Genomic DNA, 55,061 nt, shown 5'->3' with positions numbered 1-55,061 from the left:
ACTAGGCGCGGGAGGGAAAGAGCATGTCACGTATCGGTAAGAAAGCCGTCGCAATCCCCTCGGGCGTGCAAGTCACGCTCGAAGGCCAGACGGTCACGATCAAGGGCCCCAAGGGTCAGCTGTCGTGGACGATCGCCGACGAAGTCGAAGTCAAGCAAGAGGGCGCTGAGCTCCTTCTGACTCCGCGCGTCGACACCAAGCGCGCCCGGGGCATGTGGGGTCTGTCCCGCACGCTGGTCGCCAACATGGTGCACGGTGTCACCGCCGGGTTCGAGGAAAGCCTCGAACTGGTCGGCGTGGGTTATCGCGCGGCCTTGAAGGGCACCGCCCTGAGCCTCCAGCTCGGCTTCAGCCACGATGTGGACGTTGCGGCTCCGGCCGGCATCACGTTCGCTGTGCCGAAGCAGACCGAAATCAAGATCGCCGGCATCGACAAGCAGGCGGTCGGCGAGATTGCCGCGAAGATCCGTCGCATTCGTCCGCCTGAACCCTACAAGGGCAAGGGCGTGCGCTATGCTGGCGAGAAGGTTCGCCGCAAGGAAGGCAAGAAGAAGTAAGCCATGGCCCTTTCTCCTCGTGAATCGGCGGCCAAGCGTGCGCAACGCACTCGCACCCGCCTCAAGAGCCTGGCCAATGGGCGTCCGCGCCTGTCGGTCTTCCGCTCGTCCAAGAACATCTACGCCCAGATCATCGATGATGAACGCGGCGTGACCCTGGCGTCGGCTTCCACCCTGGAAGCCGAAGGCAAGAAGGGTGCGGACAAGGATGCCGCTGCTGCCGTTGGCAAGCTCGTCGCCGAGCGCGCCATCGAAAAGGGCGTCAAGGACGTCGTGTTCGATCGCGGTGGCTACATCTTCCACGGCCGGGTCAAGGCCCTGGCTGACGCCGCGCGCGAAGCCGGCCTGAACTTCTAAGGGAACGAAAATGGCTCGTGGTGAACAACAGCGCGGTGAAGGCGGTCAACGCCGTGACCGTCGCGACCGCAACGCCCCCGAAGAGCGGGTCGACAGCGACATCGTCGAAAAGCTCGTCCACATCAACCGCGTCGCCGCCACCGTGAAAGGTGGCCGTCGCTTCAGCTTCGCAGCTCTGATGGTCGTTGGTGACCAAAAGGGTCGCGTCGGCTTCGGTCATGGCAAGGCGCGTGAAGTGCCGGAAGCCATCCGCAAGGCGACCGAAGAAGCCAAGAAGACGATGATCCGCGTCCCGCTGCGTGAATCCCGCACCCTGCACCACGACGGCGCTGGCCGTTGGGGCGCTGGCAAGGTGATGATGCGCGCGGCGCCTCCCGGCACCGGCGTCATCGCCGGCGGTCCGATGCGTGCGGTTCTCGAAACCCTGGGCGTCCAGGACGTCGTGGCCAAGTCGACGGGTTCCTCGAACCCGTACAACATGGTTCGCGCCACGTTCGAGGCCCTGAAGGTTCAATCGTCGCCCCGCCAGATCGCCGCCAAGCGCGGCAAGAAGGTTGGCGACATCCTCGGCCGTCGCGCCGACGGCGCTTCGTCGCCGGAAGCCATCGAGGGCTAAGTCATGGCTGAAGCTAAGCAAGTCACGGTGCGCCAAACCGGCAGCCCGATCCGTCGCGAAAAGGACCAGCGCGCCACGCTCGCCGGTCTGGGTCTCAACAAGCTGGGCCGCGTGTCCACGCTGGAAGACACCCCGTCGGTCCGCGGCATGATCCGCAAGGTCGCGCACCTGCTGGAAATCGTCGAGTAGTTCGCTACACGACGACGGAATACGCCACCCCGGAGCAATCCGGGGTGGTTTTCGTTTGAAGCGCCTGCAGCGCCTCCAGATTCTCATTGAGTTTCGGGGCGTTTTAGGGTTTTAAGCGCGCTCTGATTTTCTCAAGCCGAGTCCGGCCGCTGGCCGGGCGCAGATCTCCAAGGAGAGGCACATATGACCAAGCTGAACGAACTGGCCCCGCAGGAAGGCTCGACCAAGAACCGCATGCGCGTTGGCCGCGGTCCGGGTTCGGGCAAGGGCAAGACCGCCGGTCGCGGTGTGAAGGGCCAGAAGGCGCGCTCGGGCGTCGCCATCAACGGCTTCGAAGGCGGTCAAATGCCGCTGCACATGCGTATGCCGAAGCGCGGCTTCAACAACCCCTTCCGCCTGGACTTCGCCGAAGTGAACCTGTGGCGCTTGGAACAAGCCGTCGCCGCTGGCAAGCTGAAGGCCGGCGCTGAAGTCTCGGTCGCCGACCTGGTCGCCGCCGGCGTCATCCGTCGCGAACTGGACGGCGTGAAGCTGCTGGGCAAGGGCGAAATCAAGTCGGCCCTGAAGCTGACCGTCTACTCGGCCACGGAAGCCGCCATCAGGGCCGTCGAGGCCGCTGGTGGTTCGGTCACCGTGACCAAGAAGGCCAAGGCGCAAGCCGAAGCCTAAGACCATATGTCATCCCGGGTGAGCGCCGAGCGCTCTTCGGGACCTCGTTTTCGACCGGGATGACAGAAATAGGGGGCTCGCCGTGACAACACGGCGGGCCTCACCTATTTGTGGCGCTCTCCTCGGATCAGCCTGGTCCGAGAAACCAAATTTCAGAGCGCGACCGTCGCCGAAGCGGTATTGGCTTCCGGCAATCGCGCTCCTGAGTCGTGGGGATCTGTATGGCCTCGGCCGCCGAACAACTCGCAGCCAATATGAATTTCGCGTCGTTCCAAAAGGCGACCGAACTTCACAAGCGTATCTGGTTCACCCTGATCGCGCTCGTCGTCTATCGCCTCGGCACCTATGTTCCGATCCCCGGCGTCGATCCGGCCGCGTTCTCGCGCCTGTTCAGCGGCAATGCCGAGGGTATCCTCGGCATGTTCAACACGTTCTCCGGCGGCGCCGTGGAGCGTATGGCGATCTTCTCGCTGAACGTGATGCCCTACATCAGCGCCTCGATCATCGTGCAGCTGATGGGCACGGTGTATCCGCCGTGGGAGAAGCTGAAGAAGGAAGGCGGGGAGGCGGGGCGCAAGACCCTCAACCAGTACACCCGCTACCTGGCCGTGGTTCTGGCCGTCGTCCAGTCGTTCTCGATCGCCGTGGGCCTGTCGGCCCAGCCCGGCGTGGTCGCCAGCGGCGTGGGTCCGACGTTCTTCATCGTCTCGACTGTCGTGGCCCTGACCGGCGGCACCCTGTTCCTGATGTGGCTGGGTGAGCAGATCACCAGCCGCGGCGTCGGCAACGGCGTCTCGCTGATCATCTTTGCCGGCATCGTGGCACACCTGCCCATGAGCATCGGCCAGCTGCTGGTTCAGTCGCAGACCTCGGGCAACTACACCCCGATGTTCCTGATCGTCATCGGCGCCGTGGCCGCTATCCTGGCCATCGTCTTCATCGAGCGCTCCCAGCGCCGCCTGCTGGTCCACTATCCCAAGCGCCAGCAGGGCAATCGCATGATCGGCGGCGAAAGCTCGTTCATGCCGCTGAAGATCAACACCGCCGGCGTCATCCCCCCGATCTTCGCCTCGAGCCTGCTGCTACTGCCGACCACGGCCATGCAGTTCATCTCGTCGACGAACCTGCCGAACTCGCTGTCGTGGCTGCCGGGCGTCGTGGGCGCGCTGCAGCATGGCCAGCCGGCCTTCATGATCTTCTACGCGCTGCTGATCATCTTCTTCTCGTTCTTCTACACCTCGGTCGTGTTCAACCCCGAGGAGACGGCGGAGAACCTGCGCAAGTACGGCGGCTTCCTGCCGGGCATCCGTCCGGGCAAGCGCACCGCTGAGTACCTGGACTACGTGCTGACCCGCCTGACGGTGATCGGCGCGGCCTACATCACCGCCGTCTGCGTGGCGCCGGAACTAATGATGGCCGCGATGAAGTCGAACCAGTTCGCCATGGGCGGCACGTCGATCCTGATCGTCGTGACGGTGACCATGGACACGGTCGCTCAGATTCAGTCGCACCTGCTGGCTCACCAGTACGAAGGCCTGATCAAGAAGTCGAAGCTGCGCGGCGGTCGTAACAACCGCTGATCCCAGCTGCATTTTAATTGGAAGCGTCGGAAGCCGGATTGTCACAAATCCGGCTTCCGTTTTCCCTCGGCGCGATCTAGGTCTGCGGAGGGAGAAGCGGGCTGAAGACCCGTTAGCGCGCGAAGGGGCTTACATGAATCTGATCCTGTTCGGACCGCCGGCGGCGGGGAAGGGGACCCAGGCCAAGCGCCTGGTCGAAGAGCGTGGCATGGTTCAGCTCTCGACCGGCGACATGCTGCGCGCGGCGATCGCCTCGGGCTCGGAGCTTGGCCAACGCGTCAAGGGCGTGCTGGATCGCGGCGAGCTGGTGACGGATGAGATCGTCATCGCCTTGATCGAGGACCGTCTGCCCGAGGCCGAAGCGGCTGGCGGCGCGATCTTCGACGGTTTCCCGCGGACGGTCGCCCAGGCGGAAGCTCTGGACAAGATGTTGTCCGCCCGCGGACAGAAGATCGACTCCGTTCTCCGACTCAAGGTAGACGAACCGGCCCTGATCGAGCGGATCAAGAAGCGGTTCGAAGACCAGGGACGGCCTGACGACAATCCGGAAGTCTTCGTGACTCGCCTGGCCCAGTACAATGCCCAGACCGCGCCTTTGCTGCCCTACTACAAGGCGCAGGAAAAGCTTGTGGAGCTGGACGGCATGGGGACCGTGGAAACGGTCGCTACGTCGATCGACGAGGCGCTGAGCGTCGTCGCTTAAGAAAGCCCGAATTCATTGGAACCCCGGTGGATTCAGTTGTTGACGGAAGCGAAACGATCCCTATAACGGGGCGCTTCCGCGAAAGGGCGCGATCCGTGCGCGCCGGTTTGGATCCCTGATCCGGCCGGGCGCGCCGTTCGCGTCTTTAGTGCGTGACTAGGAGAACATTAGACGTGGCCCGTATCGCAGGCGTCAACATCCCGACGAACAAGCGCGTTTTGATCGCGCTTCAGTACATTCACGGCATCGGCCAAAAGTCGGCTCGTGAAATCATCACGAAGGTGGGCATCGAGGATGCGCGTCGCGTCAATCAACTGACCGACGCCGAAGTCCTGCAGATCCGCGAAACGATCGACCGCGACTACACCGTCGAGGGCGACCTGCGCCGCGAGAACTCGATGAACATCAAGCGTCTGATGGACCTGGCCTGCTACCGCGGCCTGCGTCACCGTAAGGGCCTGCCGGTCCGCGGTCAGCGCACCCACACGAACGCTCGTACCCGCAAGGGTCCGGCCAAGCCGATCGCCGGCAAGAAGAAATAAGGTAGCCTGACCGATGGCCAAGGAACCGGGTCGCGTTAAAAAGCGCGAACGCAAGAACATCACCTCGGGCGTGGCGCACGTGAACGCCTCGTTCAACAACACGATGATCACCATCACCGACGCTCAGGGGAACACCATCTCCTGGTCGAGCGCTGGCATGATGGGCTTCAAGGGCTCGCGCAAGTCGACCCCGTACGCCGCTCAGATGGCCGCCGAAGACGCGGGCAAGAAGGCTGCGGAACACGGTGTGAAGACCCTGGAAGTCAACGTCTCGGGTCCGGGTTCGGGCCGTGAGTCGGCTCTGCGCGCCCTTCAGGCCGCGGGTATGACCATCACGACCATCCGCGACGTCACGCCGATCCCGCACAACGGCTGCCGTCCGCCCAAGCGTCGTCGCGTCTAGTACTTTTAGACCACAATTCTCCTTCGCCGGCTGCGCAAAACGCGGCCGGCGAGCCGCGTTCTCAAGGGACCCGACCACGTGATCGAAAGAAACTGGAACGAGTTGATCCGTCCTGAGAAGCCGCAGATCGAAACCGGCGCTGACGCGACCCGCAAGGCTCGCATCGTCGCTGAACCGCTCGAGCGCGGTTTCGGTGTTACGCTCGGCAACGCCCTGCGTCGCGTTCTCCTCTCGTCGCTGCAAGGCGCCGCCGTCACCGCCATCCAAATCGATGGCGTGGTGCACGAATTCTCTTCGCTCGAAGGCGTCCGCGAAGACGTCGTCGACATCGTTCTGAACATCAAGCAACTGGCCGTTCGGATGCACGCCGAAGGCCCGAAGCGCATGACCCTGCGCGCCACGGGCCCCGGCCCGGTGACCGCTGGTCAGATCGAAACCCCGGCCGACATCGAAATCCTGAATCCCGACCACGTGCTCTGCACGCTGGACGACGGTGCTTCGGTGCGCATGGAGTTCACGGTCAACACCGGCAAGGGCTACGTCCCGGCTGACCGTAACCGTCCGGAAGACGCGCCGATCGGCCTGATCGCCGTCGACGCCCTGTACTCGCCGGTCAAGCGCGTCGCCTATCGCGTCGAGCCGACCCGTCAAGGCCAGTCGCTGGACTACGACAAGCTGATCCTGGAAGTCGAAACCAACGGCGCCGTCACTCCGGTGGACGCTGTGGCCTACGCCGCCCGGATCCTGCAGGACCAACTGCAGATCTTCATCACCTTCGAGGAACCGAAGGCCAAGTCGGCCGACGAGTCCAAGCCGGAACTGCCGTTCAACCCGGCCCTGCTGAAGAAGGTGGACGAGCTGGAATTGTCGGTCCGTTCGGCCAACTGCCTGAAGAACGACAACATCGTCTACATCGGCGACCTGATCCAGAAGACCGAAGCCGAGATGCTCCGCACCCCGAACTTCGGTCGCAAGTCGCTGAACGAGATCAAGGAAGTTCTCGCCGGCATGGGTCTGCACCTCGGCATGGACGTGCCGAACTGGCCGCCGGAAAACATCGAAGATCTGGCCAAGAAGTTCGAAGACCAAATCTAAGAACCTCGAAGCTATCGCGCTAAATCCGGGCCGCCTTTCCTTCTCCGGAAGGGGAGGCGGCCTGGGCCTTTTGAAGCCGCACCCGCGGTGGAGGGCCCCGGCGCTTCGCTCTGACCCGGTCGGGACGGACCAGGATTGGTGACAATCAGGCGCTCACACGTTTTGCGCCGCTCGGGCTTGATGCCCAGGAGATAGAAAATGCGTCACGGTAACGCTCACCGTAAACTCGGCCGCACCACGGCTCACCGCATCGCCATGTTCGCCAACATGTCGGCCTCGCTGATCAAGCACGAGCAAATCGTCACCACCCTGCCGAAGGCCAAGGAACTGCGTCCGATCGTCGAAAAGCTGGTCACCCTGGCCAAGCGCGGCGACCTGCACGCTCGTCGTCAGGCCATCAGCTCGGTTCGCGACGTCGAACAAGTCGGCAAGCTGTTCGCGGTCCTGGGCCCGCGCTACAAGGACCGTCAGGGCGGCTACATCCGCATTCTGAAGGCCGGCTTCCGCTACGGCGACAACGCCCCGCTGGCCGTCATCGAGTTCGTCGACCGCGACGTCTCGGAAAAGGGCAAGGACTCGGGTCCGGTCTACACGAACGAAGCCGAAGACTAAGATTTTCAGCGCAAGCTGAGCGAAGGGCCCCGGAGAAATCCGGGGCCTTTTTCGTTGGGCGGCTCACTAGGAGGCTAGGCCAGCGCCGCCGCATCACGTCGACAGGGGCATGCTCTCCGCCGATGCGTGGGCCGGTTTTCGCAACACCCGATCGCGCAAGTGCAGGAAGGGATGCTCGACCAGCAGCCATAGAATGGTTGCGGCCACGAGATCGCCGATGAGATAGACGCCTACGCCGGTCCAGCCGTGCAGCACGCCGTCGCCCAAGGCGTCACGCAGCATGTGCTGCACGGGCTTGTGGACGAGGTAGAGGCTGTAGGCGAGGGTGGCGACGGCTGTGAAGGGTTGCAGTGGCAGCCGTTGCAGCGCCGGCTCCAGGTCGAGCAGAGCGCACAGCAACAGGGTGCTGGCCAGGCAGGCCAGGGGATAGAGAACCACCGCGCCGGCCAGGTCCAGAGCCACGCCGTCGGCATGTTCCAGGCAGAGCATGACGGTCCCGGCGGCGGCCAGCAGGCCTAGCGGACCGGTCAGCCAAGGCGGGGCCAGTCGGGCGACCTGGGCCGGGAAGACGGTGCGGGCGGCGGCGAGCAGGACACCCATGGCCAGGCCATCAAGGCGGGTCCAGGTCGGGTAGTAGATCAGCCGCAGAAAGTCGGCCGGACGCGTGGACGGATCGGCGGCCGGGCCATGCCAGATGCCCCAACGCAGGGCCATCCCGCCGAGAATCACGGTCGCGCCGACGGCAACCGCGGGTCCCCAGCCCTTGAAGCGGCTCAGGGCGAGCACCAACGGCGGCAGGATCCAGTAGAAGTGCTCCTCGACGCATAGCGACCAGGCTGAGGTGAAGGCTCCGGTGACACGGTAGTCCAATTCGAAGTTCATCGTGAAGGTCAGGAACCGCCACAAGGGCTGTATGGTCTTACCATCCGAGAAGCCCGGCAGTAGGAAGTAGAGTGACAGCACGACCAAGTAGGCGGGCAGGATGCGAAAGGCGCGGTTGGTCCAGAAGCGCTTGAAATCAACGCCGCTCCCAGCCGCGACGCGCTTAAAGAGCTGGGCGCCGATCAGATAGCCGCTGAGCACGAAGAATACGTCGACCCCCAGCCAACCGAACGGCTGCACGCTCAGCAGGGGCTCGGGGCGGGCAGGCTTGGGCATATGCCAGGCCATGACCAGAAGGATGGCGGCGGCGCGCAACAGGTCGGGTCCGTAAGCGCGGCGATGGGCGTCGCGTGGCGGGGCGCGGAGGGCGGCGAAGGCCCTGGAGACGGCGATCATGAGCGTCCAGAAAGCGCGCCAGGATGCGATAGCCGGCGGCTAGCGACGAAGATGCCTGATCAACCCTGAGTCGCCATCAGGTCTTGAACAAATTTCTCCGGAACATATGCGTAGCGACACCGCTCGGATGGGTCCGTCTTGAGCCGCCAAAGGCCGATCTGAAGGGGGCCAAGCCTCGCCATTCGGCCCACCTGTTCCAACAGCAGCACAAAGCCGCCCTTAAGTTTTATGCAAGTCAATCGCAATCGCATTGCGCTTGCGAACCATTGGCGATGATCCTAGAAGCGCCCGCGCAACCAAGGATATGCCATGCGTCCGTTTCTCGCTGTCTCGACCGCCGCCGTCGCCCTGATCGCCGCCAACGCCGCCCTGGCCCAGGCGAGCGCGCCGGACGCGGTGGACGCCCTGATCGTCACCAGCGAGCGCGCCACGACGGCGACCAAGACCGACACGCCGCTGATCCGCACGCCCCAGGCCGTCAGCGTGGTCGAAGGCCAACTGATCGCCGACCGCGGCGCGCTGAACCTGCAGGAAACCCTGCGCTACTCGGCTGGCGCGGGCGCCGAGACCTACGGCATGGACACCCGCGGCGATGGCCCGTCGCTGCGCGGCTTCAGCTCGGCGCAGTATCTGGACGGCCTGAACAAGGTGATCGGCTTCAACCTGGTGCCGCGCACCGAGGTCTACACCCTGGAGCGCGTCGAGATCCTGCGCGGCCCGTCGTCGATGCTGTACGGCCAGGGCTCGACCGGCGGCGTGATCAACTCGATCAGCAAGCGCCCGACCTTCGAGAAGGGCGGCGAGATCGTCGGCCAGGTGGGCTCGTTCGACCGCTTCCAGGGCATGGTGGACTACCAGACGCCGGTCAGCGATGATCTGGCCGTACGCCTGGTGGCCATGGCCCGCGACGCCGGCATGCAGACCGACCACGTCGACGACAACCGCGTGGTGATCTCGCCCTCGATCAGCTGGAAGCCGACCGACGACACCACCATCACCCTGATCGGCCTCTATCAGGACGACCACACCGCCTCGAGCCAGCAGTTCCTGCCTGTGGTCTCGACCCTGCTGGACCGGTTCCCGCGTCTGCCGGTCGACCGCTTCCTGGGCGAGCCGGACTATGACCGCCTGGACGCCCAGCAGACGGCTGTGACCCTGCTGGCCAGCCACCGCTTCAACGACACCTTCCAGGCCAACGCCAACTTGCGCTTCGTCGACGCCAAGACCGAGTTCCGCGAGATCTACGCCTACGCCTACGGCAATCCGGACAACCCGTTCACCGACGCGGCCAACCAGATCATCCCGCGCTCGGCCTACGCCATCGACACCGACACCAAGATCGTCACCGCCGACTTCAACGGCACGGCGCGCTTCGCCACCGGGGCGATCGATCACGTGCTGCTGGGCGGCCTGGATATCCTGGACGTCAGCAGCAAGAGCGCCAGCGGCTTTGGCATGGTCACCTCGATCAACGCCTACAATCCGGTCTACGGCCAGCCCTTCGATGCGCCGGTCCTGGCGACCATGCCCAAGCTGGACCAGAGCCAGGTCGGCTTCTACCTGCAGGATCAGCTGCGCTGGGGCGACCTGACCATGGTCGCCGGCTTCCGCCGCGACCGCGCCGAGCAGCAGAACGCCGGCTCGGCCAAGCAGGTCGACAAGGCCACCACCTACCGCGTCGGCGCCATCTACGACCTGGGCCATGGCGTGTCGCCGTACATCAGCTATTCGGAATCCTTCCAGCCGGTGATCGGTCAGAACGTCCGCGGCGAGACCTTCAAGCCGCAGAAGGGCGAACAGGTCGAGGTTGGCGTGAAGTGGCGGCCGCTGGCCGGCGTCCTGGTGACCCTGGCGGGTTACGACCTGACCGAGACCAACCGCCTGGTCAACGACCCGGACAACGTGGTCAACACCATCCAGACCGGCGAGATCAGCGGCAAGGGCATCGAGTTCGAAGCCAGCTGGATCCGTCCGCGCGACCTGACCGTCACCGTCGCCATGAGCCACGCCAAGACCGAGGTCCAGGAGTCGTCGGCCGATTATGAGGAAGGCCGCCAGGCCTCGGACACGCCGCGCAACTTCGCCTCGGCCTGGGTGGTCAAGACCCTGCCGCTGGACAACGACGTCGACCTGCGGATCGGCGGCGGCGTGCGCTACATGGGCTCGACCACCTCGATCGGCGCGACCAACACGCTGAAGACGCCGTCCAACACCCTGGTCGACGCGCTGCTGGCCGTGGACTTCAAGCGCTGGAGCCTGTCGCTGAACGCGACCAACCTGCTGGACAAGCAGTACTATGTGTCGTGCCGCGTGTTCGGCGACTGCTTCACGGGCCTAGGCCGCAACGTGATCGCCAGCGTCGGCTACAAGTTCTAGGCCTTCGGGACCACGACCCGCGCCGGGTTGCCCACCACGGTGGCGCCTGGCGCGACGTCGCGGGTGACGACCGATCCGGCTCCGACCACGGCGTCGTCGCCGATGGTGACGCCCGGCAGGATGATCGCCCCGCCGCCGATCCAGACATTGGAGCCGATGTGGATGGGGCGGCCTGACTCCAGGCCCGTGCGGCGTTCGACCGGATCGCGCGGATGGTCGGCGGTCAGGATCTGCACGCCGGGGCCGATGGCGGTGGCCGCGCCGATGGTGACCTCGACCACATCGAGGATCACGCAGCCGAAGTTCATGAACACCCCGTCGCCGAGGCTGATGTTGTAGCCGTAGTCGCAGTGGAACGGCGCGCGGATGTTCACGTGCTGGCCGACCGCCTTGAAGTGCTGGGCCAACAGGGCAGGGCGGTCCTCGACGCCGGGCGCGTTGAACCGCTCCATCCAGGCCAGGTTCTTGCGGTAATCGGCTTGCAACTCGGGATCGGTGGCCATGTACAGCTCACCGGCCAGCATCTTTTCTTTCTCGGTACGCAACGTCGCTATTCCTTGGTCAGGTCCTGGCGGCGGAACAGGAAGACCGCGCCGGCGGTGAGAAGGGCGATCCAGGCCGCGAGGATGGCCAGCGCCGGACCGGCGTTGGCGGCGGGCGCGCCCAGCTGCGAGGCGTCCAGCAAGGTCGCGCGCAGCAGGTCGGCATCATAGACGGGGATGGCCATCAGCTTCCAGCTAGGCTGGCCTTGCTCGAGCAGACGCAGCGAGCTGGCCATGACGGTCTGCACGAACCGCACGCCCAGACAGACGATGACCACGCCCATGGTCGAGCGGGTCAGGACGCCGACGCCGGCGGCGAGGGCGGCCAGGGTCATGGCCTCCAGCCAGGTCACGGCCAGTACGCCGACCGCGTCGAACAGATTGCGGTCGAAGGCCGAGAAGGTGAGGGTGCGCTGGCTGATCACTGAACCCAGAACGGCCGCTACAGCAGCCAGCAGGGCGCTCAGCACCAGGTTCCAGAAGATCGCCTCGCCGACCACGATCAGCTTGGCCAGCAGCAGGTTCTGGCGGGTGTTGCGCGGGGTCAGCAGGCGCCAGGTCTCCCAGCGATAGTCGCCGGCCAGCACCGTGGCCGCCCCGATCATCAGGAACAGCACGCTGAAGGTCGAGGCCCCGTCGGCCAGCACCTTGATGACCTGATCGACCAGGCCGACCGTGACGCCCGGCATGGGCTTGCGCACGACCGCCCGCAGGAAGAGGTCGCCGCCCACGCTGACCATGAAGCCGATCAACGGCGCGAAGCAGAAACCCCAGAACAGGGCCGAATGGTCGCGCAGCAGGCGGAAGCGTTCGGCGGCGATGGCGTCGGCGAGCATCAGGCGGCTCCTTCCGAGAGCGGTTGGGCCGCTTCGAGGGTCTTGAGATAGACGCCTTCCAGGTCGGCCTCGCGCCAGCGGGCCTCGGTGATCTCGACCCCGGCCGCGACCAGGGCGCGGATCAGTTCGGGGGCCTCGTCTCGGCGAATGTCGGCCAGCACCGCGTCGGCGCCGTCGGCCACGCCGCGCGCGCCCAGCACGGTCAGCGCCGCGGCGATGGGGGAGGCGGCGGTGATGCGCAGGCGGGCCTCGCCGGCGGTCAGTTCGGCCACCGCGCCCTCGGCCACCACCTTGCCCTTCGACAGGATGGCGACGCGGTCGCAGACCCGGCGGACCTCGTCCAGCTGGTGGCTGGCCAGGATCACCGTGACGCCCTCGCGCTGGGCCAGGTCGACGATCAGGGCGCGGATCTCCTGGATGCCGGCCGGGTCCATGCCGCTGGTCGGTTCGTCCAGGATCACCAGTTCGGGCCTGGTGAAGAACGCCGCGGCCAGGCCCAGGCGCTGCTTCATGCCGACCGAATAGCCGCTGGTCGAACGGTCGGCGGCGTGGGCGATGCCGACCCGCTCCAGCCAGCCGTCGATGTCGGCGGTCTTCGCCCCGCTCTCGAGGGCCAGCATCTTCAGGACGTCGCGGGCGGTCAGGGACGGTGGATAGCGCGGCGTCTCGATCATCGCCCCGACCTTGCGCAGGGCGGCGATGTCGCCGGCCCGGGCGCCGAACAGTCGGGCCGAACCGTCGGTGGGCCGCACTAGGCCCAGCGCGATGCGGAACAGGGTGCTCTTGCCCGCGCCATTGGGGCCCAGAACGCCAAATACGCCGCCGGCGGGTATGCTCAGCGAGAAGTCGTCGAGGGCGCGCACTGCCCCGTAGGTCTTGGTGAGGCGGTCGGCCTCGAGCGCGATCGACATGCTCTAGGATCCCGGCGCCGAGCGAGTCGGCAGGTCGGCCCGACTATGGCCACCCGCCGCCGCTGCGCCAAGTTAAGAGCCCGTCACGCGTGGCGCTGTCACAAGCCCGCAATCTTCATCCGCGATGAGGGCCGCCAAAATCCGTAGAGAGTTCCCGATGGTTCGCTTGCTTTCGCTGGTCCTGGCTCTGGGCCTTGTCCTCGCCAACGGCGCCCAGGCGCGGGAGAAGGCGCCGCATCTGACCATTCTGATCTCGATCGATGGCTTCCGGGCCGACTATCTGGATCGTGGCGACACCCCGGTGATGAAGGCTCTGGCGCAGGACGGCGCCCGCGCGGCGATGCGGCCCTCGTTCCCGTCTGTGACCTTTCCCAACCACTACACCCTGGTCACCGGCAAGCGTCCGGACCGCCATGGCGTCGTCGGCAACAGCATGGTCGATGCGCACATGCCGGGCGAGACCTTCACCATGCGTAGCCTGGACCCCAAGTGGTGGAGCCAGGCCAAGCCGTTCTGGGTTTCGGTCGAGCAGCAGGGCCAGCGCGCTGCGGCGATGTTCTGGCCGGGCTCGGAGGTCGAGATCGATGGCGTGCGGCCCTCGCGCTGGGTGACGTTCGACCAGAACATGCCGGGCGAGGCCCGCGTCGACCAGATCCTGACGTGGCTGGACACCGCCGATGGTCCGCCGATCGCGTTCACGACCCTCTATTTCAACGTCGTCGACAACCAAGGTCACAACTACGGGCCCGACTCCGCCCAGGTCCGGGCCGCCGCCGCCTCGGTCGACGCCGCCGTCGGCCGCCTGGTTGAAGGGCTGAAGGCGCGCGGCCGGTTCGAGCGCACCGACATCGTCATCGTCGCCGACCACGGCATGGCCCCGCTGCCGGCCGCCAACCGCATCGTGCTGGACCAGCTGGTCGACGTCGCCAAGATCGATCTGGTCACCACCGGCGCGGTCACCTCGATCGCCCCCAAGCCCGGCCAGAAGCGGGCGGTGGAAAAGTCGCTGCTGAACCGCGCGCTGCCGCACATGACCTGCTGGAAGAAGAACCGCATCCCGGCCCGCTACCACTATGGCCGCAACCCGCGCGTTCCGCCGATCGTCTGCCTGTCGGAAACCGGCTGGTACACCACGACCATCGCCGCCCAGACCAAGCCTGGCCGCAAGCCGGACACCGACGGCGGCGCCCACGGCTTCGATCCCTACGACCCGACCATGCAGGCATTGTTCATCGCTCATGGCCCGTCGATCAAGCAAGGCGTCACGCTGCCGTCGTTCGACAATGTCGACGTCTATCCGCTGCTGGCCAAGCTGACCGGCGTGAAGTCCGAAAAGGTCGACGGCTCGCTGAAGGTGGTCGGCCAGGCGCTGCGCTGAAATTTCCGTAGCGCCCCCTGTCGGATCGATGGAGGGTGACGCGTCCTTGATCGGATAACGCCGATACGGAGACGCGTCATGAGCCAAGAACCGCGCTACCGCTGGATGATCGTCGCCGCCGGAGGGCTGCTGGGCTGCGTGGCGATGGGCGCCATGTTCTGCCTGCCGGTTTTCCTGCGTCCGATCGCCCAGGACACCGGCTGGTCGACGACCGGGATCTCGGGCGCGATGACCATCGCCTTCCTGGCCATGGCCGTGGCCAGCCTGTTGTGGGGCGGGCTGTCGGACCGCATCGGGCCACGCGCCGTGGTGCTGACCGGGGCGGTGATCCTGGCGGCCAGCCTGGCCCTAGCCAGTCGGGCGACGACCCTGCTGCAGTTCCAGCTGATCTTCGGCCTGGCCGTGGGCGGGGCGACGGCGGCGGTGTTTGCGCCGATGATGGCCGCCGTGACCGGCTGGTTCGAGACCCAGCGCAGCCTGGCTGTCTCGCTGGTATCGGCCGGCATGGGCATGGCCCCGATGACCATGGCGCCCCTGGCCGCCTGGCTGATCTCCCACCAGTCTTGGCGGACCTCGCTGCTGGTCCTGGCCGGGGTGGTGGCGGTGCTGATGATCCCGGCGGCGTTCCTGGTGCGCCGACCGCCGATGTTGGCCGACCCGCAGCCGGCGCCGGACGGGGAGGCGGCCGGCCCGACCCTGACCCTGGGCCAGGCCCTGCGCTCGCGGCCGTTCATCGTGCTGGTGGCGGCCAATTTCTTCTGCTGCGCCACCCATTCGGGACCGATCTTCCACACCGTCAGCTATGCGGTGACCTGCGGCATCCCGCTGATGGCGGCGGTGTCGATTTACAGCCTGGAGGGCTTGGCCGGCATGGGCGGGCGTCTCGCGTTCGGCGTGGCGGGCGACAAGCTGGGGGCCAAGCGGGTGCTGGTCGCCGGCCTGCTGTTCCAGGCCGTGGCGGCGCTGGGCTATCTGCAGGCCCGGTCGCTGAGCGAGTTCTACGCCGTCGCGGCGCTGTTCGGCTTCATCTATGCCGGGGTCATGCCGCTGTACGCCGTGCTGGCGCGCGAGGCCTTCCCGCTGTCGATGATGGGGACCGTGATCGGCGGCACGGCCATGGCCGGCGGGCTGGGCATGTCCACCGGCCCCCTGACCGGCGGCCTGATCTACGACCGCTTCGGCAGCTATGCGGGCCTGTTTATCGGTTCGTGTGTGCTGGGCCTGGTGGCTGTGGCCATCGCCCTGACGTTCCGCGCCCGGAGCGAGCCCAAGCCCATTCCCGCCGCCGCGTAACGGGGATCGCGGAGTAAAGCCGGCCTCACTATCCCGTGAGGCGGGGGACCATCGCCGTCCCAGCCTGCTAAGCTGGACTCGTGTTCGGGCGATTTGATGTCCGATCGGGCCTATCGCCCAGTCGCATTCTGCGACGCGGTTCGCCGTCCCTTTCGACGGCCGATCCAACATTCCGGAGACTTTCCGCGCCGCGCACGGCGCCGATCTTTTCAGCAAGGGGCTGTTCCATGCGATCACCGATCCGTTCCGGCGAGCTTCGCCGTCCTCGCGCCCGCCGCGCCATATCCGGCCGCCGCGATTCCCAACCCCCGCAGCTCTAGCGATCTCTTCCCACGCACCGCCGCGACGGCTTGTCCGTCGCCCCACGCCGCCGATCCCGCGAGATCGGCGTTGCGACCTGACGCGCCTGGTCTCCCGGGCGCCGGCCATGGAGTGACCATGTCAGCCGAGATCATCACCTTTCCCGATTCCGCCCCGCCGCCGCCGATCGATCCGGCCGGCCTGGCGCTGTTCCTCGACCTCGACGGCGTCCTGGCGCCGATCGTCGACCGCCCCGACGGCGTGAAGCCCGATCCCCGCCGCACCTTCATGCTGCGCCGCCTGGCCGAGCGCCTGGACCGCCGCCTGGCCATCGTCAGCGGCCGCACCGTCGAGGAGGTCTCGGCCATCACCGAGGACGCCGTGGCGGCCGTCGCCGGCGTTCACGGCCTGCAGCGCCGCAACGTGCTGGGCGACACCGTCCTAGCCTTGCCCGATCCGGCCCTGGACGAGGCGCTGGAGGTCTTCCGCGCCCTGGCCAATGCCCAGCCGGCGCTGCTGGTCGAGGACAAGGGCCTGAGCGTGGCGCTGCACTATCGCGGCGCGCCGGCCGCCTGCGAGGCGGTGCGCGAAGCCGCTCGCCGGCTGGAGGCCTCTACCGATCTGGTCCTGCAGGAGGGCGACATGGTCGCCGAGCTGCGCACGCGCGGCGCCGACAAGGGCGAGGCGGTGAAGGCCTTCATGGCCGAGGCGCCGTTCAAGGGCGCGACCCCGATCTTCGTGGGCGACGACCTGACCGACGAGGATGGCTTTGTGGCCGCCACCGCCCTTGGCGGCTATGGCGTGCTGGTCGGCCCGGCCCGGCGGCGCACGGTCGCGCGCTACCGGCTGTCCGGCGTGGACGCCGTCTTCGACTGGCTGGAAGCCGCCATCGTCGAGCGTGCCTCGTGAGCCGCCTGATCGTCGTTTCCAATCGGGTCAATCCGCCTGCCGACGCCGGGGTCGGCACGGCCGGCGGCCTGGCCATGGCCCTGGCCGCGGCCCTGCGAGAGTATTCCGGTGTCTGGTTCGGGTGGAGCGGGGAGACCGTCGAGGCCTTCTCGGGCCAGATCTCCATGCAGAAGGTCGGCGGCGTCACCGTCGCCTTGGTCGATCTGGAGGAGCAGGACCGTGAGGAATATTACGACGGCTACGCCAACAAGACCCTGTGGCCGCTGTTCCATTCACGCACCGACCTGGCGCTGTTCGAGCGCTCGTTCGGCGAGGGCTATGAGCGGGTCAATCGCCGCTTCGCCCAGACCCTGGCCCCGCTGATCGGGCCCAATGATCTCGTCTGGATCCACGACTACCACCTGATCCCGCTGGCGGCCGAGCTGCGGCGGCTGGGCGTGAAGAACCGGATCGGCTTCTTCCTGCACATCCCCTGGCCGGGGCGCCACCAGACGACGACCCTGCCGCAGCATCGCGAGCTGGTGGAGTCGATGCTGGCCTACGACCTGATCGGCTTCCAGACCCACGACGCGCTCGAAGCCTTCAGCGACTACATCGAGCGCGAGCTGGAGCTGGCCATCGACGAGGGGGGGATCACCTCGCCCGGTCGCAAGACCCGCATCGGCGCCTTCCCGATCGGCATTGAGGCGGAGGACTTCGCGGATCTGGCGACGCAAGAGGTGGCGCAGCAGGCGTTCGAGCGGGTGCGCTACAGCCAGGCAGGCCGCAAGATGATCCTGGGCGTGGACCGCCTGGACTATTCGAAGGGGCTGGAGGAGCGCTTCCTGGCCTATGAGCAGCTGCTGGTCGACCATCCAGACTGGGCCGAGCACGTCTTCCTGCTGCAGATCGCCACCCCCAGCCGCGACGCGGTCCAGGCCTATCAGGAGATCCGCGCCCGGCTCGATGGCGTGTCGGGGCGGATCAACGGCGCCTATGCCACGGTCGACTGGGTGCCGATCCGCTACGTCAATCGCGGCCACCGTCGGGACGAACTGGCGGGCATTTATCGCGCCGCCCAGGTCGGGCTGGTGACGCCGCTGCGCGATGGCATGAACCTGGTGGCCAAGGAGTATGTCGCCGCCCAGGACCCGGAAGATCCCGGCGTCTTGGTGCTGTCGAAGTACGCCGGTGCGGCCGAGCAGATGCAGGACGCCTTGATCATCAACCCGTTCAGCCGCGAGGAGACGTCCGAGGCGCTCGGGCGGGCCCTGGCGATGCCGCTGAAGGAGCGGATCGCCCGCTGGCGGCGGCTCATGGACGGGGTGCTGACCGACGACGTCTCGGCCTGGCGCGACCGCTTCGTCGCGGCGCTGAAGAGCGATCCTCGCCATGCGCCGGTCCTGCTGCCGCCGCCGCCCGAAAGGATGGCCAACGACGGGTAGGGACGTCCGCCTTTCGTTGCGCTTGCGTAACGGCGTTCTGACAAAGTCTGGCGACAGGAACCTGTCGCCGGACCGAGCCTTTCCCCACGAAAGCCCAGAAACGTGGAGGACCGCCATGAGCAAGACGATCACCCGCCTGTTCGACAGCCACACCCAGGCGCTGGACGCTGTCGCCGATCTCGAGGCCGCCGCGATCCATCCGGATCAGATCAGCCTGGTCTCGAACAACACCGACAACTGGCACAACGGTCACCAGCATCCCAGCCATGGGCCGGGCGATGTGCTGGGCGATCGCAACGGCGACGGCGACAACGAGGTTGCTGATGGCGCGGGCAAGGGTGCGGTGGCCGGCGGTGTCGCCGGGGCCGGCGCGGGCCTGCTGACGGGGCTGGGCGTGCTGGCGATCCCGGGCCTGGGTCCGGTGGTGGCCGCCGGCTGGCTGGTCGCGACCGGCGTGGGCGCGGTCGTCGGGGCGGCGGCGGGCGGCGCGGCCGGCGGTTTGCTGGGCGTGCTGAAGGAAGCCGGCCACAGCGACGACGACGCTCAGGTCTATGCCGAGGGCGTGCGTCGCGGCGGCACGCTGATCAGCGTCAAGGCGCAGGACGACGAGATCGCCAAGGTGGAGGCCGCTCTGGACGGCCGTCGCGGCGTGGCGGCGGCGTCGCGCGGCGCGGTCTATCGTCAGGCCGGCTGGCTGGGCTTCGACCCGGCGGCCACGCCCTATGACAGCGAAGAGATCCAGCGCGAACGGCGCGCCTTTTCGCAGGAAGACGACGTCGCGATCGCCGAGGAGGACAAGCGCCGGGAAAGCGCCGAAATCCCGCCCTCGCTGATCCGGCCCTACTAGGCCGAGACGGCTCGGGTGCGCTCCATCCGGGCAAGCATCCGCTCCCACGTGTTGAGCTTGATCGGCTCACCGCGGCGCAGCTTGGTCCAGGTGGTCTCGCTGATGCCGTACAGGCTGAACAGGTGCTCGCGGGTCACGGCCGGCAGGGCGCCTCTCAGGCTCTCGAAGCGCTCGCGGCTGATGGTGACGGTCTGGACCACGCGGACCTCCGTGTGAAAGCAGAAAGAATGCGGCCGGCGCCAAAGGGGGAGACGGCGCCGGCCGCTGGGAGCTTCAACCGCCGTCCCGGCGATCGAGGCTCTGTACGATTACTCGCGACCCGCGGAAGCGGGCTTACGGTAGTCCAGGGCCGGGGCGCGGTCGCCCAGCATGGCCTTGTACTCGAAGTTCGGACCCCGACGCTGGTCGAGCTCGGCCTTGGCTTTCTTGATCGCGTCCGGGTTCGAGAACAGGTCCGCGCCGGTCAGGGCCAGGGTCTTGGCGGCGTTGACGGCGCCCTTAACGCCGATCGACGAGCCGGCGGCCGAGACGTTCTGCCAGCTGTGGCCGGCCGAACCGGGGACGAAGGTCGCCGTGCCCAGGCCGACGGTCGGGGTCACCCAGCTGATGTCCGACACGTCGGTCGAACCGCCGCCGCCTTCCAGCTCGACCTTGTAGGGCTCGATGGTCTTGACCGTGTCGATCGACGGCGGATTGACGAACGAGGTCTGCATCTTCTTGGCGTAGGCGATTTCCTCAGGCGTCCAGGTGATGCCGCCGACCTTGCGCAGGTTGGCGTCCATCACGCGGCCAAGGGTGTCGTTGGGCAGCAGGGCGTAGACGCCGCCGGTGATTTCCTTTTCGACGGTGGTGCCGGTGGCGATGGCGGCGCCTTCAGCGGCCTTCTCGACGCGGGCCCAAACGTCCTTGACCACCTGCGGATCGGGGTGGCGGACGTAGTAATAGACCTCGGCGAAGTTGGGCACGACGTTGGGGGCGGTGCCGCCGGCGGTGATCACGTAGTGGATGCGGGTCTTGTCCGGGGTGTGCTCACGCAGGAAGTTGGTGGCCACGTCCATGACTTCGACGCCGTCCAGGGCTGAGCGGCCCTTTTCAGGGGCGCCGGCGGCGTGGGCCGAGACGCCGTGGAAGCGGAACTTGCCGCTGATATTGGCCATCGACACGCCCTGGACGGCCGAGTTCGAGTTGGCCGGGTGCCAGTGCAGGGTGGCGTCCACGTCCTTGAAGTAGCCGTCGCGGACCAGATAGACCTTGCCAGAACCGCCTTCTTCGGCGGGCGTGCCATAGACGCGCAGCTCGCCCTTGATGTTGTTCTTGGTCATCCACTCCTTGATGGAGATGGCGGCGCCGACCGAGGCTGCGCCGAACAGGTTGTGGCCGCAGCCGTGGCCGGCGATCTGGCCGGGGATGCCGGTCTTTACCGGATCATTGGTCTGGGCCAGGCCCGGCAGGGCGTCATATTCGGCCAGGATGGCGATGACCGGGCCAGCGCCGTTCTTGAAGCTGGCGACGAAGGCGGTCGGCTCACCGGCGATGCCGGGCTTCACGTCGAAGCCGGCGGCCTTCAGCTGGCCCTGCAGCAGCTCGGAGCTCTTGGTCTCCTGATAGCCCACCTCGGCGAAGCCCCAGATCTTCAGGGCGGCGTCCTGGATCTGCGGCGCACCGGCGTCGACGGACTTCAGGATCTGCGTGCGGCCGGCGTCGGTGAGCGGCGCGGCGTGGGCCTGGCTGGCGAGAACGGCCACGCTGGCGGACAGGAGCGCGAGCTTCAGGAGCTTCATGGAACGGTTTCCCCGGGTAGCGATAAGGACAGCGCCCGAACGGCGTCTAACCTATAGACGTAGGGCGACGCGCGAACCTCAACGCGTCCTGTGCAGATTTTCGGATTTATTCGCAGTCTCGCCCCGGGGAGGGGCGGGCGGTCAGGCGCGGGGGCGCACCAGCTGGACCTGCTGGGCGTCGCTGCGGCCAACATCGGCCAGGCCATAGGTCTTCAGCGCGGCGACGAAGGCGTCGATCTGGCCGGTGCGGAAGACGCCGCTGACCGGGGTGGCGCCCAGGGCCGGATCGGCCAGGGCCAGCTTGCGCTCCGAGAAGCGGTTCATCTCGGCGACCACGGCCGACAGCGGTTCGCCGTCGAAGACCAAGCGGCCCTGAAGCCAGGCCGACTCTTTGGCGGTGTCGACGGTCGAGATCGCCCAGTCGGTGGCGCTGGCGGCCACGAAGCGCGAGCCGGCGTCCATCTCGACCCGGCGCTCGCCTTTAGGCGTGGCGCCGGCGATGCGGACGCGGCCTTCGACCAGGGTCACCGACAGCTTGCCCGGTTCCATGCGCACGTCGAAGCTGGTGCCCAGGGCGGTGACCGACTTGTCGCCGGCCGTGACCACGAACGGCCGCGAGGCGTCCTTGGCGACCTGGAAGAAGGCCTGGCCGCGCAGCAGGGTCAGCCGGCGCTTGTCGCCCCACTGGTTCACCCGCACGGCCGAGTCGGTGCTGAGCGTCACCACCGAGCTGTCGGCCAGGCGGAAGGTCGAGCGTTCGCCGACCGCGGTGCTGAACACCGGCTCGTCGGCGGCGGCGGGGGGGGCGGGCTTCTTGACGTCCGAGCCGCCCAGCCAGCGTTGGGTGGCGAACAGGCCGCCGGCGCTGACCAGCAGGCTGGCGGCCGCCAGGCCCCACGTGCGGCGGTCGAAGCTGCGGGCGCGGTCTCGGCCAGCGCCCGTCTGACCGGCGTTGAGGGCGTCGGCGCGCAGGGCGGCGAAGGCGGGATCGTCCTCGATCGAGGCCATGTCGTTCCAGGCGCCAGACACGCTGCTCCAGGCGGCCGCGTTGCGGGCGTCCGTGTTCAGCCAGCGCTGGAAGTCGCGGCGATCCTGCGGCGAGACGTCGTCGCCCTGCAGGCGCGCGAACCAGGTCGCGGCTTGGCTATCCGGGGCGCCGTGAATCTCGATGTCCGACGTGGTCGACGTCATCCTGGTCCCGTAGACGCTCGTGCAGGTGCTTGAGCGCCTTCATCACATGTTTCTCGACAGCGCTGACGGAGACCCCCAGGCGCTGGGCGACGAGCTTGTAGCTCATCTCCTCGAAGCGCACGAGGATGAAAACCCGTCGGGTGCGTTCCGGCAGCTCGTTCAGAGCCGCCATGGCGCGCGCCATTCGTTCTCGTCCCTGTAAGACGCGTTCGGGAGACATATCATCAACGGGATGATGAATTTCTTGCAGTTCGCAGTGATCGGACCGCCGGCGGGTCTTATCGCGGCGCCCGCGATCGATCAGGACATTGGCGGCGACCTCGAAGAGATAGCCCTCGACATTGCTGACCACCGCGCCGGGCTGGCGCTTCTGGATGCGCAGCAGGACTTCCTGGACCAGATCCTCGACGTCGGCGGCGTGCGCGCGCCGCGAGAAGAAGGCGCGCAGCGCCGGCGTGAACCTCGCCCCGCTATCCGCCAGGGCCTGGTCCTCGACCGGCGCCCTGGACGATCGACCGCCCCAGATCATGTCATCCGCCCCCTCAACATGACAGTCAGGTGAAATCGCTCTCTCACCCGTGTCAAGCGAGCCCGTCCCGACGGAGGGGACCGCACGCAACCGGTAGACTGTTGCCTAACACATAGGCGCCAAGCGATCTTAGGGGCACGGATCACCGGACAAGGCGTCATTGGCCGGTGAAATAAGGCATGGTCCGCGCCCTCGACGGCGTGAGGTCAAGGCCGCCGAGGGAGGTTGAGAGTCGTTGTCCAGGTCCAGCGGGATGGGAGCGTCGTTTAGGCGCGAAGCCGTCCTGGCCTTGTTTTGCGCCACGGTGGTCGGCGCGTCGGCGCCGGGAATCGGCCGGGCCGCGCCACGACGGCCGGATGCCGCCCTGCGCTTCGACCTGCCCGCCCAGCCGCTGGGCCAGGCGCTGAATCAGCTGGCCCTGCGCAGCGACCGCGAGATTCTTTTTTCACCCAGCCTGACCAAGGGCCGCCGCAGTGCGGCGCTGAGCGGCATGTTCACGGCCGAAGAGGCGTTGGCGCGTCTGCTGACCGGTTCGGGCCTGGATGTCCGGCTGGAGGGGCGCAGCTTCCTGATCGTGGCCGAACCGCCGGTCACCGCGCCGGTCGCCGACGCCGAGATCGCGCCGGCCAAGCCGGTCTCGCTGGACAGCGTCGTCGTCACCGCGCTGAAACGCGCCAGCCTGGTGCAGCAGACGCCGATCAGCATGAGCGTGGTGTCGGGCGAGCAGCTGTCACGCCTGGGCATGGTCGACCTGGAAAAGGCCGCGCCGCTGCTGCCGGGCCTTAAGCTGGCCTCCACCGCTTTCGGCCGCCGGCTGGTGCTGCGCGGGGTGTACGGGGCGGGGGAGGCGACAGCGGGCCTCTATTACGACGAGACGCCGATGACAGGGCCTGTAGGCACCACCGCCGATCCGGGGGTGATGACGCCGGAACTGGCCCTGGTCGATGTCGAGCGGATCGAGCTGCTGCGCGGGCCGCAGGGCACGCTGTACGGCTCCGGCGCGATGGGTGGGGCGCTGCGGGTGCTGTTCAAGCGGCCGGACCTGGACGAGAGCTCGGGCTGGATCCGCGCGGGCGTCACCGACGTCGCCCATGGCGGTCGCGACGGCAATGTCGCCGGCGCGCTGAACGCGGTGATCGTTCCCGACGCGTTGGCCGTGCGGCTGATCGCCTATGACCAGCGCCAGCCTGGCGCGATCGACAATGTCCGCCTGGGCCTCAAGGACGTCGACGCCTCCCGCGTGGCCGGCGCGCGCCTGGCGGTGTTGTGGGAGGCTGACGACCGGGTCTCGGCCATGGTCTCGGCGACGCACCAGACCTCGCGGCGCGACGACATCCCGGCCTGGAGCGAGGCGGCCGGGCCCTGGCGGACCATCCACCCCGCCCGCGCGCCGTTCGACGGCGAAATCGACCTGGCGGCCGCCACTGTGCGCTTTCGCGGCGACGGCGTGGAGGTGACCGCGGCCTCGTCCTGGTATCGCTGGCGGCTGACCCGGCGCTCGGACTACAGCGGCGTGCTGGCGAGTGAGCGGAGCAATGCTGCAGCCTGCGTGCGCTACTTCGCCCTGACGGGCGCCTGCGACGCCGGCCAGATGCAGCGCTACGGCGCCTATGTCGACAGCGTGTCGCCGGCGATCCTGAACCAGCCGGCCGACCTGACCGCGGAGATCCATGAGGTCCGCGCCTCGTCGGTGGGCGAGGGGCCGCTGAGCTGGACGCTGGGCCTGTACCACGAGGCGCGCCGCGACCACATCGACAGCCAGGTGCGCCATGTCGATCCCGTGAGCGGCGCCCTGACCGATCCGCCGGTGTTCATCGGCCGCCGCGACATCGGCAATCGGCTGCGCCAGAGCGCCGTGTTCGGCGAGATCTCGTACCTGGCGACGCCGCGCACCCAGCTGACCTTCGGTGCGCGCCGCTTCGACTACGTCAAGCGCGACCGGGGGCGGGTGCAGATCGCCAATGCCGTGTCAGGGACCTGGGACGGCTATTCGATCGATGCGCTCAGCAAGGAGGGCGGCTGGAGCCTGAAGGCACTGGCCAGCCATCAGTTCGGCCCCGGCCTATTCGGCTACGCCCAGGCCTCTCAGGGCTTCCGGCCCGGTGGCGTCAATGTGGTGCCGGGACTGCCCGACGGCCTGGCGGTCTATCGCTCTGACCGGCTGAACAACTACGAGCTGGGGCTGAAGGGACAGTCGGCTGATCACCGTCTGACCGCCAACCTGGCCGTCTACCAGATCGACTGGCGCGACATGCAGTACGCCGCCCAGACGACCAACCAGGCCTTCTCGTTCCTGGCCAATATCGGGGCCAGCCGCATCCGCGGGCTGGAGGCCGAGGTCACGGCGCGGCGGCTGGCCGGCTGGGACCTGACCGCCAACCTGACCCTGACCGACGCCCGGCTGACCGCCGACCAGGTCACCAACACCGCCATCGGCCTGGGCCGCGAGGGCGATCGCGTGCCAGTCGTGCCGCGCCTGGCCTCCGGCGCTTCGCTGGAGCGTCGCTGGCGGGCCAGCCCGGATGTGCAGGCCAGCCTGCGCCTGGACGCGGCCTATTCCGGAGGGGCGCGTTCGGCCTTCAACACCAGCGCCGCCGACAACCTGAAGATGGGCGCCTATGCCGTCTTTGGCGTCACCCTGGGCCTGGAGGGCGGTGCGTGGTCGGCGGATCTGACGGTCGACAACATCCTGGACCGCGCCGGCCGGGCCATGGCCACGCGCACCAGCGCCGGACCTGTCGGCTATTTCGGCGCTGCCCCGCGCACCGTGCGGCTGAGCCTGGAACGACGTTTCTGATCCGCACTCTGCGTTTTTCTCGAACCGATGCTGAGGGAGGTTCGCGCGCTTGCGTCTGATCCTTCGAGGCCGCCCACGAGCGGACCGCAGAGGGGATCAAAAAATGAGAGTGCAGTTTCGCGGCCTTCGCGCCCTGGCCCTGGGCGCCAGCGCCCTGACCAGCCTGGCCGCCGGCCAGGCCTTCGCCCAGGACAGCGGGTCGATCGAGGAAGTGGTCGTCACCGCGCTGAAGCGCTCGACCACCGTCCAGACCACCCCGATCAGCGTCAGCGCGGTCACCGAGAAGTCGTTGCAGGCCCTGGGGGCCGCCGGCATTCAGGACTATTTCCGCACTGTTCCCAACCTGCAGGTCGACGGCAATTCGCCGACCAGCCGCCGCCTGACCCTGCGCGGCGTGCGCAGCGCCGGTGAAGCCACGGTCGGCCTCTATTACGACGAAACCCCGCTGACGGGCCCGGCCGGCACGACCGCCGACGCCAGCTCGACCAGCGCCGACGTCAACCTGTTCGACGCCGAGCGCATCGAAGTGCTACGCGGCCCGCAGGGCACGCTGTACGGCTCGGGCTCGATGGGCGGCACGCTGCGCGTCATCCTCAACAAGCCGGACGCCACCCGCTATGCCGGCGCCGTCGAAGCCCAGGGCACCACCACCAAGGGCGGCAGCGCCGGCTATTCGGTCAAGGGCATGGTCAACGTGCCGCTGATCGAGGACAAGCTGGCCGCGCGCCTGGTGCTCTACAAGACTGAGGGCGGCGGCTATGTCGACGACGTCCTGCTGAACAAGAAGGACATCAACGACCAGCACTCCAGCGGCGGTCGCCTGATGCTGGGCTTCACGCCCACCGAGAACCTGACGATCAACGCCTCGGGCCTGTACCAGAAGACCGTCCTGGACGGTCAGAACAGCTGGTATCCGGCGGTGGGCAAGTATGCGACCAACGCCCGCGTCATCGCGCCGACCAGCGATAACCTGCGGATGTACAACGTCACCGGCAAGTGGGACCTGAACTTCGCCACGGTCACGGCGACCTCGTCCTATTACAAGTGGACGCTGCTGCGGAACTCCGACTACAGCCCGACCCTGTCGGGTAGCCGCGCCAACGCCACCTCGTGCCGCAACTACATCGCCGGCGGTCCGGCCCCGGCGGGCTCCACCAACCCGGCCTGTAACGCCACGCAACTGGCGGCCTACACCGCCTATGCCGACAGCCGCACGCCGGGCGCGCTGTACCAGCCGATGGGCCTGACCTCGTGGAACCACGAGCTGCGCATGACCGGCTCTCTGTTCGACGACAAGGTCGGCTGGACGGCCGGCGCCTATCTGGAAAAGCGCGACGACTACATCGAGAGCAAGGTGGCCAAGGGCGACGCCGTCACCGGCATCATCAACCCCAACGACCTGACCGCCTGGCGCCACGTCGGCACCGAAACCAAGCAGACGGCCTTCTTCGGCGAAGTGTCCTGGAAGCCGGTGGAGAAGCTGACCCTGACCGGCGGCCTGCGTCGCTTCAAGTACGACAAGACCGTCTCGGGCCAGGTGCTGATCAGCAACTTCATCACCCAGTCCTATGCGGGCGCGCCCGCCCAGGTCGACGCCGGCGCCGACGGCTGGGTCAGCAAGCTGAACGCCTCCTACCAGGTGACGTCCGACGTCATGGTCTACGCCGTGGCGGCCAAGGGCTTCCGTCCGGGCGGCGCCAATAACGTGCCGGGCCTGGCCAGCGCGCTGCTGGGCTACCAGCCCGACAGCCTGTGGAACTACGAAGGCGGCATCAAGAGCCAGTGGTTCGACCGTCGCCTGACCCTGAATGCGGCCCTCTACCAGATCGACTGGTCGAACATGCAGATCTCGGCCACCAGCGCCAACGGGGCCTTCAGCTACCTGACCAACGCCGGCAAGGCCAAGATCAAGGGCTTTGAAATCGAAGCCACGGCGCGTCCGATCACCGGCCTGACGATCAGCGGCACCGCCGCCATCGTCGACGCCAAGCTGACGGAAGACCAGGCCAACTCGACCATCCTGATCACCGGCTCGACCGGCCTGCGCGGGGACGAGTTCCCGAACGTGGCCAAGTACAGCGGTTCGGCGGCGGTCGAGTACACCTGGCCGCTGTCGGGCGACATGAACGGTCTGCTGCGCGCCGACTACGCCTATGTCGGCGAGTCCGCCTCGCAGTTCCGTCCGACCTACGTCTTCTATGAAAAGCAGGGCGACTACGGCTACGCCAACCTGCGCGGCGGCATCGAAGGTCCGGACTGGGGCGCCTATGTGTTCATCAACAACGTGACCGACGAGGTCGGGCTGATGAGTGTCACCTCGGCGGTGAACAACCCCAAGCAGGTCGTCAGCATCAACCCGCGCACGGCTGGTTTCCAGATCCGCAAGCGCTTCTAACCTCGCAAGACTGTGCGGCGCCTCGTCCCTTCAAGGGCGGGGCGCTTGCGCTTTTAATTTCGTTATGCGTTAAATATTTCGGCAAACCGCAAGGAGCGCCGTAATGTCTGATACGCGTCCCGCCCTGGTCTCGGCGGTCAGCTATAGAGACCCCCGCGCCGCCATCGCCTGGCTGGAACAGGCCTTCGGCTTCGACCTGACCTTCATGGTCGAGGACGCCGACGGTAATGTCGCCCATTCCGAGATGAGCTTCGGCGACAGCACGCTGATGGTGGGCGGCGAGTGGAGCGAGAGCCACGCCAGCCCGGCCTCGATCGGCGGCAAGAACACCCAGAGCCTCCATATCCGCATGGTGGGCGACGTCGACGCCCACTGCGCCCGCGCCCGGGCGGCCGGAGCGGAGATCATCGCTGAGCCGCAGACCCAGTTCTACGGTGACCGCACCTATCGCTGCCGCGACCTGGAGGGCCACATCTGGACCGTTGGCGCGCCGGTGGAAGACGTCTCGATCGCCGAGATGGAGGCCCGCAGCGGCCACAAGATCAGCACGCCGTCTTGAGCCTGGACGCGACCCTGGCGGCTCTGGCCGAACCGAACCGGCGGCGGGCCGTCGACCTGCTGCGCACCCGTCCGCACAGGGCGGGCGAACTGGCGGAGGCCCTGGGCCTGTCGCCGCCGGCCATGAGTCGCCACCTCAAGGCCTTGCGCCAGTCGGGTCTGGTCGAGGAAAGCCATCCCGAGTTCGACGCCCGCGTGCGCGTCTATCGCCTGCGGCCCGAGCCGATGGACGACCTGAAGGCCTGGCTGGACGCGGCCGAGGAGCTGTGGGCCGACCAGCTGACGGCGTTGAAGGCCCACGTCGAAGGCCAGGCCCGATGAGCTCGCGCATCCTGGTGGCCTTGCGCATCGCCGCGCCGCCGGAGGTCGTGTTCGACGCATTCGTCGACGACATCGCCCTGTGGTGGCGGCCCAACGCCCTGTTCTCGTTCACCCCGCGCAGTCCGGGCGTCATGGCCTTCGAGGATGGTCGGCTGGTCGAGCGCCTGGCCTCGGGCAAGGTGTTCGAGGTCGGCCAGATTCGGACTTGGGAGCGCGGCGCGCGTCTGGTGTTCGGCTGGCGGCAGGCCAGTTTCGCGCCCGGCATGGACACCGAGGTCGAGGTCCGCTTCGAACCGGTGGAGCAGGGGACCCGCGTCACCGTCGAGCATCGCGGCTGGGATAGCGTGCCGACTAGCAGTGTCGCCCGCCACGGCTTCCCGGACGCGATCTTCCTGCAGCGGCACGGCGACTGGTGGCGCGCCCTGCTGACGGAACTTGCCGAGCGCGCCAAGAGCCGCTGAAAAAGGCGGGAGGGGGAGAAACGACCATGACCATGATCACCGGGACCCGCCGGCATGCGGCCCTGGGCTTCATCTTCGTCACCGCAGTGCTGGACGTGCTGTCGCTGGGCGTGATGATCCCGGTGCTGCCCAGCCTGGTCTTGCAGTTCGGGGGCGGCGACGCGGCCACGGCGGCCGATTGGAACCTGCTATTCGCCATGACCTGGGGCCTGATGCAGTTCTTCTGCTCGCCGATCCTGGGCCTGATGTCCGACCGGTTCGGCCGGCGGCCGGTGATCCTGACCTCGATCTTCGGCCTGGGTGTGGATTTCCTGTTCATGGCCTTCGCGCCCAGCCTGTGGTGGCTGTTCGTGGGACGGATCTTCAACGGCATGACCGCCGCCAGCTTCTCGACCGCCAGCGCCTATGTCGCCGACGTCACCACGCCGGAGACGCGGGCGAAGGGTTTCGGCCTGATGGGCGCGGCGTTCGGCGTTGGCTTCACCTTCGGTCCGGCCCTGGGCGGCTGGCTGTGGCAGTTCGACCATCGCCTGCCGTTCCTGGTCTGCGCGGCCCTGGCCCTGTGCAACTGGCTGTACGGCTTCTTCGTCCTGCCTGAGTCCTTGCCGCCCGAGCGTCGTCAGCCGCGGTTCGACTGGCGGAAGGCTAACCCTGTCGGCGCGCTGAACCTGCTGCGCCGCCATCCGGGCCTGCTGGACCTGGCTAGCGTCGGCTTCCTGTTCCAGCTGGCCAGCAACGTCCTGCCCAGCGTCTTCGTGCTGTACATGGGCTTCCGCTACGGCTGGGCGCCGGCGACCATCGGCCTGACCCTGATGGCCAGCGGCGTTTCCAGCATCCTGGTCCAGGCGGTGGTCGTTGGCCGGGTGGTCAAGGTCGCGGGCGAGCGGGGGTCGCTGCTGATCGGCCTGTTCTGCGGCTTCGCCGGTTTCCTGGTCTACGCCCTGGCCCCGACGGGACCGCTCTATCTGTGCGGCCTGCCGCTGTTCGCCTTGAGCGGCCTGATCCAGCCTGGCTTGCAGGGCCTGATGACCCGCCGCGTCGCGCCGAACGAGCAGGGCCAGCTGCAGGGCGCCAACTCGGCCATGATGGGTATCGCCTCGATCCTGGGGCCGCCGCTGTTCCTGCTGCCGTTCGCCTTCGCCGTGCGCCACGACGCGACCCTGCACATGCCCGGCCTGCCGGTGTTGATCGCCGCGGTGTTGATGCTGGCCGCGACCGCCCTGGCCTGGTCCAAGGCGCGTCCGACTCCCATATCGGAACCGCAAAGCGCCTAGAGCTTTACCGTAGCGTCGCGGCGTCGCCTTAGACTCGCCCGAAAGCTCGGCTCAGTTCCGTGCGAACCTTTAGGAGTGATCTTGAACACCATGCGCCCCCTCCGCGCCCTGCTGCCCGTCGTCGTTCTGCTGGCCGCCTGCTCCAATCCCAACGGGCAATCCAACGCCCAGCAGATCCCTGATCTGGCCCAGCCCACCCGCAAGGTCCCCAGCGATCCGGCCTCGATGAAAGCCTCGTTCTCGCCGGTGGTGAAGAAGGCTTCGCCGGCGGTGGTCAATGTCGCCAGCCGCCGCGTTGTGCGTCAACGCGCGGACCCGTTCTGGGACTTCTTCATGGGCGGCGGCGCGCCGCGAGAGCAGGTGCAAGGTTCTCTGGGTTCGGGCGCCATCGTTCGCGCCGACGGGGTGATCATCACCAATCACCACAACATCCAGGGCATCGCCGAGGGCAATGGCGAGATCACCGTCCAGCTGGCCGATCGCCGCGAGTTCCAGGCCAAGGTGCTGCTGGACGACCCGCGCTCGGATCTGGCCGTGCTGAAGATCGACACCAAGGGCGAGCGCCTGCCGGTGATGGCGATCGACGACCAGGAACAGCTCGAGGTCGGCGATCTTGTCCTGGCCATGGGCAATCCGTTCGGCGTCGGCCAGACGGTGACCAACGGCATCATCTCGGCCCTGGCCCGCACCGACGTCGGCGCCGCCGACTTCGGCAGCTATATCCAGACCGACGCCTCGATCAATCCGGGTAACTCCGGCGGTCCGCTGGTCGACATGGACGGCGACCTGATCGGCATCAACACCTTCATCATCTCGCGCTCGGGCTCGTCCTCGGGCGTGGGCTTCGCCATCCCGGCCTCGGTGGTCAAGCAGGTGGTCAACACCGCGCTGGGCGGCGGCCACAGCGTCGTGCGGCCGTGGCTGGGCATCAAGGGCCAGCCGGTGACCAGCGAGATCGCCCGCAGCCTGGGCATGAACGCCCCGCGCGGCGTGCTGGTGGCCCAGGTCTATCCCGGCTCGTCGGCCGATCGCGGCGGGCTGAAGGAAGGCGACGTCATCCTGGCGATCGACGGCCAGGCGGTGAACGACGAGGGCGGCGGCGCCTTCGCCATCGGCACCCACAAGGTCGGCGACCGCGTGCCGGTCGTGGTGCGTCGCGGCGATCGCGACCAGACCCTGACCGTCCGCGCCGACGCCGCCCCCGAGACCCCGGCCCGCGACGAGCGCGTCATCACCGGCCGCAACCCGTTCGACGGCGCGACCGTGGTCAACCTGTCGCCGGCGGTGGCCCAGGACCTTAGCGTCGATCCGTTCGCCGGTCGCGGCGTGCTGGTCACCAAGATCGGCCAGGGCGCGGCCATGAACGTGGGGCTGCGCCCCGGCGACTTCGTGCGCGAGGTCAACGGCCGCCAGATCAACACCGTGTCCGACCTGGTCTCGGCCGCCCAGGCCGGCGCCGGCCGCACCTGGCAGGTGGTGATCGAGCGCAACGGCCAACGCATCGCGGCGCGGTTCAACCCCTGACGACTTGGCGTCGGCGGCCTGCTAGAACGGAGTCTATGTCCGATCTCTTCCAGGCCGCCGGCCTGACGCCTCACGCCCCTTCGCCTCTGGCCGACCGACTGCGGCCCCAGAGCCTTGATGAGGTGGTGGGCCAGCAGCATCTTCTGGGTCCCGAAGGGCCGATTGGGCGAATGGCGGCGGCCCATCGCCTGGCCTCGATGATCCTGTGGGGGCCGCCCGGCACCGGCAAGACCACCATCGCCCGCCTGCTGGCCAAGGCCGGCGGCTATGAATTCCAGCAGATCTCGGCCGTGTTCTCCGGCGTCGCCGATCTGAAGAAGGCCTTCGAGCAGGCCCGCGTCCGTCGCGCCGCCGGGCAGAGCACCTTGCTGTTCGTCGACGAGATCCACCGCTTCAACCGCGCCCAGCAGGACGGTTTCCTGCCGTTCGTGGAGGAGGGGATCGTCACCCTGGTCGGGGCCACGACCGAGAACCCTTCGTTCGAGCTGAACGGCGCTCTGCTGTCGCGCTGCCAGGTCTTCGTGCTGAAACGCCTGGGCGAGGACTCGCTGGACCAGCTGCTGCAGCGCGCCGAGGTCGCCGAGAGCCGGCCGTTGCCGATCGACGCCGAGGCGCGCTCCACCCTGGTGGCCATGGCCGACGGCGATGGCCGCTACCTGCTGACCCTGGCCGAGACCCTGTTCTCGATCGGCACGGACAGCCCGCTGAACCCGACCCAGCTGGGTCAGTTCCTGCAAAAGCGCCGCCCGGCCTACGACAAGGACCGCGAGGAGCACTACAACCTGATCTCGGCGCTGCATAAGTCGGTGCGCGGGTCCGATCCGGACGCGGCGCTGTACTGGCTGGCGCGGATGCTGGAGGGCGGTGAGGACCCGCTGTTCATCGCCCGCCGGCTGGTGCGCATGGCGTCCGAGGACATCGGCGCGGCCGACCCGTTGAGCCTGCTGCTGACCACGGCGGCCAAGGACGCCTATGACTTCCTGGGCTCGCCCGAGGGGGAGCTGGCCCTGGCCCAGGCGGTGGTTCACATGGCCTCGGCCCCGAAATCCAACGCCGTCTACAATGCCTACAAGGCCGCCCGCCGCGCGGCCAAGGAGACCGGCAGCCTGATGCCGCCGGCCCATATCCTCAACGCCCCGACCAAGCTGATGAAGTCGCTGGGCTATGGCGACGGCTATGCCTACGACCACGACGTCGAGGGCGGGGTGTCGGGCCAGAACTACTTCCCGGACGGCATGGAGCGCCGCCGCTTTTACGAGCCCAAGCCGATCGGGGCCGAGGCCAAGGCGCGCGAACGCTTGGAAGCCTGGGGCAAGGTGCGTAAGGACGGCAAATGAGCAATCCGAAGTTCCGCCGTCCGCCCGGCGTCGCCAAGCCCAAGGCCATCGAATGCCCGATCACCCTGACGCCGGAGGAGATCGAGACTGCCAAGTCGTGGGTGCTGTACGAGGACGAGGCGATCATCGTGCTGGACAAGCCTTCGGGCCTCTCCAGTCAGGGCGGGCGCATCAAGGCCCATACGCTGGATGACCTGCTGTGGGCGTTCGCCAAGCCGGGCAAGGCCAGGCCGCGTCTGATCCACCGGCTGGACCGCGACACGTCGGGCGTCATCCTGACGGCCAAGACCAAGCCGGGCGCGGCCTTCCTGGGCGAGGCCATGATGGCCAAGCGCTTCCGCAAGAGCTACCTGGCCATCGTCGCGCCGGGCGCGCCTGAGCCCAAGGGTGGCATGATCGACAGTCCGCTGCGCCGCGAGTCGATCGGCCGCGAGGCCTATATGCGGGTCTGCGAGCCCGACCACCCGGACGCCGAGACCGCCCGCAGTCGCTATCGCACCCTGGCCAGCAACGGCGTGGCTGCTCTGGTCGAGCTGTCGCCCGACACCGGCCGCATGCACCAGCTTCGGGTCCATATGGGCTCGATCGGCCGGCCGCTGGCCGGCGACAGCCGCTACGGCGGGGCGCTGATGCTGGGCGGGGCGGCCGTGCCGCGCCTGATGCTGCACGCCGCGCGCCTGACCTTCCCGCACCCGCTGGGCGGCGAGCGCAAGATCATCGCGCCGTTGCCGGACGATTTCGTCGCCATGCTCAAGGCCCTGGATCTGCAGGTTCCGGAACAGCCGGGCTCAGAAGCCGTTGATCCGGCGTGAAAGGCAAAACGCCATGAAGATCGCAAAACCCCTTCTGATCGTCGCGGCCTCGGGCCTGCTGCTGGCCGCCTGCGCCAGCGCCCCGACCGTCTATCGCGCCCAGGCCGGCGCGCCCAACGACGTCGGCTATTCGGAATATCGCCTGGAGGCGGGCCGTTACCGCGTCACCTTCCAGGGCGGCCCCGGCGCGCCGGAGGCCCAGATCGCCGACTACGCGCTCCTGCGGGCGGCCGAACTGGCCCTGCAGGACGGTTATGACTGGTTCCGCATCGCCGACCGCTCGACCACCGGTGCTGGGCAGGATCGTGGGCCGCGGTTCTCGGTCGGCGGTGGTTCGGCCAGTTACGGCCGCCATACCGGCGTCGGCGTGGGGCTGGGCACCAGCTTCAACCTGGGCCCGGGTCCGGCGTTCTCACGCTCGATCGAGGTCGTGTTCGGCAAGGGCGCACCGCCGCGGGATCGCGACGTCTATGACGCGCGGGACGTGGTCAGGAACGTGGGACACGGGCGTCAGCGCACCTGACGCCTGAGGATCAGGCCGCGGCCTGCTTGCCCAGCGGATAGTTGGCGCGCAGGGCTGCGTGGGTCAGGCCGGCCTGTTCGGCGGCGGCGAAGAAGCCGTCCTGGGGCAGGCCCTGCAGGATAGTCATCGGCGCCAGGCCGCGAGCGTCGCGACCGAAGGCCATCATGTCCATGGCGATCTTGGCGGCTTCGCCCGACAGGTCGCTGGCGTCCAGCGCCAGACCGGCCAGACGGGCGTCGCGCAGCACGCGCAGGGCTTCCTTGTCCGGCGGCACGCGGGCGATGACGCCGCGGGTCAGGGCGCGCAGCAGACCGACGACTTCCAGCAGGCGACCGGCGGGGGTGCCGCGGGTCACGTCGACCAGCTCGATCATCACGCCGCCGCGCAGCAGGGCCAGCGAGAGACCAGCCGTACCGGTCAGCAGGTCGCGGCCACGCTGGGTGCCCAGCGTGCGGAACGAGGCGGGCAGGATCAGTTCGGGGGTCGTGTGGCCCTGGGCCGAGCGGGCGAAGACCGCCGCGTACTTCAGAGTCGACTCGTCGATGAAGGCGACATCGCGGTCCGACAGCTTGGTCAGGGCGCGGGCCGAGGCCTGACGGCCGCTGGCCAGGTGGGTGACCATCGGCTCGATGCGAACCGCGGTGGTGATGTTGCGGCGCAGGCTGACGACGTGCTCCAGCGTGAAGTCCACGCGAAGGGCCGCGCCGGCGGCGGTGGTGAAGGCCACGGGAGTGCGGCGCGACTCGTCGGCCGGATCCACCGTGAAGCGGACGGGCGAGCGTACGCTGTCGCGACGGGCGCGGGCGGCCAGGATCACGGCCGGGTCGATGCGCTTGCAGACGGCTTCGCCGCCTTCCAGCCCGATGACCGAGCGGATGCCCATTTCCGACGGATCGGCGACGCCCAACAGGTGGGTCAGCACGTCTTCCAGGATCTTCACGCTGGTGGCCTGGGCCGCCAGGCCCTGGTCGTTGTGCGTGGCGATCAGGAACTCGCTGTCGGAGATGCGGGCGCGCATGTCCTGGCGGTCCAGGTGCTCGGCCAGCTTGCGCTCGACATAGGTCCAGACGTCGTTGCGCTTGTCGCTCCACCATTCGCCGGCCCACGACTTGATGGCCTTGACGCTGATGACATTGACCGAGCCGCGGGCGACCAGATCCGAACCCGACAGGCGCTGAAGCACCGGGCCGGGGAGGGCCACGCGTTCATTCGCGTCTGAGGGGGGGAGGTGCTGGGACATGGTTCGGGCGCTGTTGATGTGCGCCGACAATGCCGTCTGCGCGCTTAACGCGTAGTCACCAAATAGGGTTTCCAAAGTTGTTTACCTTGAAAGAAACCGGGGAAAAACAAGGGAACTCAGGAGGGTGCTTGGCGTTTGCGCCCGCTCGGCGCATAAGGCGTTGATGAACAAGCTGCTCCTCGTGGCGGCCGGTGGGGCCGTGGGCTCCGTCGCGCGCTATCTGGTCGGCGTCGGGGCGATGCGGGTCATGGGCCCGGGCTGGCCCTATGGCACCTTCACCGTGAACCTGCTGGGCGGCTTCCTGATGGGCTGCCTGGCCTCCTGGCTGGCCCATCGCGGCACGGGGACGGGCGAACAGTGGCGGGTGCTGCTGGGCATCGGCGTGCTGGGCGGCTTCACCACCTTTTCGTCGTTCTCCCTGGAGACCGCGCTGATGATCCAGAAGCGCGACTACCTCCAGGCCTTTTCCTATTCCGCCGCCAGCGTGCTTTTGTCCGTGGCGGCCCTGTTCGCGGGCCTTCTGGTCGCCCGCAGGATCTTCGCATGAGCACCAAGGAAGTTCGCACCCTGTACGTCGACGCCGGCGAGGACGGGGTGCGCCTGGACCGCTGGTTCAAGCGCCGCTGGCCGCACCTGAACCATATCCAGCTCAACAAGCTGTTCCGCTCGGGCCAGGTCCGGGTCGACGGCTCGCGCGCCAAGGGCGACACTAAGCTGGCCGCCGGCAGTCAGATCCGCGTGCCGCCGCTGCCCGACGCGCCCGATCCGTCTGACAAGAACAAGCTGTCGGCGCGCGACATCGCCTACGCCAAGTCGCTCGTTCTCTATGAGGACGAGGAAGTCCTGGCCCTGAACAAGCCCGCCGGCCTGGCCGTGCAGGGCGGCACCAAGACCACCAAGCACGTCGACAAGCTGCTGTCGGCCTGGGGGGAGGGCGTCGATCGCCCGCGCCTGGTCCACCGCCTGGACCGCGACACCTCGGGCGTGCTGCTGCTGGGCAAGACCCCGGCCGCCGCCGCGCGCCTGTCGGGCGCCTTCGCCAAGCGCAAGGCGCAGAAGACCTATTGGGCCATCGTCGTGGGCAATCCGCACCCGACCGAGGGTGTGATGGAGCTGCACCTGGCCAAGCGCGGCGTCGGCGATCGCGAGCTGGTGGTTCCCGCACAGCCCAAGGATCCGGACGCCCAGCCGGCCGAGACCGAATTCGTCACCATCAGCCGCGCCGGTCCGCGCGTCACCTGGATGGCCCTGCGTCCGCACACCGGCCGCACCCACCAGCTGCGCGCCCACATGAAGGCCATGGGTCACCCGATCCTGGGCGACCCCAAGTACGGTGACGAGAAGTCGGCCCCGCTGTCGGAGGGGCTGAAGCTGCAACTTCACGCCCGGTCGATCCTGCTGCCGCACCCGTCGGCCGGCATGCTGCACGTCGAGGCCCCGCTCAGCCCCGAGATGAAGGAAGGCTTCCGCAAGTTCGGCTTCTCGGAAGACGAGGCCGAGGCCGAGCCCTTCGGTCATCGCAGCGCCAAGATCCGTCGAAAGACCTAGACCAGGCCTGTCACCGGCTTCGCGCCCGCGCTGTCGGGGAACACCTTCTTCTCCAGGATCGTGCGGTCGACGCCCATGTGATCGGCCAGAACGCCCTTGAACAGGCCGCGCATGTCCAGCGTGGGTGCAGTGTCGCGGTTCTCGAACAGGGCCGTCTGCTTGAGCGTCGGCCAATCGCCGACGATGCCGCCTTGCTTCAGCGCGCCGCCGAGGATCAGGCCGGTCGAGCCGGTCCCGTGGTCGGTGCCGCCGGTGCCGTTGACCCGGGCGGTGCGGCCGAACTCGGTGACGGCCACGACCACGGTGTTCTTCCACTCTGCGCCCAGACCCTGGTGCAGGCCCGCCAGCACCGCGTCCATGTAGGACAGGCGGGTGGCGATCTGGCCGGCCTGGCCGGCATGGGTGTCGAAGCCGTCCAGCGAGATCGCCGCGATCTGCGGACCGCCGGCCTGGATCATGAAGCCGCCGAGCGTGGAGCCCAGCTTGCGGGCCGCCTCGCTGCCGGCGCGGTTCTGGCGGTCGTTGGCCTTCGTTGCGGACATCGGCGCCATGCTGCCCATGGCCGGCGTCGACGCGGCGGCCTCGTTCATCGCCGGGGTCGCGGAAAGGGCGGTCATGGCCGTCTGGGCCATGGTTTCGGTCTCCAGCCCGCGCGCGAAGGCCGGGCCCAGCAGTGGATCGGTCTTGTAGAGATCCTGCAGCAGGGTCGGCAGGCGGGCGGTCTCGTCGACGCCCCTGCCCGGCGACCAGCTGGCCGCCTGGACCTTGCCGCGCAGGATCAGCGGGGCGGTGGTCCCGACCGATAGCCCCTCGACCTTGCGGACGGGCGTGAGGGCTTCCAGCGTGCGGTTCAGCCAGCCGGTCTCGGCGCCGTAGACGCCGGCCGCGCCGGTCTCCAGCACGTCCTGGGCCTCGAAGTGCGAGCGGGCGCGGTCGGGGCTGGCGATGGCCGGAGCAATGCGGGCCTGGCCCTGCTGGGCCAGCGCATGGACCGTCTTCAGTTCCGGATGCAGGCCGAAGGTGTCGTCCAGCTTCAGCACCTGGTCGGGCCGCATGGCGATCGAGCCGCGCAAGGCCGCATAATCGGCGTCGCCCACCGGCGGTGAGACGGACAGGCCGTCCATGCCGCCCCGGCAGATGACGACCACCAGCTTCTTTTTGGCGAGATCGCCCTCGGCGGCGGCGAAGGCCTGCGTGCCCAGGAAGCTGACGGAAATGCCCAGACCCAGCAGGGCGCGACGGTTCAGTGGAGCGTTCATCGGCGTTGGAACTCCGGGCTCATCACGAGAAGGGCGAAGGCCTCACGGCGGGTTTCGGCCCGCGACACGGCTTTGGCGACGGGGGGCGTCAGGCGCGCGCCCAAGGCCTGGACGGCTAGCGCATTCGGATCGGTGCGGTCGGCCGCGGCGGCGGCCATGCCTTGCGTCCACTGCATCCGCTTGATCAGGCCGTCCGGCGAGGCCCAGGCCCCGGCCTCCTCGGGCCAGCCCTTGGGGGAGGGAGCGTAGAACGGGCGCTGGCCGAGGCCCGTCAGCACTGGCGCGATGCGCTCGTATGCGGAGGGCTGGGCCCCCAGCAGCCGCCAGGTCGACAGGGTAAACTCGTAGGGCGTCTTGAACTTGGCCGGGGTCGGGTCCCAGGCTTCAGGGCTGTCGATCAGCGCCTTGGCCACGGCCGATAGGTCGCCGCCGGTGTCCATCCAGCGCTTCTCCAGCCGCGCGGCAAGGGCCGGTGGCGGGGTGTCCGACACGAAGTGGCGGGCCAGCTTGCGGCTGACATGGCGGGCGGTGCGTTGGTCGGCGGCCAGGGTCTTCAGCACCGCCAGGCCCTGGTCGACGCCGCCTTCCGCATAGGTCTTGCCCAGGATCTTGCGCGCGCCGGGTTCGTGGGTGTTGACCCGGAACACGAACTGGCCGGCGCGATCCTCGGCATCGCGACCGACCGAGAATCCGGTCAGGGCGCGGGCGAACTCAGTGACGTCGGCCTGACTATAGCCGGCGTCGACGCCGACCGTGTGCAGCTCCAGGATCTCGCGGGCGAGGTTCTCGTTCAGCCCGCCCCGGCCTTGGCGGCGACGGCTGACCACCATGCTGCCCGGACCCACCGACTGGGCCTGATCCAGATAGGTCAGCATGGCCGGGTGGGTGGACGAGGCGACCAGCAGGTCCTCGAAGCGGCCGAACACGTGGGGGCGGATCGCCTCGCGCTCGAACGGCCCGATCAGCACCGAGGTGATCTGCTTGGTCGAGGAGACGGTGAAGTGGTTGGCCCAGAACAGCACCCAGCGCTCGCGGAAGCCGGCCGGCGTGCTGGCCCCCAGCTGGGCGCGGGCCAGGAAGTCGCCATTGACACGCTCGCGCAGCTGGCGCTGAGCGTCCATGAAGGCCGCGCCGTTTTGAGGCGTTTCGCCGTCCTTGCGCTGGCGCTCCATCCGGCGCTGTTCCTGGAAATCGCGCATCCAGGCGAAGCGCAGGGCGGCGGTCTCGCCGTCGCTCTGGGGCAGGTCCGCGCCGTCGCGGCGCACCTGGGCGGTCAGCCAGCCCTGCGGATCGGCCTTGGCGGCCTCGATCTCGCCGGGGCGGGCCCCCAGGCCGAAGCGGGTGACGGCGACGGCGGCCATCAGATCCTTGGCAGGCAGGCTCAAGCGGCGCTCTCCCTTGCGTGAACTCTCGACATTGACCATTCAACGCCGGTGGCGGCCCATTCCGTCGCGACCTGGCAAAAAGAGTCTCTCCCGTGTCCGACAAGTCCGAGCTGCTGCTGAAACCCAAGCGCTTCTACAAGGCCGCCGCCGCGGCGCCGGCTTCAAGCGAGACTGGGGGCGGCTTCGCCGTGCAGCTGGACGGCCGCACGCCCAAGACGCCCGAGAAGAAACCGCTCGTGCTGCCGACACTGGCCCTGGCCGAGATGATCGCCGCCGAGTGGGAAGCCCAGGTCGAGTATATCGACCACGCCCTGATGCCGGCCACGCGCCTGGCCTTCACGACCCTGGACCGGATCCCCGCGACCCGCGCCGGCGTCGCCCAGGAGATCACCGCCTACGCGGCGTCCGAGCACCTGTGCTATCGCGCCGAGCACCCGACGCCGCTGGTCGAGCGCCAGTCGCGCGAGTGGGGCGCGATCCTGGACTGGGCCAAGGCCGAGCACGGCCTGGCCTTCACCCCGGTCACCGGGATCATTCACCAGCCGCAGCCGCTGGCCACCGTGGCGGCGGTCGAGGCGCTGCTGCTGACCCTGGACGATTTCACCCTGGGCGGCGTCGCCTTCGCCAATGCGCTGCTGGGCTCGGCGGTGCTGGCCCTGGCCGTGCGCGCCGGCCGCCTGACCGGCCAGCGGGCCCTGGACCTGTCGCGGCTGGAGGAGATCTTCCAGGCCGAGCAGTGGGGGCAGGACGACGAGGCCACGGCGCGCGCGGCGGCCCTGGCCATCGAGGCCGAGATGATCGACCGCTGGTTCGCGGCGCTGCGCTGATGGGAACCTTCGCCGTCTATGCGGCGGCGGCCGTGGCCGAGCTGGCGGGCTGCTTCGCCTTTTGGGCCTGGCTGCGCCTGGGCCGCTCGCCGTGGTGGATCCTGCCCGGCCTGCTGTCGCTGATCGCTTTTGCGTTGCTGCTGACCCGCGTCGACGCCAGCGTGGCGGGGCGGGCCTTCGCGGCCTATGGCGGCATCTACATCGTCGCCTCGATCGGCTGGATGCGTTTCGTCGAAGGCGCACGGCCCGACCGCTGGGACCTGATCGGCGGGGCGATCTGCCTGGCCGGCGCGGCGGTGATCCTGCTGGGTCCGCGCTCGGCCTGATCTCGCATCAGTCCAGCAGGCTGATCTGACCGGCCGCGATGCGCCAGCGCGCGCCATTGCCGGGCGTCACGAGGGTAATCGCCTGGTCGCGCTTCAGGCTGCGATAGACATGAGCCTCGCTGGGCGCAGCGTTATCGGCGACCGCCGTCATCGCGAGCAAATGCCGGCCGTCCGCGCTGATCGTCAGGCGGTAGTCATCGCGTCCCAGGACATAGGCTTCCAGCGGCCCGTCGAGCGGCGCGGTCGCCGCGGACGGAAGGGCGATCACCGACAGGCCGTCGAGCCGGTCGAACTGCTCCAGGGCCGTCTGGCGCGCGGACGCCAGCGCCAGGGTTCGGGGCAAGGTGCGATGGTCGCGCGGTTCGACGATCGGCGCACCGTCGGCGGCGAAGGTGACGGCGAAGGTCTCGCGGTTCAGGTCGTCGCTCAGCACCGTCACGACGTAGCCCCGGTCGTCGACCTCCACGGCCCAAGCTTTCGCCGCTTCGGGCGGGAGGGCGTCGATGGCCAGGATCTGGGCCAGGTCCAGGTGGAACAGCAGGCTGCCTCGCACGGCGCTGCGAGCGGCGGTCTCGATCAGATCGTTCATGGCGGGCAGTCTCCACGCGCTATTAGCTCCGCGCGCTGCTGGGGTTTTCCCTAACGCGACACGCTGTCCCCGAGGAGTCACCTTCGCCCCGAAAGGCCAGCGAGGTGAGCCATGGGCTTGTTCGGCGTAGAGCTGCGCGCTCCATCCCTTCCATCGTTCTCCAGCGTGCGCGACAGCGTCGCCAAGGGGCTCGACAGCGCGCGCGACCTGGGCTCGAGCGCCCTCGATCGCGCTAGTCAGCTGGGGCAGTCCGGACTGGACGCCGGCCGGCGGGCGCTGGCGGATCCGGAAGGCGCGGTGCGCGCCGTCGCGGAGACCGCGCGGCAAGGTCTGCGTGACGGAACCGAGGCGGTGCAAGGCGGCTTGCGCGACGGCGTGATGTGGACCGGCCGCCAGATCCATGCCGGAGCCGAGATGGCGCGCGACGCCGTACCGGGCGACAACGTGGTCTCCAACGCCATCCGCGACGGCATCTCCGGCGCCGAGGCCCGAGCCCGCTTCACCGTCGGGGTGACCGGCGGGGTGCTGAACGAGGGTGTTGGCCTGGTGGGCACAGTCGGCACGCTGGCTGTCAGCGCCGCCGAACTTCAGGTTTCACCGACCGCGCGGGCGGAGATTGGCGGCGCCATCGTCGGCGGCCTCGAGCGCGGCGGCAAGGCGGTGGTCGACTATAGCCAGGCGGTGGCCAACGATCCTTCGCGCATCCTGGGGGACGTCCAGAGCGCCGCCCAGGCGGGCTACGACGCGACCGCGGGCTTCGTCGACGGGCAGGTCCAGCGGCACCAGGATGCTTTCGCGCGCGGCGAGGGCTGGGAGACCCTGGGCATGAGCACCGGTCAGGTGGCGACCTATGTCGTGCCGATCGGCGGCGGCCCTGTTCGCGGCCTTGCCCAGGGCGGCTTGCGCGCCGCCGCGCGCGATGGCGTGGAGGTGGTCGCCCGCGAGACGGTCGAGACCGCCGGCCGCACGGCCGCCAAGGGCCTCGACGAGGCCGCCGGCGCGGCGGCTCGGATTGCGCCGCAAGCGACCCGCGCCGATATCGACGCCTTGCGCGCCCGGTTGGGCGTGCCCGAGACCCACACGGTGGCCGCCGCACGCACGGACGTTCCCGGCCTGCAGGGACGGGTCTTCGAGGGCGCTTCGCCCAAGGTGCTGAAGGAAGCCGGACTGCCTCAGCCGGAGGCCGGCCCGATCTCGGCCCCGTTCAAGAACCCGCTGTTCGTCCGCCATGCCGAAGAGCGCGTGGCGAACGAGCTGGCGCGGGCCATCGACGCCCAGCCGCCCGGAACCGAGCTGTCGGGACGCACCGTCTCGATCCACGTTTCCCAGCCCGTATGCTCGGCCTGCAAGGCAGGGCTGAGGGATGCGGACGCCGCTTCGGGCGTGCTAAAGCAGCTGAGTGAGCGCTATCCCGACCTGACCATTCGGGTGACCGCCGAGGGTTCCGACAACGCCCTGACGCTGCGGGCCGGCGCGCTGATCGAGCGCTGAGAGAGGATCGAGATGGGACTGCGCGCTGACCTGACCAACCGACCCCCGCGCGAACAGGCGGGCCGCCTGGCCGCCTTGGCCGAGCCTCTGGTGACGCGCATCGCGCGCGACGAGCCCAACGCCGAAGAGGCGAGGGCGGCCCTGGCGGCGATCCAGGCCTGGGCGTCGGGCGCCGCCCTGACGGGCCGGTCGTTCTCGGACCTGGTCTATAGCGACGATGAGCAAGGCCTGTTGCGTCGCCTGTCCCAGGCCGCGGGCAAGCCCACCGAGGACGCCTGGAACGCCCTGACCACGGCGACCATGTACGTCGCCTGGCTGGTCTATGCCGAGACCGGCGAAGTCATGCCCAGCGACGTCAACGAGGTGGACGAAGACACGCTGGACCTGCTGGACGAGCAGTTGGGAGAGCTGGCCTAGCCGCCAAACCTTCCGTTTCCCGCGCGACCCTTCTATATGCGGACGCTTCCTAGCGTTCCCCCGAAAGGCCGCGCCCTCATGGCTCGCATCCTGATCACCTCCGCCCTGCCGTACATCAACGGCATCAAGCACCTGGGCAATCTGGCGGGGTCGATGCTGCCGGCGGACGTCTATGCGCGCTTCAAGCGGGCCCAGGGGCATGAGACTCTGTACATCTGCGCCACCGACGAGCACGGGACTCCCGCTGAGCTCGCAGCCTCCGCCGCCGGTCAGGACGTGGCCACCTACTGCGCCGAGCAGCACGTGCTGCAGCACGATGTGGGCCGCGCGTTCGGCCTGTCGTGGGACCATTTCGGCCGCTCGTCGTCGCCGCAGAACCACCGTCTGACCCAGCACTTCTGCCAGGCCCTGGAAGACCACGGCCTGATCGAAGAGCGGATCGACCAGATGGTCTATTCGGTCGACGACAAGCGCTTCCTGCCCGACCGCTACGTCGAGGGGACCTGCCCGCACTGCAAGTTCGAGAAGGCCCGCGGCGACCAGTGCGACAACTGCGGCAACCTGCTGGACCCGACCGACCTGATCGACCCGTACTCGGTGATCTCGGGCTCACGGAACATCGAGGTGCGCGACACCAAGCACCTTTACCTGCTGCAGACCAAGGTCGCCGACCGCATCCGCACCTGGGTCGACAGCCATCCCGACTGGCCGCAACTGGCCCGCTCGATCGCCTACAAGCACTTGGACGAGGGCGTGATCGATCGCGGCATCACCCGCGACCTGGCTTGGGGTATTCCGGTAGCCCAGGACGGCGTTCCGCGCCCGGGCTTTGAGGACAAGGTCTTCTACGTCTGGTTCGACGCTCCGATCGAATACATCGCCGCGACCCAGGAATGGGCCGAGGGCGGCGCCGACCGCGACTGGAAGCGCTGGTGGCGCACCGACAGCGGCGCCGAAGACGTTCGCTACGTCCAGTTCATGGGCAAGGACAACGTCGCGTTCCATACCGTCAGCTTCCCGGCGACCATCCTGGGCTCGGAAGAGCCGTGGAAGAGCGTCGATATGCTCAAGGCCTTCAACTGGCTGAACTGGTACGGCGGCAAGTTCTCGACCTCGAACAAGCGCGGCGTGTTCATGGACGCGGCCCTGGAGATCCTGCCGCCCGACCTGTGGCGCTGGTACCTGACCGCCAACTCGCCGGAAGGTTCGGACACCGCCTTCACGTGGGAGCAGTTCGCCAGCGCCGTGAACCGCGACCTGGCCGACGTGCTGGGCAACTTCGTCAACCGCATCCTGAAGTTCAACGAGAGCAAGTTCGAGGGCGTGGTCCCGGCGGGCGGCGAGCCCGGTCCGCTGGAAGAGAAGCTGTTCGCCGACGTCTCGGCGCGGCTGGCGGACCTGGCCGAGCAGATGGACGCGATCGAGATCCGCAAGAGCGCCCAGGCGCTGCGGGCCCTGTGGGTGGTCGGCAACGAGTATCTGCAGGAAGCCGCGCCGTGGACCGCGATCAAGACCGATCGCGACCGCGCCGCCGTCATCGTCCGCACCGCCCTGAACCTGGTGGCCTTGTACGCCAAGATCTCGGCCCCGTTCGTCCCGTTCGCGGCCGAGAAGATCGGCGGGGCGTTCGGCCTGGACTTCCCGGCGGCGTGGCCGTCGAACGACGCCAAGGCCGAGCTGGACACGTTGGCCGTCGGGACCGCGGTGACCGTGCCGGACGTCCTGTTCAAGAAGATCGAGGACGAGCAGATCGCCGAATGGACGGCCCGCTTCGGCGGCGCCGAATAGCATGGCGGGCCAAATAGCATGACGGAGGGGGCGGACAGGCCGGGGCTCTCTAGTCTTGTCCGCCTCAGCCTGTTCTACGCCGCGATCTATCTGAGCACCGGCGTCAGTCTGCCGTACATCGGCACCTATCTGCGTGACCGCGGCATGGACGGCGGCCAGATCGGCCTGATCCTGGCCGTGCCACTACTGCTCAAGCCGTTCACGGGACCTGCCCTGGCGGTGTGGGCCGACGGCTTCACCCTGCGGCGCACGCCGATGATCCTGCTGCTGGTCGGGGCGGGGCTGGGCTATGCGGGCCTGTTGGCCACCCACAGCCTGCTGTGGCTGATCCTGTTCTGGTTCATCGGCCAGACCCTGCTGTCGACCGTCTCGCCGCTGACCGACGTCATCACCCTCCGCCGGGCGCGGACCGAGAGCTTCAACTACGGCATTCCGCGCGGCATGGGCTCTTCGGCCTTCATCGTCGCCAACCTGACCATGGGCGTGATCCTGACCGTGGTGGCCCCCACGATCATCGCCGTCTGGGTCGCCGCCGCCTGCTTCATCGCCGCCATCGCCGCCGCGACCCTGATCCCGCCCGAGCGGGTCCACGCCGAGGGCGCCAAGCCGGCGCGGTCCGAACGCTGGAAGGGCCTGGGCGATCTGTTGCGCAACCGCACTTTCGTGCTGGCGGTGGTCACCGCGGGCCTGATCCAGGGCGCGCACGCCTTCTACTACGGCTTCTCGGCCATCCTCTGGCGCAAGCAGGGAATCAGCGAGCCGATGATCGGCGTGCTGTGGGGCGTGGGCGTCGCGGTCGAGGTCGGCTTCATGTGGTTCCTGGAGCCGCTGCGTCGCCGCTGGGGCCCGGAGCTGTTCCTGATCCTGGGCGCCGGCGCGGCGGTGGTGCGCTGGACGCTCTACGCGTTCGAGCCGCCGCTATGGGCGCTGTTTCCGCTGCAGGGCCTGCACGCCCTGACCTTCGCGGCCAGTTTCCTGGCCTCGCTGCGCCTGATCGAGAAGCTGGCCCCGCCCGAGGCGGCCTCGCCGGCTCAGGCGATCAACTCGGCGCTGTCGTCTGGTTTTACCCTTGGGATCGCGACCCTGGCGTCAGGGCCGCTGTTCGACGCCTTCGGAGCCCGCGGCTACATCGCCACCGCCGCCATGGCCTTGTTGGGTCTTGGCGGGGCGGTTCTGCTGCATCGGCGGGCCGGCCGTCAGATGTCGTAGTCGATCTCGCGGCCTTCCAGCCAGGTGACGATCTGCTCGGCGGCCTCGACCGGATCGATCGCGGTGGTGTCGATCCGCAGTTCGGGCGTCTCCGGCGCTTCATACGGGCTGTCGATGCCGGTGAAGTTCTTCAGGTCGCCGGCGCGGGCCTTCTTGTAGAGACCCTTCACGTCGCGGGCCTCGGCCACGGCCAAGGGCGTGTCGACGAAGACCTCGATGAACTCGCCGTCTTCCAGCAGGTCGCGGGCCAGCTGGCGCTCGGCGCGGAACGGCGAGATGAAGGCGGTCAGCACGATCAGCCCGGCGTCGACCATCAGCTTGGCCACCTCGGCGACCCGGCGGATGTTCTCGACGCGGTCTTCCTCGGTGAAGCCCAGGTCCTTGTTCAGCCCGTGGCGGACATTGTCGCCGTCCAGCAGATAGGTATGGCGGCCCAGGGCGTGCAGGCGCTTTTCGACCAGGTTGGCGATGGTCGACTTGCCCGCGCCCGACAGGCCTGTCAGCCAGACCACTTGGCCGCGCTGGCTTTTCAGCGCCGACCGAGAGGTCTTGTTGATGTCGGTGTGCTGCCAGTGGACGTTCTCGGCCCGGCGCAGGGCGAAGTTCAGCAGGCCCGCGCCGACGGTGCGGTTGCTGAGGCGGTCGACCAGGATGAAGCCGCCCATCGCTCGGTTGTCGGCATAGGCCTCGAACGGCACGGCCTGGTCGAGCGAGAGGTTGCAGACCCCGATCTCGTTCAGCTCCAGGCGCTTGGCGGCCGTCTTCTCCAGCGTGTTGACGTTTACGCGGTGCTTGATGTCGGTGACGCTGGCGCTGACCGTCCGTGCGCCCAGCTTCAGGAGATAGGTGCGGCCCGGCGGCAGCGGCTCGTCGTCCATCCAGACGATCGTGGCCTCGAACTGGTTGGCGACCGGGGCCGGGGCGTCGGCGGCGGCGATGACGTCGCCGCGCGAGATGTCGATCTCGTCTTCCAGGGTCAGGGTCACCGACTGGCCGGCGACGGCCTGGTCCAGATCGCCCGGCAGGGTGACGATGCGGGCCACGCGACTTTCGCGGCCCGAGGGCAGGGCGCGGATGCGGTCGCCCGGCTTGATCGAGCCCGAGGCGATCAGGCCCGAGAAGCCGCGGAAGTCCAGGTTCGGGCGATTGACCCACTGCACCGGCATGCGGAACGGCTTGGACTGAAGGTCGTCCTCGACCTCCACGCCTTCCAGCCACTCCATCAGGATCGGGCCCTTGAACCAGGGTGTCTCTTCGCTGCGGCTGGCGATATTGTCGCCGCCCAGGCCCGAGATCGGGATCGGGGTGAAAACGGAAAGGCCGATCTGCTCGGCGAAGGCGCGATAGTCGGCAACGATCTGGTCGAAGACAGCCGGATTCCAGCCGACCAGGTCCATCTTGTTCACCGCCAGCACCACGTTGCGGATGCCGAGCAGCGAGACGAGGTAGCTGTGGCGACGGGTCTGGGTCAGCACGCCTTTGCGCGCATCGATCAGGATCACGGCCGCGTCGGCGGTCGAGGCACCGGTGACCATGTTGCGCGTGTACTGCTCGTGGCCGGGGGTGTCGGCGACGATGAACTTGCGCTTCTCGGTCGAGAAGAAGCGATAGGCGACGTCGATGGTGATGCCTTGCTCGCGCTCGGCGGCCAGGCCGTCGACCAGCAAGGCGAAGTCGATCGCGCCGCCCTGGGTGCCGACCTTCTTGGAGTCGGCTTCAAGAGAAGCAAGCTGGTCCTCGAAGATCATCTTGCTGTCGTACAGCAGGCGGCCGATCAGGGTGGACTTGCCGTCGTCGACGCTGCCGCAGGTGATGAAGCGCAGCAGCGATTTGTGCTGGTGCTGGTGCAGATAGGCGTCGATGTCTTCGGCGATCAGGGCGGACTGGTGAGCCATCTCAGAAATACCCTTCCTGCTTCTTCTTCTCCATCGAGGCGGACTGGTCGTGGTCGATGACCCGGCCCTGGCGCTCCGATGTCGTGGTCAGCAGCATTTCCTGGATGACCTGGGGGAGGGTGGCGGCTTCACTCTCGACCGCGCCCGTCAGCGGGTAGCAGCCCAGGGTGCGGAAGCGGACGCTCTTCATCTGCGGGACTTCGCCGTCGCGCAGGCGGAAGCGATCATCGTCGACCATGATCAGCGCGCCGTCGCGCTCGACCACCGGCCGCTCGGCCGCGAAGTACAGCGGCACGATCGGGATGTTCTCCAGGTGGATGTATTGCCAGACGTCCAGCTCGGTCCAATTGGAGATCGGGAAGACGCGCAAGGATTCACCGGGGTGCTTGCGGGTGTTGTAGAGATTCCAGAGTTCGGGACGCTGGTTCTTCGGGTCCCAGCGATGCTCGGCCGAGCGGAACGAGAAGACCCGCTCCTTAGCCCGGCTCTTCTCCTCGTCGCGGCGGGCGCCGCCGAAGGCCGCGTCGAAACCGTACTTCGACAGGGCCTGCTTGAGGCCCTCGGTCTTCCAGAGGTCGGTGTGCAGGGCGCTGCCGTGGTCGAATGGATTGACGCCGCGCGCCTCGGCGTCGGGGTTCTTGTGGACCAGCAGGTCAAAGCCCAGCTCGCCCGCCACCTTGTCGCGCAGGGCGTACATGTCCCTGAACTTCCAGGTCGTGTCGACGTGCAGCAGCGGGAAGGGCGGCTTGCTGGGATAGAAGGCCTTGGCGGCCAGGTGCAGCATCACCGCGCTGTCCTTCCCGATCGAATACAGCATGACCGGACGTTCGCACTCGGCCGCCACTTCCCGCAGGATGTGGATGCTCTCGGCCTCCAGGCGCTGGAGGTGCGTCAGGCGCGCCGGCGAGATCATCGTCGGGTCAGCTGCATAGGCGGGGGCGAGTTGGGGCTGGGCCATGCTTGCGACCTAGGCCCGGCGGCCGAATGGGACAATGCGGGATTTCTGGGGGCGCTGTAAGTTGACTTGGCGCCACAGGTCGGAAGCTTCGGCATTCATGACCAATTGTTCATGCACGCTTGTTGCGACAATCTTGCATAACGGCGCTATCGTTTTTCGCAATGGTCTCCTGGGACGGGGTCATGAGTCTCCTGGCGGAAATGCTGGCTGCGGCGGTCGTCTGGCTGTCCTCGTTCGCGCTGTGCCAATTCGGCGTCGCGGTAGAGACGCGCGCGCGTCCCGACGCCGCCCAATCGCAGGGCGCCAAGACCGTCGCGCGCTCGCCGCGTGGCGAGTTGCCCAAGCTGTCTCCGATCGCTGCGACGGCGCCCTCCGTCCCTCAGTGCGAGGCCTGAAGCGGGGCTCAACCGCTGCGACGTGTGCGAACACAACCAAAGCCGCTTTGCGCCAGGGCTTTTCGCCGTTAGGTTCATGTGACACGCGAAGGAGGGGCCGGCGCGTGCGGTTGTTCCTGCGCCCCTCGCGACGCCCTGGGATCGTGGCTGTGTATGAAGCCTAAGAAGCGCCAACCGTTCGATTTTTCCGCGACGCCGACGGAGACCTCTCGCGAAGAGCCCCAAGCTGCTGAGGTAACGGCCGCCGAGACGCCGGCTGCCGAGCCCGATGTCGCGTTCGACCTGCCCGAGCCCACGTCGTTCTCCGAGCCGCAGGCCGAGATCCCCAGCGCCGAGCCGCTGACGCTGCGCGACACCATGGGAGATGACCTAGACGTGCCGCCGCCGACGACGGTGCGCTCGCGCCGTCGCCGCGAGCCCAAGACCTTCACCAGCTTCGCCGAGCCCGAGCTGAAGCCCGCCACGTCGCTGGCCGCCAGCGCCCAGCCGCCGGCGCCGATCGCCGAGCCCGAAGCGCCGGCCCCGGTCCGCGAGTCGTCGCTGGACCTGCGTAGTCCCGCCAGCGAGACCCCTACGCCGCTGGTGGCCGAGAAAGCCCCGCGTCGGATGTCGGGCGTCCTGTTCTGGACCCTGGCCACCGCTGTCGCCGCCTTGTGGGCCCTGGCCCCGATCGCGTTTGCTCTGGGTTATGCCCGCGGCGTGCCGGCCTTCCGGGTCGAGGGCTTCGCGCTGATGGTGTTCGCGGGCCTGGCCATCGGGCCGGCTCTGCTGACCCTGCTGGGCGCTTATCTGCTGCGCCAGGCCAACGGCATTTCGGACGAGCTGCGCCGCACCCGCACCCTGACCGACCGCATCGTCTCGCCGGCCGCCCTGGCCGCCGTCGGCGCGTCGAGCGCGGTGGACGCCATGCGCCAGGGCGTGGACGAGGCCGCCGCCGCCGCCGAACGGGCCCGCGAGCACATCGTCTCGCTGCGTCAGGCCCTGGCCGAAGAGACCGCGCGCCTCGCCGAGGCCGCCGCCGATTCTGCCAAGACCGCCAACGCGCTGGCCCAAGGCCTGGGTCAGGAGCGCACGGCGATGGAGAGCCTGTCGCACTCGCTAGACGCTCGCTCCACCGCGGTGGTCGATGCGATCGGCAGCCAGGCCCGCATGGTGGCCGAGGCCTCTGACCTCGCCGAAACCCAGCTGCGCGAGGCCGAGGCCGCCCTGGCCGCCCGCGCCGCCGATCTGGCCGCCGCCGCTGCCGAAGCCTCGGACGCCGCCCGCGTCGGGGCCGAGGACCTGTCACGCCAGATCGCCCGCCTGGAAACCGCCGGCCACGGCGTCGGCGACCAGATCTCGTCGGTCGAGAAGAGCTTGGCCGCCCAGCGCGCCGCGCTTGTGGAAGCCAGCCAGGCCCTGCGCTCCGAACAGGAGGACTTCGCCTCCGAGGCCGAGACCCGCACCGCCCAGCTGACCGAGTTCGTCGCCTATACTCGCGTGGGCGCCACCGAGCTGTCGGATAGCGCCGCCATGGGCGCGGAAATTCTGCGCGGCCTGATCGGGGCTGCCGCCGAGCAGTTCCGCGAGATGGTCGATGGCGCGCGCGAGCAGCGCGACGGCTTGAACGACGAGGTCAAGAAGACGCTCGAAGCCATCGGCGACGTCGCCGAGAACCAGCGCAATCTGCTGGAAGACGAGCTGAAGGCGGCCATGGAAGCCATGGCCGAGGCCGCGCTGAAGGCCAGCGAGGGCGTCGAGGCCCGTGTCGAGGCCGCCCGCAGCCGCGTCGACCAGCTGAACGAGATCGCCTTCGCCGCCGGCCAAAAGGCTGACGCGGTATTCGAGTCCCGCATGGAAGAGGCGCGCGACATCATCGAGCACTCGGCCCAGATGGTCGAGCAGGCCGGGGCGCGCACCTCGCAGAAGCTGCAGGACTCGGTGCAGTCGGCCCGCGGCACGCTCGACGAGCTGGAAGGTATGCTGGCCGAGATCGGCAAGCGCACCGCCGACCTGCCGGCCGAGGCCCTGCAGAAGGCCGCCGAGGTTCGCGTCGCCATCGAGCAGGGCGTCGAGCAGCTGATGAACGCCGTGCGTCGCACCGCCGAGGAGACGGCCGCGATCGACCAGGCCTTCCAGGAACGCGTGCGCCGCAACTACGAGATGCTGAGCGAGGCCGCCGGCGCGGTCACGGCTTCGACGACCGCCACGGTCGCGGCCCGCACGTCCTCGCCGATGGCCCCGCCGCCGCGCCGGGCCGCGCCGCCGCCGGCTCCCGCTGCCTTCCAGGCTCCCGTGCCCCAGCCGCCGCAACCTCTGCCCATGGCCGAGTTCGACGATGAGGACGAGCCGCCGGCCGACAGCCGTCGCCGCCTGCGCCTGACGCCGACCGCCACCGACGAGGAGTTCCGCTCGGTGTTCGAGCAGGCCCAGAGCCGCAAGCAGGCCCCGCCGCCTTCGGCCGCCGAGCCGGAAGGCGAGGGCGGCTGGAGCTGGCGCAACCTGCTGGCCGGTATCGAGAACAGTTCCCCGGGCGACACGGCCCTGGGCGAGAAGCTGGCGGCCGAGATCACCGCCATGGGCATCGATCCGCACGCCCTGCTGCCGCGCGGCCGCATCGACGAGATCGCCGCCGCCCTGCAGACCCGCGATGCGACCGGGGCCCGGGAAGTGGTCAAGCGCCTGGCGCCTGCCGCCATCCGCCGTCTGGTTCGCCGCCTGTTCTCGGACGCCACGCTGAAGGGCAATACCGAGCGCTTCCTGGCCCGCTATGCCGGCATGATCGACGAGGCGGCCGGTCAGGATCGCGAGGGCTTCCTGCTGGCGGCGCTGCTGTCGTCCGACGCGGGCCGGGCGTATCTGCTGCTCGACGCGGCCAGCGGCGACCTGCGCTAGGTGAAACGCCTCTTCGATTTCGCCGCGGCGGCGGCCGGCCTTCTGGTGCTGGCCCTGCCGCTGGCGGGGCTATGGGTCCTGGTGCGCCTGACCTCGCCCGGGCCGGGGCTCTACTGGTCGCAGCGGGTGGGCAAGGGCTCGGTTCTGTTTCCGATGCCCAAGTTCCGGACCATGCGCATCGACACGCCAGAGGTGGCGACGCACCTGCTGGACGATCCCGATCGCTGGCTGACGCCAGTCGGGCCGCTGATGCGCAAGCTGAGCCTGGATGAGCTGCCGCAGCTGTGGAGCGTGCTGGTCGGCCATATGAGCCTGGTCGGCCCACGTCCGGCGCTGTTCAATCAGGACGACCTGATCACGGCCCGCCAGGCCGCCGGCGTCGACGTGCTGCGGCCCGGGGTCACCGGCTGGGCGCAGATCAACGGCCGGGACGAGCTGGCCATTCCCGACAAGGTGGCCCTGGACGCCGAGTACTTGCGCCGCCGCTCGTTCCGCTTCGATCTCGAGATCTTGGTCAGCACCGTGGTTCCGGTGCTGACCGCAAAGGGTGTGACGCGCTAGCCGAGTTCGGCGTAGGCCTTCTCGAGCGCCGACACGAAAGTCGGGTTGCTGGTCAGCTTGGCCGGGAACACCGTATCCAGCGCCAGGAAGGCCGCGACGTCAGTCTTGGCGTCGCCGGTCGTGGCCGCGCCGATCTCGGCCAGCTTGGCGGCCAGCGGGTCGGTGATCGCCTCGCCCGCCTTGGCGCGCAGGGCGATGAAGCGCATCCAGGCCGCCAGCGGGATGGCCAGGCGCTCGATCGAGCGGCCGGCGTCCAGGGTTTCCGTCAGCGTGCCGAGGATGCGGAAGGGCAGCTTGGCCGAGCCGTCCCAGGCGATCTGCGACAGCAGGTGGCGGATCTCGGGATTGCGGAAGCGGGCCAGGATGGCCTCGGCGTAGTCGGCCAGGTCCAGGCCGCGCGGCGCCGTCAGGGTCGGGATGATGTCCTTGGCCATCATGTCGCGGCCCAGGGCCTCGAGGGCCGGATCGCTGACCGCCTCGAACACCGTCTCGTGGCCGCGCAGGATGCCGGCATAGGCCAGGGTCGAGTGGACGCCGTTCAGCAGGCGCAGCTTGGCGCGTTCGAAGCCGCGCACGTCGTCGGTCAGGATGACGCCGACGCTGGCCAGATCCGGGGCGTCGGCCGGGAGGACATCCTCGACCACCCACTGGGTGAAGGCCTCGCGCTGGATCGGCCAGGCGTCTTCCAGGCCCGTGGCCGTCTGGACGCGGGCGCGCAGGGCGTCGTCGGTGGCCGGGGTGATGCTGTCGACCATGGTGCGCGGGAAGCTGCCCTCGGCGTCGATCCAGGCGGCGAGCTCCGCGTCCTGCTTGGCGGCGAAGGCGACGACGGCCGCCTTCAGGCGCCAGCCGTTGTCGGCGAGGTTGTCACAGGCCACGACGGCGTAGGGGGCGAGGCCGGCGGCGAAGCGGCGGCGCAGGCCCTCGACGATGTAGCCGACGGCGCTGACCGGCTCGCGCGGATTGGCCAGGTCGTGGACGATGTCGGGATGGCTCTCGTCCAGGCCGCCCTCGGCCGACAGGGTGTAGCCCTTCTCGGTCACGGTCAGGGTGACCATGCGGGTGGTGGGGGCGGCCAGGCGGGCGAACACCGACGGCGGATCCTCCGGCGCGACCAGCACTTCGCGGATGGCGCCGACCACGCGGAAGGTGGTCTCGGCGTCCAGCTGGGCCAGAGTGTAGAGGCCGTCCTGCGGGGCCAGGGCGTCACGAACGCCGGGGCTCTTCAGCGAGACGGCGCAGATGCCCCAGCGCGGATCGGTGGCCAGCAGTTGGTCGAAATAGAAGGCCTGGTGGGCGCGGTGGAAGGCGCCGGGACCGAAGTGGACGACGCCGATCTGGACCTTGTCGCGGTCATAGGCCGGCAGGGCCACGCCGGG

54 protein-coding genes (1 of these 54 running past the window's edge) are annotated in these 55,061 nt (G+C 68.4%); 39 read left to right on the top strand and 15 right to left on the bottom strand.

Annotated features, from left to right (window positions below):
* The 12 genes from rpsH to rplQ all read left to right on the top strand — a co-directional run.
* Nucleotides 1–5: the 3' end of a 30S ribosomal protein S8 gene (gene rpsH / locus ABDW31_RS24870; protein ID WP_172265564.1), read on the top strand. 394 nt of this gene lie to the left of the window's left edge; the window shows 5 of its 399 coding nt (coding positions 395–399); its start codon lies off the left edge, out of view; the stop codon is at nucleotides 3–5.
* An 18-nt stretch (nucleotides 6–23) separates the two neighbouring features.
* Nucleotides 24–557 (top strand): 50S ribosomal protein L6, encoded by a 534-nt coding sequence (gene rplF, locus ABDW31_RS24865; protein ID WP_184720780.1) that lies wholly within the window; start codon nucleotides 24–26, stop codon nucleotides 555–557.
* Nucleotides 558–560: 3 nt separating this feature from the next.
* Nucleotides 561–914, top strand: coding sequence for a 50S ribosomal protein L18 (rplR, locus tag ABDW31_RS24860; protein WP_184720778.1), 354 nt, complete (start codon nucleotides 561–563; stop codon nucleotides 912–914).
* A gap of 10 nt (nucleotides 915–924) precedes the next feature.
* Entirely contained in the window at nucleotides 925–1,530 is a 606-nt protein-coding gene (gene rpsE, locus ABDW31_RS24855) for a 30S ribosomal protein S5 (protein WP_096051657.1), read from the top strand.
* A 3-nt stretch (nucleotides 1,531–1,533) separates the two neighbouring features.
* Nucleotides 1,534–1,719 (top strand): 50S ribosomal protein L30, encoded by a 186-nt coding sequence (rpmD, locus tag ABDW31_RS24850; RefSeq protein ID WP_058348448.1) that lies wholly within the window; start codon nucleotides 1,534–1,536, stop codon nucleotides 1,717–1,719.
* A gap of 183 nt (nucleotides 1,720–1,902) precedes the next feature.
* Nucleotides 1,903–2,388 carry a 50S ribosomal protein L15 gene (gene rplO, locus ABDW31_RS24845; protein WP_343699806.1) on the top strand — a complete coding sequence of 162 codons (486 nt, stop codon included), beginning with the start codon at nucleotides 1,903–1,905 and terminating at the stop codon, nucleotides 2,386–2,388.
* Between the two features lie 221 nt (nucleotides 2,389–2,609).
* Nucleotides 2,610–3,968 carry a preprotein translocase subunit SecY gene (gene secY / locus ABDW31_RS24840; RefSeq protein ID WP_184720774.1) on the top strand — a complete coding sequence of 453 codons (1,359 nt, stop codon included), beginning with the start codon at nucleotides 2,610–2,612 and terminating at the stop codon, nucleotides 3,966–3,968.
* A 133-nt stretch (nucleotides 3,969–4,101) separates the two neighbouring features.
* Complete coding sequence (locus tag ABDW31_RS24835; protein WP_184720772.1) at nucleotides 4,102–4,671, top strand: adenylate kinase; 570 nt, start codon at nucleotides 4,102–4,104, stop codon at nucleotides 4,669–4,671.
* A 173-nt stretch (nucleotides 4,672–4,844) separates the two neighbouring features.
* Nucleotides 4,845–5,213 (top strand): 30S ribosomal protein S13, encoded by a 369-nt coding sequence (gene rpsM, locus ABDW31_RS24830; protein ID WP_010919149.1) that lies wholly within the window; start codon nucleotides 4,845–4,847, stop codon nucleotides 5,211–5,213.
* A 13-nt stretch (nucleotides 5,214–5,226) separates the two neighbouring features.
* The gene (gene rpsK, locus ABDW31_RS24825; protein ID WP_004616890.1) at nucleotides 5,227–5,616 is read left to right on the top strand and encodes a 30S ribosomal protein S11; all 390 of its coding nucleotides are present in this window, start codon (nucleotides 5,227–5,229) and stop codon (nucleotides 5,614–5,616) included.
* Nucleotides 5,617–5,694: 78 nt separating this feature from the next.
* Nucleotides 5,695–6,711, top strand: a complete 1,017-nt coding sequence (locus ABDW31_RS24820) for a DNA-directed RNA polymerase subunit alpha (RefSeq protein WP_184720769.1) — start codon at nucleotides 5,695–5,697, stop codon at nucleotides 6,709–6,711.
* Nucleotides 6,712–6,909: 198 nt separating this feature from the next.
* Entirely contained in the window at nucleotides 6,910–7,323 is a 414-nt protein-coding gene (gene rplQ / locus ABDW31_RS24815) for a 50S ribosomal protein L17 (protein ID WP_184720767.1), read from the top strand.
* A 93-nt stretch (nucleotides 7,324–7,416) separates the two neighbouring features.
* Here rplQ and ABDW31_RS24810 read toward each other — a convergent pair whose 3' ends face one another.
* Nucleotides 7,417–8,601 (bottom strand): acyltransferase, encoded by a 1,185-nt coding sequence (locus ABDW31_RS24810; RefSeq protein ID WP_343699805.1) that lies wholly within the window; start codon nucleotides 8,599–8,601, stop codon nucleotides 7,417–7,419.
* Between the two features lie 309 nt (nucleotides 8,602–8,910).
* Between ABDW31_RS24810 and ABDW31_RS24805 the strand changes: the two genes are divergently transcribed.
* Entirely contained in the window at nucleotides 8,911–10,977 is a 2,067-nt protein-coding gene (locus tag ABDW31_RS24805; RefSeq protein ID WP_343699804.1) for a TonB-dependent siderophore receptor, read from the top strand.
* Here ABDW31_RS24805 and ABDW31_RS24800 read toward each other — a convergent pair.
* From ABDW31_RS24800 to ABDW31_RS24790, 3 genes are read right to left on the bottom strand one after another with little or no spacing between them, the layout of a single operon-like run.
* Nucleotides 10,974–11,522, bottom strand: coding sequence for a sugar O-acetyltransferase (locus tag ABDW31_RS24800; RefSeq protein ID WP_343699803.1), 549 nt, complete (start codon nucleotides 11,520–11,522; stop codon nucleotides 10,974–10,976). The two genes, ABDW31_RS24805 and ABDW31_RS24800, sit on opposite strands and share 4 nt — an antisense overlap.
* A 5-nt stretch (nucleotides 11,523–11,527) precedes the next feature.
* Nucleotides 11,528–12,355 carry an ABC transporter permease gene (locus ABDW31_RS24795; protein WP_343699802.1) on the bottom strand — a complete coding sequence of 276 codons (828 nt, stop codon included), beginning with the start codon at nucleotides 12,353–12,355 and terminating at the stop codon, nucleotides 11,528–11,530.
* Nucleotides 12,355–13,266 (bottom strand): ABC transporter ATP-binding protein, encoded by a 912-nt coding sequence (locus ABDW31_RS24790; protein WP_343699801.1) that lies wholly within the window; start codon nucleotides 13,264–13,266, stop codon nucleotides 12,355–12,357. The genes ABDW31_RS24795 and ABDW31_RS24790 overlap by 1 nt, the downstream gene beginning before the upstream one ends.
* Before the next feature lie 157 nt (nucleotides 13,267–13,423).
* Here ABDW31_RS24790 and ABDW31_RS24785 point away from each other — a divergent pair, with 157 nt between their 5' ends.
* From ABDW31_RS24785 to ABDW31_RS24765, 5 genes are all read left to right on the top strand, one after another.
* Entirely contained in the window at nucleotides 13,424–14,644 is a 1,221-nt protein-coding gene (locus ABDW31_RS24785; protein ID WP_184720757.1) for an ectonucleotide pyrophosphatase/phosphodiesterase, read from the top strand.
* Nucleotides 14,645–14,722: 78 nt separating this feature from the next.
* Nucleotides 14,723–15,937, top strand: coding sequence for an MFS transporter (locus ABDW31_RS24780; RefSeq protein WP_343699800.1), 1,215 nt, complete (start codon nucleotides 14,723–14,725; stop codon nucleotides 15,935–15,937).
* A 438-nt stretch (nucleotides 15,938–16,375) separates the two neighbouring features.
* Entirely contained in the window at nucleotides 16,376–17,146 is a 771-nt protein-coding gene (gene otsB, locus ABDW31_RS24775) for a trehalose-phosphatase (RefSeq protein ID WP_343699799.1), read from the top strand.
* The gene (otsA, locus tag ABDW31_RS24770) at nucleotides 17,143–18,570 is read left to right on the top strand and encodes an alpha,alpha-trehalose-phosphate synthase (UDP-forming) (protein ID WP_343699798.1); all 1,428 of its coding nucleotides are present in this window, start codon (nucleotides 17,143–17,145) and stop codon (nucleotides 18,568–18,570) included. The genes otsB and otsA overlap by 4 nt, the downstream gene beginning before the upstream one ends.
* Nucleotides 18,571–18,685: 115 nt before the next feature.
* Nucleotides 18,686–19,417 carry a hypothetical protein gene (locus tag ABDW31_RS24765; protein ID WP_343699797.1) on the top strand — a complete coding sequence of 244 codons (732 nt, stop codon included), beginning with the start codon at nucleotides 18,686–18,688 and terminating at the stop codon, nucleotides 19,415–19,417.
* Here ABDW31_RS24765 and ABDW31_RS24760 read toward each other — a convergent pair.
* The 4 genes from ABDW31_RS24760 to ABDW31_RS24745 form a co-directional block, all read right to left on the bottom strand.
* Nucleotides 19,414–19,617: a hypothetical protein gene (locus tag ABDW31_RS24760; RefSeq protein ID WP_184720749.1), complete on the bottom strand. Its 204-nt coding sequence runs from the start codon at nucleotides 19,615–19,617 to the stop codon at nucleotides 19,414–19,416. The two genes, ABDW31_RS24765 and ABDW31_RS24760, sit on opposite strands and share 4 nt — an antisense overlap.
* A 108-nt stretch (nucleotides 19,618–19,725) precedes the next feature.
* Nucleotides 19,726–21,198, bottom strand: coding sequence for an amidohydrolase (locus ABDW31_RS24755; RefSeq protein ID WP_343699796.1), 1,473 nt, complete (start codon nucleotides 21,196–21,198; stop codon nucleotides 19,726–19,728).
* 141 nt (nucleotides 21,199–21,339) lie between these two features.
* Nucleotides 21,340–22,389 (bottom strand): FecR domain-containing protein, encoded by a 1,050-nt coding sequence (locus ABDW31_RS24750; protein WP_343699795.1) that lies wholly within the window; start codon nucleotides 22,387–22,389, stop codon nucleotides 21,340–21,342.
* Complete coding sequence (locus tag ABDW31_RS24745; protein ID WP_184720746.1) at nucleotides 22,343–22,918, bottom strand: RNA polymerase sigma factor; 576 nt, start codon at nucleotides 22,916–22,918, stop codon at nucleotides 22,343–22,345. The genes ABDW31_RS24750 and ABDW31_RS24745 overlap by 47 nt, the downstream gene beginning before the upstream one ends.
* Before the next feature lie 253 nt (nucleotides 22,919–23,171).
* On the opposite strand from ABDW31_RS24745, the gene ABDW31_RS24740 reads away from it, so the two are divergent.
* The 10 genes from ABDW31_RS24740 (at nucleotide 23,172) to ABDW31_RS24695 (ending at nucleotide 34,920) form a co-directional block, all read left to right on the top strand.
* The gene (locus ABDW31_RS24740) at nucleotides 23,172–25,715 is read left to right on the top strand and encodes a TonB-dependent receptor (protein ID WP_343699794.1); all 2,544 of its coding nucleotides are present in this window, start codon (nucleotides 23,172–23,174) and stop codon (nucleotides 25,713–25,715) included.
* Nucleotides 25,716–25,818: 103 nt separating this feature from the next.
* Nucleotides 25,819–28,110, top strand: coding sequence for a TonB-dependent receptor (locus tag ABDW31_RS24735; protein ID WP_343699793.1), 2,292 nt, complete (start codon nucleotides 25,819–25,821; stop codon nucleotides 28,108–28,110).
* A gap of 103 nt (nucleotides 28,111–28,213) precedes the next feature.
* The gene (locus ABDW31_RS24730) at nucleotides 28,214–28,669 is read left to right on the top strand and encodes a VOC family protein (RefSeq protein WP_343699792.1); all 456 of its coding nucleotides are present in this window, start codon (nucleotides 28,214–28,216) and stop codon (nucleotides 28,667–28,669) included.
* Nucleotides 28,666–28,989, top strand: a complete 324-nt coding sequence (locus ABDW31_RS24725; RefSeq protein ID WP_343699791.1) for a metalloregulator ArsR/SmtB family transcription factor — start codon at nucleotides 28,666–28,668, stop codon at nucleotides 28,987–28,989. Before ABDW31_RS24730 ends, ABDW31_RS24725 begins: the two co-directional genes overlap by 4 nt.
* Nucleotides 28,986–29,450: an SRPBCC domain-containing protein gene (locus tag ABDW31_RS24720; protein WP_343699790.1), complete on the top strand. Its 465-nt coding sequence runs from the start codon at nucleotides 28,986–28,988 to the stop codon at nucleotides 29,448–29,450. Before ABDW31_RS24725 ends, ABDW31_RS24720 begins: the two co-directional genes overlap by 4 nt.
* Nucleotides 29,451–29,476: 26 nt before the next feature.
* Complete coding sequence (locus tag ABDW31_RS24715; RefSeq protein WP_343699789.1) at nucleotides 29,477–30,724, top strand: TCR/Tet family MFS transporter; 1,248 nt, start codon at nucleotides 29,477–29,479, stop codon at nucleotides 30,722–30,724.
* A gap of 81 nt (nucleotides 30,725–30,805) precedes the next feature.
* Entirely contained in the window at nucleotides 30,806–32,248 is a 1,443-nt protein-coding gene (locus ABDW31_RS24710) for a Do family serine endopeptidase (protein WP_343699788.1), read from the top strand.
* Nucleotides 32,249–32,283: 35 nt separating this feature from the next.
* Entirely contained in the window at nucleotides 32,284–33,585 is a 1,302-nt protein-coding gene (locus tag ABDW31_RS24705) for a replication-associated recombination protein A (protein WP_343699787.1), read from the top strand.
* Entirely contained in the window at nucleotides 33,582–34,397 is an 816-nt protein-coding gene (locus tag ABDW31_RS24700; protein ID WP_184720728.1) for an RluA family pseudouridine synthase, read from the top strand. The genes ABDW31_RS24705 and ABDW31_RS24700 overlap by 4 nt, the downstream gene beginning before the upstream one ends.
* Before the next feature lie 13 nt (nucleotides 34,398–34,410).
* The gene (locus tag ABDW31_RS24695; RefSeq protein WP_343699786.1) at nucleotides 34,411–34,920 is read left to right on the top strand and encodes a hypothetical protein; all 510 of its coding nucleotides are present in this window, start codon (nucleotides 34,411–34,413) and stop codon (nucleotides 34,918–34,920) included.
* A gap of 10 nt (nucleotides 34,921–34,930) precedes the next feature.
* On the opposite strand, the gene ABDW31_RS24690 is transcribed toward ABDW31_RS24695, so the two are convergent.
* Entirely contained in the window at nucleotides 34,931–36,160 is a 1,230-nt protein-coding gene (locus ABDW31_RS24690; RefSeq protein ID WP_184720723.1) for a hypothetical protein, read from the bottom strand.
* Nucleotides 36,161–36,323: 163 nt separating this feature from the next.
* Between ABDW31_RS24690 and crcB the strand changes: the two genes are divergently transcribed.
* Nucleotides 36,324–36,707, top strand: a complete 384-nt coding sequence (crcB, locus tag ABDW31_RS24685) for a fluoride efflux transporter CrcB (protein ID WP_184720721.1) — start codon at nucleotides 36,324–36,326, stop codon at nucleotides 36,705–36,707.
* Nucleotides 36,704–37,708, top strand: coding sequence for an RluA family pseudouridine synthase (locus ABDW31_RS24680; RefSeq protein WP_343699785.1), 1,005 nt, complete (start codon nucleotides 36,704–36,706; stop codon nucleotides 37,706–37,708). Before crcB ends, ABDW31_RS24680 begins: the two co-directional genes overlap by 4 nt.
* Here the strand turns inward: ABDW31_RS24680 and ABDW31_RS24675 are convergent.
* Both ABDW31_RS24675 and ABDW31_RS24670 read right to left on the bottom strand, forming a co-directional pair.
* On the bottom strand, nucleotides 37,705–38,967 hold the full coding sequence (locus ABDW31_RS24675) for a DUF1501 domain-containing protein (RefSeq protein WP_343699784.1): 1,263 nt from the start codon (nucleotides 38,965–38,967) through the stop codon (nucleotides 37,705–37,707). The genes ABDW31_RS24680 and ABDW31_RS24675 overlap by 4 nt on opposite strands.
* Nucleotides 38,964–40,391, bottom strand: a complete 1,428-nt coding sequence (locus tag ABDW31_RS24670; RefSeq protein ID WP_343699783.1) for a DUF1800 family protein — start codon at nucleotides 40,389–40,391, stop codon at nucleotides 38,964–38,966. The genes ABDW31_RS24675 and ABDW31_RS24670 overlap by 4 nt, the downstream gene beginning before the upstream one ends.
* 53 nt (nucleotides 40,392–40,444) lie before the next feature.
* Here ABDW31_RS24670 and ABDW31_RS24665 point away from each other — a divergent pair, with 53 nt between their 5' ends.
* The gene (locus tag ABDW31_RS24665; RefSeq protein ID WP_343699782.1) at nucleotides 40,445–41,179 is read left to right on the top strand and encodes an ATP12 family protein; all 735 of its coding nucleotides are present in this window, start codon (nucleotides 40,445–40,447) and stop codon (nucleotides 41,177–41,179) included.
* Nucleotides 41,179–41,505: a YnfA family protein gene (locus tag ABDW31_RS24660; protein WP_184720712.1), complete on the top strand. Its 327-nt coding sequence runs from the start codon at nucleotides 41,179–41,181 to the stop codon at nucleotides 41,503–41,505. The genes ABDW31_RS24665 and ABDW31_RS24660 overlap by 1 nt, the downstream gene beginning before the upstream one ends.
* Before the next feature lie 7 nt (nucleotides 41,506–41,512).
* Here the strand turns inward: ABDW31_RS24660 and ABDW31_RS24655 are convergent, their stop codons facing one another.
* Nucleotides 41,513–42,094 (bottom strand): hypothetical protein, encoded by a 582-nt coding sequence (locus ABDW31_RS24655; RefSeq protein WP_343699781.1) that lies wholly within the window; start codon nucleotides 42,092–42,094, stop codon nucleotides 41,513–41,515.
* 111 nt (nucleotides 42,095–42,205) lie between these two features.
* Here ABDW31_RS24655 and ABDW31_RS24650 point away from each other — a divergent pair, with 111 nt between their 5' ends.
* From ABDW31_RS24650 to ABDW31_RS24635, 4 genes are all read left to right on the top strand, one after another.
* Nucleotides 42,206–43,585: a hypothetical protein gene (locus ABDW31_RS24650; protein WP_343699780.1), complete on the top strand. Its 1,380-nt coding sequence runs from the start codon at nucleotides 42,206–42,208 to the stop codon at nucleotides 43,583–43,585.
* A 12-nt stretch (nucleotides 43,586–43,597) separates the two neighbouring features.
* Complete coding sequence (locus tag ABDW31_RS24645; protein ID WP_184720709.1) at nucleotides 43,598–44,002, top strand: Imm6 family immunity protein; 405 nt, start codon at nucleotides 43,598–43,600, stop codon at nucleotides 44,000–44,002.
* 78 nt (nucleotides 44,003–44,080) lie between these two features.
* A complete protein-coding gene (gene metG, locus ABDW31_RS24640; RefSeq protein WP_184720708.1) occupies nucleotides 44,081–45,790 on the top strand; it encodes a methionine--tRNA ligase in 1,710 nt (569 codons plus the stop codon).
* Between the two features lie 18 nt (nucleotides 45,791–45,808).
* Nucleotides 45,809–46,999 carry a major facilitator superfamily domain-containing protein 6 gene (locus ABDW31_RS24635; protein WP_343699779.1) on the top strand — a complete coding sequence of 397 codons (1,191 nt, stop codon included), beginning with the start codon at nucleotides 45,809–45,811 and terminating at the stop codon, nucleotides 46,997–46,999.
* Here ABDW31_RS24635 and cysN read toward each other — a convergent pair.
* Nucleotides 46,987–48,894 (bottom strand): sulfate adenylyltransferase subunit CysN, encoded by a 1,908-nt coding sequence (gene cysN, locus ABDW31_RS24630; RefSeq protein WP_343699778.1) that lies wholly within the window; start codon nucleotides 48,892–48,894, stop codon nucleotides 46,987–46,989. The two genes, ABDW31_RS24635 and cysN, sit on opposite strands and share 13 nt — an antisense overlap.
* 1 nt (nucleotide 48,895) lies before the next feature.
* Nucleotides 48,896–49,852 (bottom strand): sulfate adenylyltransferase subunit CysD, encoded by a 957-nt coding sequence (cysD, locus tag ABDW31_RS24625; RefSeq protein ID WP_184720704.1) that lies wholly within the window; start codon nucleotides 49,850–49,852, stop codon nucleotides 48,896–48,898.
* A 182-nt stretch (nucleotides 49,853–50,034) separates the two neighbouring features.
* Between cysD and ABDW31_RS24620 the strand changes: the two genes are divergently transcribed.
* From ABDW31_RS24620 to ABDW31_RS24610, 3 genes are all read left to right on the top strand, one after another.
* A complete protein-coding gene (locus ABDW31_RS24620; RefSeq protein WP_343699777.1) occupies nucleotides 50,035–50,247 on the top strand; it encodes a hypothetical protein in 213 nt (70 codons plus the stop codon).
* Nucleotides 50,248–50,400: 153 nt separating this feature from the next.
* Nucleotides 50,401–53,121, top strand: coding sequence for a polar localization protein TipN (locus ABDW31_RS24615; protein WP_343699776.1), 2,721 nt, complete (start codon nucleotides 50,401–50,403; stop codon nucleotides 53,119–53,121).
* Nucleotides 53,122–53,682 (top strand): sugar transferase, encoded by a 561-nt coding sequence (locus ABDW31_RS24610; RefSeq protein ID WP_343699775.1) that lies wholly within the window; start codon nucleotides 53,122–53,124, stop codon nucleotides 53,680–53,682.
* Here ABDW31_RS24610 and ABDW31_RS24605 read toward each other — a convergent pair.
* A partial coding sequence (locus ABDW31_RS24605; RefSeq protein WP_343699774.1) for a mannitol dehydrogenase family protein occupies nucleotides 53,679–55,061 on the bottom strand: 1,383 nt, incomplete at its 5' end. The genes ABDW31_RS24610 and ABDW31_RS24605 overlap by 4 nt on opposite strands.

The sequence above is a fragment of the Caulobacter sp. genome, from assembly GCF_039596335.1.
GTDB lineage: Bacteria > Pseudomonadota > Alphaproteobacteria > Caulobacterales > Caulobacteraceae > Caulobacter.
This window is presented reverse-complemented; position numbering and strand designations above follow the sequence as displayed.

Coding starts and splice junctions, on each gene's coding strand:
- ABDW31_RS24720 (WP_343699790.1), top strand. CDS start 28,986: ATGAGCTCGCGCATCCTGGTGGCCTTGCGCATCGCCGCGCCGCCGGAG.
- ABDW31_RS24650 (WP_343699780.1), top strand. CDS start 42,206: ATGGGCTTGTTCGGCGTAGAGCTGCGCGCTCCATCCCTTCCATCGTTC.
- ABDW31_RS24620 (WP_343699777.1), top strand. CDS start 50,035: ATGAGTCTCCTGGCGGAAATGCTGGCTGCGGCGGTCGTCTGGCTGTCC.
- ABDW31_RS24805 (WP_343699804.1), top strand. CDS start 8,911: ATGCGTCCGTTTCTCGCTGTCTCGACCGCCGCCGTCGCCCTGATCGCC.
- ABDW31_RS24690 (WP_184720723.1), bottom strand. CDS start 36,160: ATGTCCCAGCACCTCCCCCCCTCAGACGCGAATGAACGCGTGGCCCTC.
- ABDW31_RS24670 (WP_343699783.1), bottom strand. CDS start 40,391: ATGGTCAATGTCGAGAGTTCACGCAAGGGAGAGCGCCGCTTGAGCCTG.
- ABDW31_RS24655 (WP_343699781.1), bottom strand. CDS start 42,094: ATGAACGATCTGATCGAGACCGCCGCTCGCAGCGCCGTGCGAGGCAGC.
- cysD (WP_184720704.1), bottom strand. CDS start 49,852: ATGGCCCAGCCCCAACTCGCCCCCGCCTATGCAGCTGACCCGACGATG.
- ABDW31_RS24695 (WP_343699786.1), top strand. CDS start 34,411: ATGAAGATCGCAAAACCCCTTCTGATCGTCGCGGCCTCGGGCCTGCTG.
- cysN (WP_343699778.1), bottom strand. CDS start 48,894: ATGGCTCACCAGTCCGCCCTGATCGCCGAAGACATCGACGCCTATCTG.
- secY (WP_184720774.1), top strand. CDS start 2,610: ATGGCCTCGGCCGCCGAACAACTCGCAGCCAATATGAATTTCGCGTCG.
- ABDW31_RS24745 (WP_184720746.1), bottom strand. CDS start 22,918: ATGATCTGGGGCGGTCGATCGTCCAGGGCGCCGGTCGAGGACCAGGCC.
- rpsE (WP_096051657.1), top strand. CDS start 925: ATGGCTCGTGGTGAACAACAGCGCGGTGAAGGCGGTCAACGCCGTGAC.
- ABDW31_RS24790 (WP_343699801.1), bottom strand. CDS start 13,266: ATGTCGATCGCGCTCGAGGCCGACCGCCTCACCAAGACCTACGGGGCA.
- otsB (WP_343699799.1), top strand. CDS start 16,376: ATGTCAGCCGAGATCATCACCTTTCCCGATTCCGCCCCGCCGCCGCCG.
- rpsK (WP_004616890.1), top strand. CDS start 5,227: ATGGCCAAGGAACCGGGTCGCGTTAAAAAGCGCGAACGCAAGAACATC.
- ABDW31_RS24705 (WP_343699787.1), top strand. CDS start 32,284: ATGTCCGATCTCTTCCAGGCCGCCGGCCTGACGCCTCACGCCCCTTCG.
- ABDW31_RS24795 (WP_343699802.1), bottom strand. CDS start 12,355: ATGCTCGCCGACGCCATCGCCGCCGAACGCTTCCGCCTGCTGCGCGAC.
- ABDW31_RS24700 (WP_184720728.1), top strand. CDS start 33,582: ATGAGCAATCCGAAGTTCCGCCGTCCGCCCGGCGTCGCCAAGCCCAAG.
- ABDW31_RS24645 (WP_184720709.1), top strand. CDS start 43,598: ATGGGACTGCGCGCTGACCTGACCAACCGACCCCCGCGCGAACAGGCG.
- ABDW31_RS24750 (WP_343699795.1), bottom strand. CDS start 22,389: ATGACGTCGACCACGTCGGACATCGAGATTCACGGCGCCCCGGATAGC.
- ABDW31_RS24675 (WP_343699784.1), bottom strand. CDS start 38,967: ATGAACGCTCCACTGAACCGTCGCGCCCTGCTGGGTCTGGGCATTTCC.
- ABDW31_RS24660 (WP_184720712.1), top strand. CDS start 41,179: ATGGGAACCTTCGCCGTCTATGCGGCGGCGGCCGTGGCCGAGCTGGCG.
- ABDW31_RS24740 (WP_343699794.1), top strand. CDS start 23,172: ATGGGAGCGTCGTTTAGGCGCGAAGCCGTCCTGGCCTTGTTTTGCGCC.
- rplO (WP_343699806.1), top strand. CDS start 1,903: ATGACCAAGCTGAACGAACTGGCCCCGCAGGAAGGCTCGACCAAGAAC.
- ABDW31_RS24730 (WP_343699792.1), top strand. CDS start 28,214: ATGTCTGATACGCGTCCCGCCCTGGTCTCGGCGGTCAGCTATAGAGAC.
- ABDW31_RS24735 (WP_343699793.1), top strand. CDS start 25,819: ATGAGAGTGCAGTTTCGCGGCCTTCGCGCCCTGGCCCTGGGCGCCAGC.
- ABDW31_RS24715 (WP_343699789.1), top strand. CDS start 29,477: ATGACCATGATCACCGGGACCCGCCGGCATGCGGCCCTGGGCTTCATC.
- ABDW31_RS24680 (WP_343699785.1), top strand. CDS start 36,704: ATGAGCACCAAGGAAGTTCGCACCCTGTACGTCGACGCCGGCGAGGAC.
- rplQ (WP_184720767.1), top strand. CDS start 6,910: ATGCGTCACGGTAACGCTCACCGTAAACTCGGCCGCACCACGGCTCAC.
- crcB (WP_184720721.1), top strand. CDS start 36,324: ATGAACAAGCTGCTCCTCGTGGCGGCCGGTGGGGCCGTGGGCTCCGTC.
- ABDW31_RS24765 (WP_343699797.1), top strand. CDS start 18,686: ATGAGCAAGACGATCACCCGCCTGTTCGACAGCCACACCCAGGCGCTG.
- ABDW31_RS24810 (WP_343699805.1), bottom strand. CDS start 8,601: ATGATCGCCGTCTCCAGGGCCTTCGCCGCCCTCCGCGCCCCGCCACGC.
- rplF (WP_184720780.1), top strand. CDS start 24: ATGTCACGTATCGGTAAGAAAGCCGTCGCAATCCCCTCGGGCGTGCAA.
- ABDW31_RS24615 (WP_343699776.1), top strand. CDS start 50,401: ATGAAGCCTAAGAAGCGCCAACCGTTCGATTTTTCCGCGACGCCGACG.
- ABDW31_RS24835 (WP_184720772.1), top strand. CDS start 4,102: ATGAATCTGATCCTGTTCGGACCGCCGGCGGCGGGGAAGGGGACCCAG.
- ABDW31_RS24780 (WP_343699800.1), top strand. CDS start 14,723: ATGAGCCAAGAACCGCGCTACCGCTGGATGATCGTCGCCGCCGGAGGG.
- ABDW31_RS24785 (WP_184720757.1), top strand. CDS start 13,424: ATGGTTCGCTTGCTTTCGCTGGTCCTGGCTCTGGGCCTTGTCCTCGCC.
- ABDW31_RS24635 (WP_343699779.1), top strand. CDS start 45,809: ATGACGGAGGGGGCGGACAGGCCGGGGCTCTCTAGTCTTGTCCGCCTC.
- rplR (WP_184720778.1), top strand. CDS start 561: ATGGCCCTTTCTCCTCGTGAATCGGCGGCCAAGCGTGCGCAACGCACT.
- metG (WP_184720708.1), top strand. CDS start 44,081: ATGGCTCGCATCCTGATCACCTCCGCCCTGCCGTACATCAACGGCATC.
- rpmD (WP_058348448.1), top strand. CDS start 1,534: ATGGCTGAAGCTAAGCAAGTCACGGTGCGCCAAACCGGCAGCCCGATC.
- ABDW31_RS24755 (WP_343699796.1), bottom strand. CDS start 21,198: ATGAAGCTCCTGAAGCTCGCGCTCCTGTCCGCCAGCGTGGCCGTTCTC.